The following is a 56310-nucleotide window of genomic DNA, read 5'->3' as shown; positions in this document are numbered from 1 at the left end:
ACGGCCGAAGAACGCGACGGGACCCCGCTCCCCTCGCAGTTCGGCGTGACCCTCTATCCCGGCTCCGTGTTCTTCATGCCGCTGTCCACCAACCGCCTGTACACGCACGAGATCCGGCCCTCGGCGCTGGACGCCGAGTTGCTCCCGACCCGCCTGGGGTACGTGGTGCGCTGTTCGAGCACCGAAGCCGTGCACAGAGACGGCCACACGTTCCTCGAAGTGGCCGGGGACCTGGTGAGGATGCAACCGCCCACACCGGCCGGGCTGGACGATCTGCGCAAGCTGTACGCCGAGGAGAACAGGACCTCGTCCTTCATCGACTACGGCGACCGATTCCTTTTCAGCATGAACACGGGAGATTACGTTGCCCCCAGGATCTAGGTTTTCGGATGAGATCCTCGTGTGCGCCGTGCCGACCGAGGGAGATCTCTTCTCGGAGCTGTCCGCGTCGGCGCAGCTGGAAGAGCTGGGCAAGGGGCGGCGAGGCGCCGTGCTCACCGGGACGGACGAGGCGGACGGCGTACCGCTCGTCCGCACGACCACGCGGTACAGCAGCCCCGCGCAACGCTTCCGGGCCGTGCACGAACGGCTGGCGCGACGCGTCAAGGAACGTGCGGCGCTGCCGGTCGGCTTCAACAACGCCCTCATCGAGAGCTACACGAACGCCTACGCGAGAATGGGCAGCCACTCCGACCAGGCACTCGATCTGGCCGACGAGTCGTTCATCGCCGTCCTCTCCTGCTATCGGTTTCCCGAAGCGGGCCCGCCGAGGAAGCTGATCTTCGAATCGAAGGAGTCCGGTGACGAGAGGTTCGAGGTCCCCCTGACCCACAACGGTGTCGTCGCGTTCTCCGTCGACGCGAACAGGCGGCTCAGGCACAGAATCGTGCTGGAGGATCCTTCCCGGACAGCGGACAACCTGTGGCTGGGCGTGACCTTCCGTACGTCGAAGACCTTCGTCCGGTATCGCAACGGGCAGGCACACCTCTCGCGGGGTGCTCGCCTCACCTCGGCCGACGAGGAGCAGAGGAGCGAGTTCTACCGGCTGCGACGCCGCGAGAACAGGGAAACGGACTTCAGCTACCCCCCGCTGACGTACACCGTCAGCGAGAGCGATCTGATGCCGCCCGTCTGACCTCGGGGCCCCGCACGACGAGGCGGGGCCAGTCTCGCCGCGAAGGGCGACTGCCCCTCACCGCCGCACGCGCGGCATCCCCAGCCCGATCCACGAGATGATCTCCCGCTGGATCTCGTTGTTGCCGCCGCCGAAGGTGAAGATCACGGCTGATCGGTAGCCGCGTTCCAGTTCGCCGTGGAGCACCGCGCCGGCCGAGCCCTCCTTCAGCGCGCCCGCGGAGCCGACGATCTCCATCAGCCAGGCGTAGGCGTCCCGGCGGGCCTCGGAGCCGTAGACCTTGACCGCCGAGGCGTCCTGGGGGGTGAGGGTGCCGTTCTGGAGGGCCGCGACCATCTGCCAGTTGAGCAGTTTCATCGCGTCGAGGCGGGTGTGGGTGCGGGCGAGCAGGGCGCGGACCCAGCCGAGGTCGATGATCCGGCGGCCGTCGGCGAGCTTGGTGTCGGCGGCCCAGCGCTGGACGTTGTGCAGCGCGCGGACCGCCATCGTGCCGTGGGCGGCGAGGGTGACGCGTTCGTGGTTGAGCTGGTTGGTGATGAGCCGCCAGCCCTCGTTCTCCTCGCCGACGCGGCGGGAGACCGGCACCCGGATGTTCTCGTAGTAGCTCGCGGTCGTGTCGTGCGAGGCGAGGGTGTTGATCACGGTGCAGGAGTAGCCCGGGTCGCTGGTGGGGACGAGGAGCATGGTGATGCCCTGGTGGGCCGGCGCGTCGGGGTCGGTGCGCACGGCGAGCCAGACCCAGTCGGCGGTGTCGCCGTTGGTGGTCCAGATCTTCTGTCCGTCGACGACGTACTCGTCCCCGTCGCGGACGGCGCGGGTCTTGAGAGCGGCGAGGTCGGTGCCGGCGTCCGGTTCGCTGTAGCCGATCGCGAAGTCGATCTCCCCGGCCAGGATGCCGGGCAGGAAGTGGGCCTTCTGCTCGTCGGTGCCGAACCGCATGATCGTGGGGCCGACGGTGTTCAGGGCCATCAGCGGCAGCGGTACGCCGGCCTGGGCGGCCTCGTCGAAGAAGATGAACTGTTCCATCGGGGTCAGTCCCCGGCCGCCGTACTCCTTCGGCCAGCCGACCCCCAGCCAGCCGTCGGCGCCGAGCCTGCGGACCGTGTCGCGGTAGAAGCGCTTCTGGGCGGCGGGCTCCGCGTAGCGGGCGTAGGCGTTGTCGGGCACCAGGGTCGCGAAGTAGCTGCGCAGTTCGGTACGCAGCCGCTGCTGCTCAGGCGTGTATTCGAGGTGCACGGCCCCTCCAGAGTCTCGCTTCGGCGTCGTCCGTGTGCGGCGGCGCACACAGTAGAACGTGTTGCAAGAATCCGGAAGGGCCGGCGGGCGTCCGGCGGACGAAAGGCCCAGCGGTCAGCGCTTGACTGCGCGCAGCACCACGAATTTCGGGTCGCCGGCGACCGTGGTGCAGTTACCGAAGATCCGGCGCAGGTGGGTGTGGTACGAGAGGTGCCGGTTGCCCACGACCCAGAGCTCGCCGCCCTGGCGCAGGGCGGTCCGCGCCCCGGCGAACATCGTGCGGGCCGTCGCGTCGGTGGTCGCCGTGTGCGAGTGGAAGGGCGGGTTGTTCAGCACCAGGTCCACGCTGCCCGGGTCGAGGTCGCCGAGACCGTCGCCGACCAGGAAGTCGGCCTTCGCACCGTCGGGCGCACCGGCCCGGTAGGTCTCCTCGGCGGAGGCGACCGCCCCGTAGGACTCGTCGACGAAGGTGAGGTGCGCGTCGGGGTTGGCGATGGCGGCGGAGAGCCCGAGGACCCCGTTGCCGCAGCCCAGGTCGGCGACCCGGACCGCCCCGGACCGGGTGGGCAGGTGCTTCAGGAAGAAGCGGGTCCCGATGTCGAGGCGCTCCGCGCAGAAGATCCCCGCGTGGTTGACGGCGGTCAGGCCCGCGACCGGGCCCACGTCGGCGGGCAGCTCGTAGCGGTACGGCCACGGGCTCGGCGTACGCGGCAGAGCGGGGTCCGGGGTGCAGAAGATGAGCCGTGCCTTGCGCACCGCGAGGGAGGTGCGGGTCGGGCCGATGATCCGCTCGAAGAGCTTGAGCGTGGAGGTGTGGATCTCCTTGACCATGCCGGTGCCGATGATCACGGTGCCGGAGTGGACGGAGGGGGCGATCCGGTGGAGCTGGTCCTCCAGGAACGCCAGGGACTTGGGCACCCGGACGATCAGGACGTCGATCCGGTCCGGCGGGGTGTCGCGCGAGGAGAGCAGCCGGACCGCGTCCTGGTCGACGCCGTTCCTGGCGAGGTTGGCGAGGGTCGCGCGCCGGGCCAGGTAGGAGTCGCTGATCTGGACCGGCCGGTGTGCGGCCAGCGCGGTGGCGAGCGCCCCCCACCGGTCCCCCACGACCGCGACCGTCCCCGAGAGGTCGACCGGGCCCGTCTCGGGGTCCGTCAGCTGCCGGAGCAGGTATTCGTCGGCGGCGTCCCACGCACGGAAGGGGTCGCGCGGGTGCTCGGGGAAGCGGGCGAGCTCGAAAGCGCCCTGTGAGGTCGTCAAACGGTTCATATGTCACTCAGGCTAGCCGAGGGAACCGGGGCGCGCCCCACACGCTCCCCGGCACCCCGGCCGCATCCACCTCGGCGTACTGCTCCGCACACCCGCCCACCGGGTCTCCCTGAGGGCCCGCCGGACCCTCAGGGCAGTTGCTTGTCGATGGCCGACCGCCCCTCGGCGGCCAGCTTGCGCCGTGCCCATTCCAGGGTCTTGGGCGTCAGGTCCCGCCCGGAGGCGAGCACCAGGTCCTCCGCGCTCGGCCGGTCGCTCGCGCCCGTGTGCAGGAGCCGGTCGGGCGTGATGCCGTCCGGCCCGGACACGGCCGCGGATACGGGTTCGGACTCTTCGCTCATGCCGCCTCCTCGTCCTTGCGGCAATTCTCGTCCCCCGCGGGCCCGGCCGCATCCGAGGAGCGCGCGCCCGTTACCCGGGAGGGTGAATCTGCCCTTGGGGGGCCTGGGAAGTGGGCAGGGAAGGAAGGTCGTTGCCCCATGATCCGAGGCGGTGCCCATGCTCCACGGTGTCGACGTCAGCGCCTATCAGCCCTCCTACGACACGGACGGACTCGACTTCGTCATCATCAAGTCCACCGAAGGCCGCTCCTATGTCAATCCGCGTCTGGACGCGCAGGTGAAGCGGGCCAGGGACGCCGAGTGCGTCGTCGGCTTCTACCACTTCCTCTGGCCGGGGGACGTGGCGGACCAGGCGGCGTACTTCCTGAGCAAGACCCCGGAGAAGGCGGGCGATCTGCTCGCGGTCGACTGGGAACAGACCGGCGGCGGGACGCGGGCGAGCAATGCGGACAAGGACCGGTTCATCCGCGCGGTGAAGCGGGAACGGCCCGGCCACCGGGTCCTGTTGTACTGCAACCGCTCCTTCTGGCTCAACCACGACACCACCGGCTACGCGGGCGACGGGCTGTGGATCGCCGACTACGGCACCGCGGGCAAGCCCCGCATCGAGGCGGACTGGCGCATTCACCAGTACACCGACGACCCCCTCGACCGGAACGTGGCCGACTTCGGCTCGGCCCGCGCCCTGCGCGACTGGGCGGCCGGCCGGTAGCGGCAGCGGCCGGGGAGGGCGGACACCCCGCACGCCCCGCGCATCCCGTACGCCCCCGGTGGCCCTGGGCCACCGGGGGCGTACGGCGCTTCGACGGCTTCCGGCGGGCCGATTCTTGACCTGCACATGATAGGTACACAGTGTTCACACGTGGGGCACGGTGCGTGTGGAAGGCTCCCGCCTGACCACCTACCGCACGGCCGTCGCGCGGGCACCCCCACCCGCGGTCCTCGTCGCGGCGCCCGCGTTCCGGAGAGGACACCCCCACATGTCCCGTCGTCACTCGTTCTACGCGCGTCCACTGCTCGCCGCGGTGGCGGCCGTCACCGTGCTCGCCGGCACCGCCGCCGCGGCCCCGTCGGACGGCTCGCCCGGCCGTCACACCGCGACTGCGGCGGCCCTCGACGACACCTACTACCAGGACGCGCTCGGCAAGACCGGAGCCGAGCTGAAGTCCGCCCTGCACACGATCATCAGCGACCAGACCAAGCTCTCCTACAGCCAGGTGTGGAACGCCTTCAGGGCCACCGACGAGGATCCCGCCGACTCCTCCAACGTCGTCCTGCTGTACACCGGGCGCTCCCAGTCCAAGAACGACAACGGCGGCAACTCGGGACAGTGGAACCGGGAGCATGTCTGGGCCAAGTCGCACGGTGACTTCGGCACCGCGACGGGCCCGGGCACCGACGTCCATCATCTGCGGCCCACCGACGTCAGGGTCAACTCCACGCGCGGGAACAAGGACTTCGACAACGGCGGGAGCGAACTGGGCGACGCGCCGGGCAACTTCACCGACGGCGACTCCTTCGAGCCGCGCGACGAGGTCAAGGGCGACGTCGCGCGCATGATCCTCTACATGGCGGTGCGCTACGAGGGCAACGACTCCTTCGCCGATCTCGAACCCAACGACCAGGTGAACAACGGGTCCGCGCCGAAGATGGGCAAGCTGTCCGTCCTGAAGCAGTGGAGCCGGGAAGACCCGCCGGACACCTTCGAAAAGCGCCGCAACGACGTCATATTCGACCAGTTCCAGCACAACCGGAACCCGTTCATAGACCATCCGGAGTGGGTCGGCGCCATCTGGTAGTCCGGCCCGCCCGGCGGTACGGCTCAGTCCTCCCCGGCCAGGGTCTGCGCGCAGCCTTCGACGGCGCCCTCACGGGTGGCGTAGCGCGGCAGGTCCTGGCCGGTCCGTTCCCGCACGAGGTCGGGCGGGCCCAGCAGATCGTTCGGATCGACGACCGCCGCGCGCCGCCCGTCGCCGGCGAGCCGGGCGAGCCCGGTGTGCAGCATCGCCAGGGCCACGGAGTCGACCGACGTGACGTCGTGCAGGTCGAGGACGACCGAACCCCCGTCCGGTCCGGACTCGTCCAGGGCGTACAGCACGCGCTCCGCGGCCGTGAAGTCGATCGACCCCTGGGCGACGACGACGCCGACCTGTTCGTGGAGGACCCGTTCGTGCCCGGCCGAGGGCGCCGACGGCAGGTCGTCCGCGGTGGTGACGAGGGTGACGGTGGAGCCGGGGAGCGCGGGGTTGAGCATGAGGTGGAGCCCGTAGCGGTCCGACATCGCCTCCAGTGCGGCGTGGCCGCGCACCGATCCGCCGGTGGCGTCCAGCGGCGGGCTGTAGGTCGCCACGCCGAAGCGGGCGGGGCCCACCGCGATGAGGCCGCCCGACACCCCGCTCTTGGCGGGAAGGCCGACGCGCAGCAGCCATTCGCCGGAGCCGTCGTACATGCCGCAGGTGGCCATGACGGCGAGGACGCGGGCGGCGACCTCGGCGGGGACGACCCGCTCGCGGGTCACCGGGTTCACGCCGCCGTAGGCGAGGGTCGCGGCCATCGTGGCGAGGTCGACGGCGGTGACGCGGATCGCGCACTGACGGAAGTAGCGGTCGACCGCCAGGACCGGGTCGACGGGCAGGGTGCCGGTGGAGCGGATCAGGTACGCCAGCGCCCGGTTGCGGTCCCCGGTCACCGACTCGGAGGTGAACACCTCTTCGTCGACGTCCAGTTCGCGCCCGGCGAAGCAGCCGAGGCAGTGCAGGATCCGGTCGAAGGCCGGTGCGTCCGGGGTGTCGGGGATCAGCGCGGTGGTGACGATCGCACCGGCGTTGACCATGGCGTTGGCGGGCCTGCCCGTACCGGGTTCGAGGCTGATGGCGTTGAACGCCTCGCCGCTCGGCTCGGCGCCGACCCAGCGGCTCACCTCGTCGAGGCCGAGCAGGGAGAGCGCGAGGGCGTAGACGAACGGTTTGGAGACCGACTGGAGGGTGAAGGGCACCTCGGCCTCGCCTGCGACGTACCGGTGTCCGTCCATGCTCACCAGCGAGAGACCGAAGGCGTCTGGGTCGGCGAGGGCCAGCTGCGGGATGTAGTCGGCCGGCTTCCCCTCCCGTACGCCGACGAACCGGTCGCGCAGGTTCTGGAGGGAGTCGGTCACCGCGTCGGCGGCGCTCATGGCCCGCGCCTCCTCAGCCGCGCTCGGCCTGGGCGACCCGGGGGAAGGTCTTCACCCCGGCGGCCTTGCGGCTGTTGGCCTGGGCGGTGACCGTACGGTCCGGCGGCGCGTCCTCGACGCCGACGACGAGGGTGTCGAGGACCTTGTCCCCGGCGTCGACGAACTCCACCTTCACAGCGAAGAACGTGGGCTCGTCCGTGGGGTTGGTGACCCGGACGAGCGCGCTGCGGACCTCCTCGGACGCGGTGAGCGGCAGTCCGCTGACCGAGACGTCGCCGACGGCGTTGCCCCGGCCCTCGACCTCCTCCAGCCGCTTCGTCGCTTCCTGCCGTACGCGTTCGGACTCGGCGGAGACCGAGGCGGCGAAGCTCTCCTGGGTGCGGGGGCTCGGTGCCTCGGAGGGGGGTGATTCCTCCGGCTCGGGCGTGAGGGTGTGCACCCCCTGGTCGGTGCCTTCGCCGCTGGTGTCGGAGTCGCAGGCCGCCGTGAAGGCGAACAGGAGGGCCGCGACGGCGACGGGGGCCAGGGCGCGTACGGCTCGGTGCGCGGGGAGTTTCGGCTTCACGGACGGTCCGTCCAATCCAGGAGAGGGGGTGCGAGAGGAGGGAAGGGCTGCGCGCGGGTCACACCGTCTCGTCGCCGAAGATGTCGCGGAGCTTCGCCTCGCGCTCGGTGTCGAGGTTGCTGTGGAGGAGTTCGGCTCCGTCGCCGGGCAGTTGTGCGCCGATCCGCTCGGGCACCTCGTTCATGGTCAGCAGGAACAGCGCCGAGGTTCCGGGCGTCACCTTCTCCTTGACCTCGGCGATGAACTCGTCGTCGATGCCGACGTCCGCGAGCTTTCCGCCGAGCGCCCCGGCGGCCGCCCCGATGGCCGCGCCCAGCAGCGGCATGAGGAAGATCAGGCCGAAGAGCATGCCCCAGAAGGTCCCGCTGAGGGCCCCGGCGCCGACGAGGTTCAGCAGCTGTTTCGTGCGCGGCTTGGCCCGGTCGGCGGGCCAGCTGACCACCGCCGCGTCGAGGATCTTGATCAGCCCTTCCTTCTGAAGGGATTTCAGCGACTCCTCGACGCTCTCCGCGCCTTCGGCCGTCCCGAACTTCCACACCGTGAGCGTGGACATCGCGCAACCTCCCGCACTCCAAGGGCAACAACTCGCTCATATTAGGATCAAAAGGTATGAATTGACTCGTCGAAGCATCCGCTTCATACGGGAGCGGGTTCGAGCCCTGGGAGGGAACGATGGATACGGACGCCCTGACCGCCGACCTGTTGCGGGAGCTGCGGGCGACCCGGCCCTATCCGGCCCTGTCCCTGACCATGCCGACCCACCGCAAGGCCCCGGACAACGCCCAGGACCCGGTCCGCCTGCGGAACCTGGTGGCGGATGCCGCACACCGCCTCGAAGCCGATGAGCAGGTCAGCCGCGAGGTCCGGGCCGCCCTCGTGCACCAGCTGGAGCGGGCGGCGGCCGAGGTGGACCCCCGTGCCGCGATGGACTCCCTGGTGCTCCTCGCCACCACCGACGAGTACTGGATCTGGCAGCTTCCGCGCACCGCACCCGAACGGGTGGTCCTCAGCGACACCTACCTCACCCGCAACCTCGTCGCCGCCAAGGCCCAGACCCGGCCGTTCCGGGCGCTGACGGTCGCCGCCGACCACGCGACGCTGTGGGTCGGCACGGGCGACGGCATCCGCCAGGAGGAGGTGGGCGGCTTCCCGCTGACCGCGCCGAAGGAGCCGCCGAACCCGCAGCGCGAGGAGCGGATCGGGGACACCCCGAGCCTCTTCAGCGACGAGGAGACGCGGAACTTCTTCCGCGATGTCGACGAGAAGCTGCGCACGGTGCTCGCCGACGACCCGCGCCCGCTGTATCTGGTGGGCCTCGCCCCCGCCCTCGCCCTGCTGGACGAGGTCGGCGAGAGCTCCGGGTCCGCCGTCGGCCGGGTCACCAAGGGCGCACCGGCCGACCTGTCGCCCGCCGAGGTCCTGAAAGAGCTGCGGCCCGCCCTGGACGAGGGCGCTCGCCGGGCGGCGGAGGAGGTGGAGACCCGGCTCGACAACGCCCGCAGCGCCCACTCCTTCGCCGGCGGGCTCGACGAGGTGTGGGCCGCGGTCCGTGAGGGCCGGGCGGGGCTGGTCGTGGTGGAGGAGCACTTCCAGGCGGCCGTTCAGGTGACCGCCGAGCACCTGGAGCCGGTGCCCGAGGGAACCACGCAGAGCGCGGACGGCACGATCCGCGAGGACATCGTCGACGAACTGGTCGAAGCCGCGCTCGACAGCGGCGCCGAGGTGGTTTTCGTCGAGGACGGTTCGCTGGCGGACCACGGCAGGATCGCGGCGGCGCTGCGCTTCTGACCGAAGCCGCTGACAGGGCCCTGCGCCGTCAGCCCAGGCGGCGGAGCGGCCGCCCGTCGAGGAAGGCCCTGATGTTCTCCACGGCCTGGCCGTAGTAGGTCTCGTAGTTGGCACGCGACACATAGCCCAGGTGCGGGGTGGCCAGCAGGCGCGGAGCCGTGCGGACCGGGTGACCGGCCGGGAGCGGCTCGGTGTCGAACACATCGGTCGCGGCCCCGGCGATGACGCCGGCGTGCAGGGCGGCGAGCAGGGCGTCCGTGTCGACGACGGCCGCTCTGGAGGTGTTGATCAGATACGCGGTCGGGCGCATCAGGGCGAGTTCGGCCGCGCCGATCAGGCCCCTGGTCCGGTCGCCGAGCGCCAGGTGGACGGAGACGAAGTCACTGGAGGCCAGCAGTTCCCCCTTGGAGGCCGCCAGCTCCGCCCCGGCCTCGTCGGTCCGTTCCTTCGTGAGGTTCTGACTCCACGCGAGGACGTCCATGCCGAAGGCCCGGCCCACCTGCGCCACCCGGCCGCCGATCTTCCCGAGTCCCAGCAGCCCGAGCGTCCGTCCGTGCAGGTCGGCGCCGAGGGTGGACTGCCAGGGGCCGTCCGTGCGCAGGGCCTGCGCCTCGGGGACGATCCCGCGCGCCAGGCCGAGGAGCAGCGCCCAGGTCAGCTCGACGGGCGGGGTGGAGGAGCTGGCGGTGCCGCAGACGACGACGCCGTGCCGCTTCGCGGCGTCGAGGTCGATGACGGAGTTGCGCATGCCGGAGGCGACGAGCAGCCGCAGCCGGGGCAGCCGGGCGAACAGCTCCGCCGGGAAGGGCACCCGCTCGCGCAGGGTGACCACGAGGTCGAAGTCGGCGAGGGCCGCGGCAGCTTCGTCCTCGGTGGCGAGGTGCTCGGTGAAGGTCACGACCTCGACGTCGGCGGTCACGGGCGACCAGTCGACGACGGTGGTGGCGACGGACTGGAAGTCCTCGATCACGGCACAGCGCAGCTTCATGGCGGCCTCTCCGGTGGGTCTCGGGTCGCCACCCATGATCGCTCATCGCCCCGTCGGCGAGAACGGGCCGGTCGGTGGGGACAGATCCGTTGACCGACGCCGTCAGCCGCCCCACGTCCAGTCCACGACCTCCGGCAGGTCCGTGCCGTGCTCGCGGATCCAGGCGTGGTGGCGGGTGCGGACGTCCGCCATCTCCTGGCGTACGGCGACGGCCCGGACGCCGAGACCCGGTACCCGGTCGATGACGTCCATGACCAGCCGGTAGCGGTCGAGGTCGTTGCGGACGACCATGTCGAACGGCGTGGTCGTTGTGCCTTCCTCCTTGTAGCCGCGCACATGGAGGTGGGCGTGGCCGTTGCGGCGGTAGGCGAGCCGGTGGATCAGCCACGGGTAGCCGTGATAGGCGAAGATCACCGGCCTGTCGCGGGTGAACAGGGCGTCGTACTCGGGGTCCGGCATGCCGTGCGGGTGCTCCGTGTCGGGCATCAGGCGGGCGATGTCGACGACGTTGACCACGCGCACGGCCAGCTGAGGCAGATGGCGGCGGAGCAGGCCGGCGGCGGCCAGCGTCTCCTGGGTGGGTACGTCCCCGGCGCAGGCGAGGACCACGTCCACCTCCCGGCTCCCGTCCTCGGTCCCGGCCCACTCCCAGGCTCCGGCCCCGCGCGCGCAGTGGGCGCGGGCCTCGTCCAGGGTGAGCCAGTCGAAGGTCGGCTGCTTCCCGGCGACGATCACGTTGACGTAGTCCCGGCTGCGCAGCGCGTGGTCGGCGACGGAGAGCAGGGTGTTGGCGTCCGGTGGGAGGTAGACGCGCACGACCTCGGGGCTCTTGTTGAGGATGTGGTCGACGAAGCCGGGGTCCTGGTGCGAGAAGCCGTTGTGGTCCTGGCGCCAGACGTGCGAGGTGAGCAGGTAGTTGAGCGAGGCGATGGGCCGCCGCCAGGACAGTCGGCGCGAGGTGCGCAGCCATTTGATGTGCTGGTTGACCATCGAGTCGACGATGTGGGCGAAGGCCTCGTAGCTGGAGAAGAGCCCGTGTCGTCCGGTGAGGAGGTAGCCCTCCAGCCAGCCCTGGCAGAGGTGTTCGGAGAGCACCTCCATCACGCGGCCGTCGTGGGCGAGGTGTTCGTCGGTGGGCAGGGTGCCGGCCTGCCAGGCCTTGCCGGTGGCCCGGTAGAGGGCGTCCAGCCGGTTGGAGGCGGTCTCGTCGGGGCCGACGACGCGGAAGTCCCTGCGGTCCTCGGTGGCGGCCATGAGGCTCTCCAGGAGGCCGCCGAGCACCTTGGTCGGCTCGTGGAGGGCGGTGCCGGGCTTGTCGACCCGCACGGCGTGGTCCGCCGGGTCGGGCAGCGGGAGGTCGCGCAGGAGCAGCCCGCCGTTGGCGTACGGGGTGGAGCCGAGCCGGGCCGCTCCCTCGGGCACACAGGCGAGGACCTGTTCGGTGGGGCGGCCGTCGGCGTCGAAGAGTTCGGCGGGCCCGTAGGAGCGCAGCCACGCCTCGAGCTGCCGCAGGTGTTCCGGGTGGTCGCGGACGCCGGAGAGCGGGACCTGGTGGGAGCGCCAGGTGTTCTCGACGGGCAGTCCGTCGACTTCTTCGGGTCCGGTCCAGCCCTTGGGGGTGCGCAGCACGATCATGGGCCACCGGGGGCGCTCGGTGGCGCCGTCCTCGCGGGCGGCCCGCTGGTGGGCGCCGATGCGGTCCAGGGCGGTGTCCATGGCGGCGGCCAGCGCCCGGTGGACGGAGGCCGGGTCGTCGCCGCCGACGAACAGGGGGTCGTGGCCGTAGCCGCGCAGCAGTTGGCCGAGCTCCTCCTCGGGGATGCGGGCGAGGACCGTCGGGTTGGCGATCTTGTAGCCGTTGAGGTGGAGGATGGGCAGGACGGCCCCGTCGTGGACCGGGTCGAGGAATTTGTTGGCATGCCAGGAGGCGGCGAGCGGCCCCGTCTCGGCCTCGCCGTCGCCGATCACGCAGGCCACCGTCAGGTCCGGGTGGTCGAAGGCGGCTCCGTAGGCGTGGGCGAGGGCGTAGCCGAGTTCGCCGCCCTCGTGGATGGAGCCGGGCGTCTCGGGGGCGACGTGGCTGGGCACGCCGCCGGGGAACGAGAACTGCTGGAAGAGCCGCCCCATGCCCTCGGCGTCCCGGCCGACGTCCGGGTAGGTCTCGGAGTAGCTGCCTTCCAGCCAGGAGTTGGCGAGGACGGCCGGTCCCCCGTGGCCGGGCCCCCACACGCACAGGGCGCTCAGCTCCCGCGACTTGATCACCCGGTTGAGGTGGGTGTGGACGAGGTTGAGCCCCGGCGAGGTGCCCCAGTGGCCGAGCAGCCGCGGCTTGATGTCCTCGGGGACGAGCGGCCGGGTCAGCAGGGGGTTGGCCAGCAGGTAGATCTGTCCGACGGCGAGGTAGTTGGCCGCGCGCCAGTGCGCGTCGAGTGCGGCGAGTTCGTCGTCGGAGAGGGCGGAGGGCGCGGAGGGCGTACGGGGGTCGCTCACGGAGCAGGTCTCCTCGTCGGGTGACGGCACACGGGCGGGGGTGTCAGGACGCCTCGGGTCCGTACCAGAGTGTGGTGGCGTTGCAGAACTCGCGGATGCCGTGTCCGGCCAGCTCACGGCCGTAGCCGGAGCGCTTGACGCCGCCGAAGGGCAGGGCCGGGTGCGAGGCGGTCATCCCGTTGAAGAAGACTCCGCCGGCCTCCAGGTCGCGGGCGCAGCGCTCCTGCTCGCCGGGGTCGCGGGTCCAGACGTTGGAGCTGAGGCCGAACGGGGTGTCGTTGGCCAGGTGGATCGCCTCGTCGAGGTCGGCGACCCGGTAGAGGGTGGCGACCGGGCCGAAGGTCTCCTCGCGGTGGATGCGCATGGCGGTGGTGATGGAGGCGAGCACGGTGGGCTCGTAGAACCAGCCGTTCTCCAGGCCGCCGCCGAGCCTGTCGGGCCGGCGTCCGCCGCACAGCGCCTCGGCTCCCCGTTCGACGGCGTCGTCGACGAGTTCCTCCAGGTCGCTGCGGCCCTGTTCGGTGGAGAGCGGCCCGATGTCGGTGCCCTCCTCCAGGGGGTCGCCGACGGTCAGGGCGCGCATGCCCGCGATGAACCGCTCGGCGAACGCGTCGTACACGTCGGCGTGGACGATGAAGCGCTTGGCGGCGATGCAGGACTGGCCGTTGTTCTGGACGCGGGCGGTGACGGCGGTGGCGGCGGCCTTCTCCACGTCCGCCGAGGGCAGAACCAGATAGGGGTCGCTGCCGCCGAGTTCCAGCACGGTCTTCTTCACCTCGTCGCCGGCGGTGGAGGCGACGGAGCGCCCGGCCGGTTCGCTGCCGGTGAGGGTGGCGGCGGCGACGCGCGGGTCGCGCAGGACCGCCTCGACGGCGCCCGAGCCGATCAGGAGCGTCCGGAAGCAGCCGGCGGGGAAGCCCGCGCGGTGGAAGAGGTCTTCCAGGTAGAGGGCGGTCTGGGGCACGTTCGACGCGTGCTTGAGGAGTCCGACGTTGCCCGCCATCAGGGCGGGGGCGGCGAAGCGCACCACCTGCCAGAGCGGGAAGTTCCACGGCATCACGGCGAGGACCACGCCGAGGGGGCGGTAGCGGACCAGCGCGCCGGAGGCGCCGGAGTCCTTCACGTCGTCGGGGTCCGGGTGTTCGTCGGCGAGCAGCCCCTCGGCACGGTCGGCGTACCAGCGCATCGCCTTCGCGCACTTGGCCGCCTCCGCGCGGGCCGCCGTGACGGGCTTGCCCATCTCGACGGTCATCGTTCGGGCGATGGTGTCGCGGTCCTCGTCGAGGAGGTCGGCGGCCCGGTTCAGCCAGCCGGCCCGCTGCTCGAAGGGCGTGGTCCGGTACTGGCGGAAGGTCTCCGCGGCGGCGGCGATCCTGCGTTCGGTCTCCGCCTCGTCGAGGGCGTCGAATGACCTGATCAGTTCGCCGTTCGCGGGGTTGACCGTCGCGATGGGCATGGCAGTGGCCTCCTTTGCATCGGTACTCCGACCGTGCCGCGCCGCACCCGTCCGCGCAACGCGGCCCTCCCCTCCCCCGCACGTACCCGGCCGACGCGGATCATGCGTGCCGGGGCAGCGCGTTCCGCGTCGGCCGGGTGAGGGGGCCGCTCCTCCGGGCGGTTACACGAGCGCCGCCAGGGGGGCGTGGCGGGCGGTACGGACGCCGGGCCGCGGGGCGTACGGGAGCAGGCCCGCGGGCTGCGGCGCCTCGGCGTAGCGGGTGAACCAGACCACTTTGCCGTCCGTGGTTCGGCAGGTGCCCCAGCTGTCGCTCAGGGCCATGACCCTGCTCAGCCCGCCGCCGGCCGGCAGCAGCCGGGGCATCCGGGCACTGCCGTCCGCTACGGACACGGTCACGTGCCGCCCGGTCCAGCGGAGTTCGAGGACGCAGGTGTCGCCGTCGCCGACATGCCGGTGGACGTTGGTCAGGAGCTCGTCCAGGGCCCGGCACACCGGCCGGACGTGCAGGTCGAGACTCCAGTGACGAAGGTGTGCGGCGACGATCCGCCGCACCTGGGAAACGCGCTCTGCCGACACCTGCGTTTCGACCGAGTAGTGCCGGTCGAGTGGAACGGTCATCGTCGAGGCTCCTCACCACGAGGCCCACGTCCTTCACCCCGTCGTACTTCACCCCGTCGTACGAACGTCCCCCGAACACGAAGCGTGAGCACAGATCACTTCTGGGTCACTCATCAGGGTGCGTCACGTAGGCCGGACGCGCAACAGGTGGGCCGTCCGTGCTGGTGGAGAGCGGTGTCCGGCGCGGGCCGTTCACAGCAGGTAGGGCAGCAAGGTGTCCGGGGTGAGGGGCAGCTCGCGCAGCCGGGCGCCGGTGGCGTGGCGGACCGCGTTCCCGATGGCGGCGGCGGTGCCGACGATGCCGATCTCGCCGATGCCCTTGGAGCCCATCGGGTTGAGGTGGCGGTCGTCCTCCTCGATCCAGTGCGCCTGGATGTCGGCCGTGTCGGCGCAGACGGGCACGTGGTAGGCGGCGAGGTCCTTGGCGGTGAAGTCGCCGAAGTCGGGGTCGATGCCGCAGCCCTCGGTGAGGGCCATGCCGATGCCCATCACCATGCCGCCGGTGAACTGGGAGCGTGCGGTGCGGGCGTTGAGGATGCGCCCGGCGGCGTACACGCCGAGGAGGCGGCGTACGCGGACCTCGCCGGTGACGGCGTCGACGGCCGTCTCGGCGAAGTGCGCGCCGAAGGCGTGCCGGGCGTACGGGGACTCCTCGCCGGTCTCCTGTTCGGTGTCGGCGGTGGTGGTGATCCCCTCGGCGGGCAGGGGGCCCGGTTGCGCCGCGAGGCGGGCTGCGAGGTCGGTCGCGGTCTTGTGCACGGCCCAGCCCCAGGAGGCGGTGCCCGAGGAGCCGCCGGCCAGCGGGGCGGCGGGCAGGTCGGTGGAGCCGATGTCGACGCGTACGGCCTCCGGGGCGACGCCGAGCGCGTCGGCGGCGATCTGGGCCAGGACGGTGCGGGCCCCGGTGCCGATGTCGGTGGCGTTGACGGCGACGCGCAGGGCGCCGTCCCGCGCCGCGTGGGCGGTCGCGGAGGACCGGGAGACGAGGACGGGGTACGTCGCCGAGGCCACGCCCGTACCGATGAGCCAGCGGCCTTCCTGGCGGGCGGCGGGCCGGGGGTCGCGGTCGTGCCAGCCGAACCGGGCCGCACCGTCGCGCAGACAGGCGGCGAGGCCGCGGCTGCTGAAGGGGCGGCCGCTGTCCGGTTCGGTCGCCGGGTCGTTGCGCAGCCGCAGCTCCACGGGGTCCAGGCCGAGCGCGCAGGCCAGCTCGTCCATGGCGGACTCCAGGGCGTACATCCCCGAGGCCTCCCCCGGGGCGCGCATCCAGGAGGGGCTGGGAACGTCGAGGGCGGTCACCCGGTGGGCGGTCCGGCTGTGCGGCGAGGCGTACATGACGCGGGCGGGCACGGCGGCCTGTTCGACGAACTCCTTGACGGTGGAGGTCTGGGTGACGACCTCGTGGCTGACGGCGGTGAGCACCCCGTCCAGCTCCGCGCCGAGCCGGACCCGCTGGATCGTGGGGGCGCGGTGGCCGACGACCTCCGCGAGCTGGGCCCGGGGGAAGGCGAGTTTGACCGGACGGCCGGTGTGCCGGGCGGCCATCGCGGCCAGGACCCCCTGCGGGCGGGTGGTGCCCTTCGAGCCGAAGCCGCCGCCGACGTGCTCGGAGACCACGGTGATCCGGTCCGGGTCCAGGCCGAACGCCTGGGCCAGGCTGTCGCGGACCTTGGTGGCGCCCTGGCTGGAGTCGTGGACGGTGAGGTGGCCGTCGTGCCACTCGGCGGTGGCGGCGTGCGGCTCCATGGGGTGGTTGTGCAGGGCGACCATCCGGTACGTGGCGTCGACCTGGACGGGCGAGGCGGCCAGGGCCCGTTCCACGTCACCGCGCACCCGGACGGCCGGCTCACCGCCGTTGGCCTCGTCGGGCGTGTAGAGGCCGGAGTGGTCCTCGGTGAGGGTGACGTCGTGCGGGTCGCGTTCGTACTCGACGAGGAGTTCCCCGGCGCCGGTCCGGGCGGCCTCCAGGGACTCCGCGATGACGAGGGCGATCGGCCAGCCGTGGTGCGGGACCCGGTCGTTCTGGAGCACGGCGAGGATCGGGTCGTCGGGCTCCTGGAGCTCGGGCGCGTTGTCGTGGGTGAGGACGGTGTGGACGCCGGGCACGGCGAGGGCGTCGACGGCCCGTACGGCGGTGACGCGTCCGGCCGCGACGGTGGCCGGGACGGTCCAGGCGTACAGGCAGCCGGCGGGCGCGCGGTCGAGCGCGTAGCGGGCGGTACCGGTGACCTTGTCCCGGGCCTCTCTGCGGACGACGGGCGCACCGGGGAACTGCGGGGCTTGCGTGGTCATGGCGGTGGGTCCCTCGGGGGTCGGTGGTGCGGGCGGGCGGTGGGCGCTTGGGCGGAGGCCCCGGCGGTTCAGCCGGTCCGCGCGGGCTGCCGGGCGGTGAGTTCGCCGAGCACGTCGAGGGCCAGTCGGCGGGCGAGGTCCACCTTGAACGCGTTGTCGCGCAGCGGCCGCGCCTCGGCCAGTTCGGCGATCAGGGCGTGCTGGAACACCGCGGGCGTGGCCGGAGCACCGAGCAGCTCGGCCTCCGCCCTGCGGGCCCGCCACGGCCGGTGGGCGACACCGCCGAACGCGAGCGTGGCGTGTTCCACGCGGCCGGCGTCCACCCGGAGCGTGGCGGCGACGGAGACGAGGGCGAAGGCGAAACTGGCGCGGTCGCGGGCCTTGCGGTAGCGGGTGGCCGCCCCGGGCGCCGGCGGAGGGAGCAGCACCTCGGTGATCAGCTCGCCGGGCCTGATCACGGTGTCCTGGTCGGGGTTCTCCCCCGGCAGGCGGTGGAACTCGGTGAGGGGGACGGCCCGTTCGCCCTCGGGCCCCAGGAGGACCACGGTCGCGTCGAGCGCGGCGAGGGCCACGGCCATGTCGGACGGGTCGGTGGCCACGCACTCCGGCGAGTGCCCGAGGATCGCGAGGTCCCGGTGGGTGCCCTCGCGTGCGGGACAGCCGGAGCCGGGGAGCCGTTTGTTGCAGGGTTTGGAGACGTCCTGGAAGTAGCGGCAGCGGGTGCGCTGGAGCAGGTTGCCGCCGGTGGTGGCGGAGTTGCGGAGCTGGCCGGAGGCCCCGGCCAGCAGCGCCTGGGACAGCACGGGGTAGCTCTCCGTCACGTCGGGATGGGCGGCGAGGTCGCTGTTGCGCACGGTGGCGCCGATGCTCAGGCCGCCGTCGGCCGTCCGGGTCACCCGGTCCAGTGGCAGCCCGGCGACGTCGATGAGGATCCGGGGCGTCTCCACGCCGAGCTTCATCAGGTCCACCAGGTTGGTGCCGCCGCCGAGGAAGCGGGCGCCGGTGCCTTCCGCGCAGAGCCGGACGGCCTCGTCGGTGGAGGCGGGGCGCACATAGCCGAACGGTTTCACTCGATCACGTCCTCGATGGCTTCGACGATCCGGGGGTAGGCCCCGCACCGGCACAGGTTGCCGCTCATCCGTTCCCGGATCTCGTCGGCGTCGAGTGCGACGGGTGCGGCCGGTTCGGTGGCGGTGTCCGGTTCGGTGACGTGCGAGGGGTGGCCGTCCGCGGCCTCGCGGAGCATGCCCACCGCCGAGCAGATCTGGCCCGGGGTGCAGAAGCCGCACTGGAGGGCGTCCCGCTCGACGAACGCCCGCTGCACCGGGTGCAGGCTATCGCCGTCGGCGAGCCCTTCCACGGTGGTGATCGCGGCGCCGTCCTGGGCGACGGCGAGCAGCAGACAGCTGTTGACCCGCCGCCCGTCGACGAGGACCGTGCAGGCCCCGCACTGGCCGTGGTCGCAGCCCTTCTTGGCCCCGGTGAGCCCGAAGCTCTCCCGCAGCGTCTCCAGGACCGTGGTGCGGTGGTCGACGGTCAGCGTCGTCGGGTCACCGTTGACGTGCAGGGTCACGGTGGAGTGTTCGTCGACGACCGGTTCCGGTTCGAGGTCGGCCCCCAGAGCGAGGGAATCCATGCGCGCGCCTTTCGCTTCGCTGCGGGGCTGGGTCACCCCGGTCGTGTTCTCGTACCGGCCGTCAGCGGCTCTCCAGCCGCAGCCTGACCTCCTGCTCCTGGTCGCCGGCGGCCGTGCCGACGACGCTCACCGCGAAGGCGCCGGTGAGGTGGGTTCGCAGCCGGTCGACGGCCCAGTAGCCGCCCTGGGCGTCCACCGTGACCGGTTCGGTGAGGCGGGCGGGGGTGGCGGCCGCCCTCGGTTCGGACACGTCCACGGTGGTGACCCAGACGGTCGGGCGGGGGCCCGAGGCCGACGTGGGGGTCTCGCCCATCGGGTGGTCGGAGGCGAAGGAGGTGGCGAGCACGTCGAACACGGTCCGCGCGTCCTGTGTGTCACAGCGGCTGAGCGAGACCACCACCTCCCGGTCCGCCGGGTGATCCTGGCCGTTGCGCTCGGGGGTGCTGTTCACCGTGATTCCTTCCACTGGGGTGCCGGCCTGCGGGACCACTCCAGGCTGACCCCGCGTCCGGCCGACGGCGACACGGGAAGCGTCCGAAAGAGGACTTGAGCTCCCGGAGAACGGGCAGGAGGGCGGTCCTGGCCCACGGTCTTGAAACGCCTTTCCCGTAAGATACCCATAAAACATGAATTGCTGTGAATAGCTGACTGATGCCCTTCTCCCGGGGTATGGGCATGACATGTATGTTCTGAATGCAGTCAACGCGGTCGAGGTGTCCGCCGAAGTCCCGCTCGCGGACGGCACGGGGGCTCTCGGGCTGGTCCTGCCCGTCGTGGCGCTGGCCCTCGTCGCCCTGCTGATCGGCGGCTTCATCCTCACCAAGCGCAAGCACGACGCCGAGCCGCCGCCGCCCCAGCCCCATGAGCAGCCGGAGAAGCCGGATCAGCGCACCCACATCGAGCAGCACGACCCGCACTCCTCCGACCGGTTCCCCGCGGACGGCCACGCCCTGTCCCCGTACGAGCTGAAGGACCACGGCAACGGTCCTCTGCCGCCCGACGAGGAGCAGCCGCGCGGCTGACCGCCCGTCCCGCGGGGCATCAGGCCGGCCCCCACGGCGGGCTTTCCGCGCTCCGCCGGGACGGCCACGAGTCCCCCGAGGGTCTGGGCGCTGCTGGCCGCGGTCGGCATCTTCGTGATGGGCGATTATTTCTGGTCTACCAGGACACGGCGGGTCTCATCGTCCTCGGCGTCGCCTTCGTCGCCGAGGCGACGTCCCTGGGGCGGGCCCTGCGCCCCACGCGTGCCGGACGGTGACCGGGGCCCGCGTTGCGGGACCGGGCGGGCCGGTCAAGGCTGGTTGCTGGACCGCAGCGGCAGGGCCGGACGCCGCTCCCCGACGAAGGCAGTGGACCATGACCGGAAGCGATCCCCGTACGGCCTCGGCAGCACCGCTCACGGGGCCGGCCGCACCGTGCTGGGTCACTCTCATGACCCGGAACCTGGAAACCGCCCAGCGTTTCTACGCGCAGGTCCTGGGCTGGTCGCTGCGGACCGGCCGGCTCGGGGCCGACTACTCCGTGGCCTACCGCGGCGAGGTACCGGTGGCCGGCGTCTTCGCCGTCTCCTCGGCGTACCAGGTCGCGGTGGCCTGGACGCCGTACTTCGCGGTGGAGGACGCGGACGTGGCCGCCGCCCGGGTCCGCGAGCGCAGCGGGACCGTGGCGGTGGGACCCCTGACGCTCGGCAAGGGGCGCGGAGTGCTGGCGTCGGACCGGGACGGAGCGTCCTTCGGCCTCTGGGAGCGCACCGAGAACTCCGCCTCGCCGCCGGCCCCGGCCGGCCACGCGCACGCCTGGCTGCGGCTGCGGACCCGTGACGCCTTCGACGCGGCGATCTTCTACGGCGAGGTGCTCGACTGGGCTAGCGGGCGGCCCGGGTGCTGCGATGTCGCCTACGAGGGCGACGAGGTGATCGTGCGGTGCGAGGGGCATCCGCTGGCCCGGATCAGCTCCGGGGCCGTGGAGGCGGACGTCGACCCGCTGGTGCGCCCGCACTGGCAGGTCCAGTTCCCGGTGGCGGACCTTGCGGCGACGGTCTCCGCGGCCGAGCGGCACGGCGGCGCCCTCGTCGAGGAGCGCACCGGCTTCGGCGGCACCGAGGTCACCCTGCGGGATCCGGACGGCGCGCTGTTCGCGGTGACCGATGTACGCAGCCCGGCCTGACCCGCTTCAGGTGGCGCCGCTCCCCCGGTCGGACGACTCGTCCCCGTCCCTGTCCTCCTCCTCGCCCCCGTCCTTCTCCTCGCCCTCGTCCTCGTCCTCGGGATCCCGTCGGCCGGAGCGCCCCCGGGCCAGGGCCCATACCGGGAAGACGAACCAGCAGGCGACGAACCAGAGGGCCATCGCTCCCACGAGCCACAGGGCCAGCTGGTTGTGCAGGGCGACGCGCAGGATCAGCAGGAGCACCGAGCACATCGTGCAGAACAGCAGCACCAGGCCGAGCACGGTCATCCGGGAGGCCCATATGACCGTCTCGGGCTTCATCCGGCGGCCGGTGAGGAGCCGGTGGTACGACACGGGGCCGATGAGCGCCGCCGCGGTCGCCGAGCCGAGCATCACCGTGACGACGTAGATGTTCCGGTCGGTGTCGCCCAGCTCCGTGAACCGCGACTGGAAGACCACCGCGAGCAGGAAACCGAAAAGGATCTGCACCCCGGTCTGGGCGACGCGCAGCTCCTGGAGCAGTTCGGACCACTGCCGGTCCGCCCGCTCCTCCTGGGTCTCCTGACGGCCTCTGCTGGATGTCACGTGGCCTCCCTTTCTCCTCGAGGGTCCCGGCGGGAACGGCGGCGGGCCGATGGCCGGATCTCACAGGTTCCCCGCGGGCACGGGCGTAACCCCGTGGACCGGTGTGCGCGGTCCGCCTATGATCGCGGCAGGGCATCGCGCGTCGGTCACCGGCCGGGTGAGGCGTGGAGGTAGCCCGTGAGATGCCCGTTGGAGGCATTCCACCGTGTCAGTCGAGTTGAACCACACCATCGTCCATTGCCGGGACAACCGCGAGTCCGCCGAATTCCTGGCGGATCTGCTGGGCCTGACGGCCGGAGAGGACTGGGGTCCGTTCGTTCCGGTCGTTCTCGCGAACAGCGTCACGCTGGATTTCGCGACGGTTCCCGCCGCTTCGATCACCCCGCAGCACTACGCCTTCCTCGTTTCGGAGGCGGAGTTCGACAGCGCGTTCGCGAAGATCCAGGCTCTGGGAATCGATTTCTTCGCCGATCCCCATCAGAAGATTCCCGGCGAGATCAACCACCACGACGGCGGACGGGGCGTGTACTTCCCCGATCCGAGCGGCCACGGCATGGAGTTGATCACCCGCCCGTACGGCGGCTGATCAGCTTCTGAAGCACCCCGTCCCGGAGCCCGGCCGCGCACTGCGGCCGGGCTCCGGTCGTTCCCGGCAGGGCGCGCCTCAGCCGATGCGGAGCAGGAGTTCGGGGCGGTCCCACATGACCGCCGGCGGGTCGGCCCGCACCGTGCCGACGGGCTCGGCGCCGATGCTCCGGTAGAAGCCCTCGGCGGGCGGGTGGGAGACGATCCGGACGTCCGTGAGCCCGGCGCTCCGGGCCTCCTCGCGGAGATGGGCGGCGAGCTGTCGGCCGACGCCGCGCCCCTGGGCGGAGTCGGCGACGAACATCAGGTCGAGTTCCGGCGGGTCGAGGAGCAGCGCGTAGAAGCCGAGGATCCGGCCCGTGCCGCCCTCCGCGGCGACGAAGACCCGGTGCGCCTCGATGTAGTCCGGCCCGACCCGGTAGCCCTCGACCATCGGGGCGTACGGGCCCTCGTAGGCGCCTGATGTGCGAACGAGCCGGGACAGCCGGCCGGCGTCGCCCGCCGAGGCCCGGCGGACCGTCACGTCGGCACGCCGCGGTGCGCGCCCGCGCCGCCGCCCTGCCCTGCCCGATCCCATACGGCGAGTATGCGGCACCGTGGTGGCGGCCTCAGGCCGGGTCGCGTTCCTCGCGCCAGCGGCGGACGGCTCCGTCCACGTCGAAGGGGGTCAGCCGCAGCGGCGGGCCCTCGGGAGGCATGCGGATCGCCCGCTCGATCTTCTCGTTCACCTCGGTCAGGATGCGGCGCACCTCGGCCTCGGTGCGGGCCGCGGCCACCGCGCGGGGTACGTCCTCGGCCTCTTTGCGCAGGGCCAGCGCGGGCGGCAGCATCGACACGCCCTCCCGCTGCATCTTCTGCTTGATCCACCAGGCCTCGTCGTACGGGCGTTCCAGGCCGGCGATCGGCTTCCCGAAGCCCGGGAGCGCGGAGAAGTCGCCGCGTTGTTCCGCCTCGTGGATCTGCCGGTCGACCCAGGACTCGAAACTGACTCCCGGTGGTTTGCGCTCCGTCATCGCGTGTCCTTCCGACCTGCCGCCGATCCGACGCTTTCACCCTATACAGAGCGTTGGCCGGAGCCCTCCCGGCGGAGTCCGCTGCCTCGAACGGGGATCCGGGGGTACACGACCCCCTGTACTTCGCCCGGCGGTTGCCGCCGGGCTCGGACCGAAAGGGGTTGACCACTGTGCGACAGCAGAGCTACGTACCGGCCGATGAACGTCGGGGGCGGTAGCCATGACGACAACGATCATCATCATCATCGCCGTGGTCGCCGTGGCGGCCATCGCGGCGTTCTTCCTTCTTCGCGGGCGTCAGGCCGGCGGCAGGGGGCTGCGTGGCCGCTTCGGGCCGGAGTACGACCGTGTGGTCGCCCGGCACGGTGGGGACACCGCGGCGGCCGAGCAGGAGCTCGGCGACCGGGTGAAGCGGCACGGGCACCTCGACGAGCGCCCGCTGACCGAGGAGGCGCGCGCACGGTACGCCGCCCGCTGGGCGAGCGCCCAGGAGCTGTTCGTGGAATCGCCGGAGCGGTCGCTCACCGAAGCCGACGCGCTGCTGGCCGATCTGTCGCGCGAGCGCGGCTTCCCGGACGGCGAGGACTTCGAGGACCGTACGGACGCACTCTCCGTCCACCACGCAGCGCACGTCGACGGCTACCGCCGGGTGCACGCCGCTCGTCGCGGCGATGTGAGCACCGAGGAGATGCGTGAGGCCCTGATCGAGGCCCGCGGGCTCTTCGACGGCCTGCTCGCGGACGGTCCGTCGGGGCATGAGCACGGCAACGGGCATCTGGTGAAGGGACGCGGTACATCATGACGCGGACACCGAACGGAAAGACGGGTCTGCCCGAGGGTGCGGGCCCCATCGACACGGGTACGCCCGTGAGGAGCCCGGTCACGCCCGTGACGGCTCCGAGGACGGTCACGGGCGAGGAGCCGGCCGGCCGTACCGGGGCTGACCCCCGTACCGCCCCCGGCCCCACGGTCCCCGAAACCCCGGGCCACCCGGTCCCCCAAGCCGGGCCGGACGCCGCCCGGGGGCCGGCCGAGGGCGGACCGCACCCCGACAGGCCGCTGTTCGCCCCGGAGGAGCGGGAGGCGTACGCCGCCCGGATCCAGCAGGCGGTGACCGGCTTCGTGGAGGACCCGCACCGGGCGGTGCGGGAGGCCGACGCCGCCTTCGAGGAGGTCGTCGCGAGCCTCGGGGCCGCCCTGGCGGAGCGCGGGCGGCGCCTGCGCGCGGGGAAGGACGGGAGCGACCAGGCCTCCGGGGCGGAGACCGAGGATCTGCGGATTGCCCTCCAGCACTACCGCGACCTGACCGAACGCCTCGTACGCCTGTAGCCGGGCGGCTCCAGCACGCGGAAAGGCGGCCGGTCCGACCGGATTCCCGGTCGGACCGGCCGCCTTTCCGCGGCCCTGCGCCCAAGCGTCGGCGCCGCGCCGCGGCCGGTTCAGCCCCGGATCACCAGACCGTCGCGCAGCCGTTCCAGTGCGGCGTCGGGTACGCGCAGCCCGTTGCGCACGTAGCCGTCGAGGCCGCCCCAGCGTTCGTCCATGGCGTCGAGCGCCACATCCAGGTAGCGGGGGCGGACCTCGATGATCGCTGCGGCGACGGCGGGGTCGCCGCCACCGTCCAGGAACTTCGCCACGTACGGGGCGAAGGCGGCCCGTACGGCGGGATTGACCGCGAGGAAGTCCGACCGCACCGTCGCGCGGGCCGCCCCCAGGAGCATCAGCAGGACGGCTGCCGCCCAGCCGGTACGGTCCTTGCCCGCCGTGCAGTGGAAGAGCACCGGGCGCGCACCGGGGTCGGCGGCCGTCTCCAGAAAGGCCCGGTAGGCGGCCGCGGCGCCCGGCGAGAGGACCATCTTCCGGTAGGTCTCGGCGAACAGTTCCTCCGCCCTGCCGCCGCCGAGCGTCCGTTCCGCCTCCACCGGGTCGGCGAGCAGGGACCGCAGCCGGGCGGGCGCCACACCCGGGTGGTCGCCCAGCACATCGGCGACGAAGAGCCTGGCCCGGTCCGGCAGCCGGTCCGGGGCCCACTGGCGTTCGTCGGCGGTGCGCAGGTCCACGACGGTGCGGATGCCGAGCGCGGACACCGCCCGGTCGCTCGCCGGGTCGAGCTCGCTCAGCTGACCCGAGCGGAACAGGACGCCCTGCCGCACGCGGCGGTCACGGCCCAGGGCGATACCGCCCAGGTCGCGCAGATTGACAACGGTGGCGGCCGGAACGGTCCGGGCGGTCTGCACGATGAACTGCCTCTTTCCCTGATGAATTCCAGGAATTCCACATATCAGGATCAACGTCGCATGCAGTAAGGAAAGCGCCACGGGAGGGCTCCGGGCGGCACCCCGGGGGGCGTCGGCCGGACATCAGTCCGACAGGAGCTTCGTCTTCTGCTCCGCGAACTCCGCATCGGTGAGGACGTCCCGCCTCCACAGTTCGGCGAGCCGCTCCAGCCGGGTGATGATGTCATCGCCCGCGACCTCCTGCTCATCGGATTCACCGGGATCGCGGGCCCCCAGGCGCTCGTGCGCGACGAACGTGCCGCCGGCCTCGCGGGCCGCGTGGGCGAGCCGTGTGGTCCACAGGTCCTCCCGGACGACGATCGCCACGACATCACCCCCGGGCACTCCCCGGTCGAGCCTTTCGACGTCCTCCGCGCCCAGGACCGCCGCCGCCCCACCCTCCCCCGTATCGGCGGGAACCACTCCCTCGGGGTCCAGCTCCCGCAGTTCCACCGGGGCCAGCGCGCCGCCCTGGGCCCTGCGTACGAAGGCCAGGTCGCCCGTCCGTACGGCTCCGGACGACACGGCGTCGGCGAGCGCGGGGGCGACCGCCCCGGTGAAACGACTGCCGGGGAAGGCGATGACGAGGTACTCCACAGGTCCGACGGCCACGGTCGCGTCCTCTCCGTATCCCGGCGGCCACGGGGGCGCCGGGGTGGATACGGCATTCCAGGGATGGCATAAAAAATCAGGAAACTTCACACATAATATGCATCTCTGTACCGATTCATCTCGATGTCGAGAACCGTCGTGTTGCCACTGCCCGCCCGCCACGCCGACTATGCGACTGTATGTAACGGATCATGTACTTGAGCGAGAGGGCAAGGTCACAGCATGCGCCCCTGCTGCTGGTTCGGCGCACTGGCCTAGCATCTGACCATGACGGTCCAGCCTGCTGACGGGCTCTCTCCCACCGCCGCGTTCCCCGACCCTTCCCATGACCAGTGGCAGACCCTCGTGGAGGGCGTACTGCGCAAGTCTGGCAAGGAAGTCTCGGGCTCGGCCGCCGAGGAAGCGCTGTCCACCACACTGGAGGACGGGCTCACCACCCGCCCCCTCTACACCGCGCAAGACGAGACGCCGGACACCGGCTTTCCCGGCTTCGCCCCGTTCACCCGGGGCAGCAGGGCCGAGGGGAACGCGGCAGGCGGCTGGGGCGTGCGCCAACGCCACACCCTGACCGACCCCGTCCGGCTCAACGAGGCCGTGCTCGGCGATCTGGAGAACGGCGTCACCTCCCTCTGGCTCACCGTGGGCGGCCCGGTGGGCGTACCCGTCGACGGGCTCGCCCGGGCGCTGGAAGGCGTGTACCTCGACCTCGCGCCCATCGCCCTCGACGCCCCGGCCGACCTGGACGCCGCGGCGACTGAGCTGCTGCGGCTGTACGGGGAACGCGGCATCGCGAAGAGCGAGGCGCGCGGCACGCTGGGGGCCGACCCGCTCGGCCACGAGGCCCGGACGGGCGTCGAGGCGGACCTCACCGCCGCCGTGCGCTGGGCGCGGGTGTGCGACGCGGAGTACCCGGGGATCCGGGCCATCGCCGTGGACGCACTCCCCTACCACGAGGCCGGCGGTTCGGCCGGCGAGGAGCTGGGGCTCTCCCTGGCCGCCGGCGTCGCGTACCTGCGGGCCCTGACCGGTGCCGGGATGAGCGTGGAAGCGGCCTGCGGGCAGCTGGAGTTCCGCTACGCGGCCACCGCCGACCAGTTCCTGACCATCGCCAAGCTGCGCGCGGCACGCCGGCTGTGGGCGCGGGTCGCCGAGGCCTCCGGGGCCCCTGCCGCCGGATCCCAGCGACAGCACGCCGTCAGCTCGCCGGTGATGATGACGCGCCGCGACCCGTGGGTGAACATGCTGCGCACCACGCTGGCCACGCTGGGCGCGGGGGTGGGCGGCGCGGACTCCGTGACCGTGCTGCCGTTCGATCACGCACTGGGCCTGCCCGACGCGTTCGCGCGGCGGATCGCCCGCAACACCTCGACGATCCTCATGGAGGAGTCGCACCTGGCACGGGTCATCGACCCGGCGGGCGGCTCCTGGTACGTGGAGCGGCTGACCGACGAACTCGCCTCGGCCGCCTGGGCGTTCTTCCAGGAGACCGAGCGGGCGGGCGGTCTGCCCGCCGCCCTGCGCTCCGGGAGGGTCGCGGAGCGGCTCGCCGCCACCTGGGCCGCGCGCCGTGCGAAGCTGGCCCGTCGCAAGGAGCCGATCACCGGGGTGAGCGAGTTCCCGCAGCCGGGCGAGCGCCCGGTGGAGCGCGAGCCCGCGCCCGACGCGTACGCGGGTACTCCGGGCGGGCTGCCCCGGGTCCGGCGCGACGAGGCGTTCGAGGTGCTGCGCGCCCGCTCCGACGCGCACCTCGCGGCGACCGGGAGCCGCCCGAAGGTGTTCGTCGCCGCGCTCGGTCCGGCCGCCGCGCACACAGCGCGGGTCTCCTTCGCCGTCAACCTCTTCGGGGCCGGCGGGATCGAGGCGGTCCACGATCCGGTGTCGGTGGAAGCGGACACCGCCGCCGGCGCCCTGACCGCCTCCGGGGCGACGGTCGCCGTTCTGTGCTCGTCGGACACGCTCTACGCCGAGCAGGCGGAGCAGGTGGCCGGTGCGCTGAAGTCGGCGGGAGCGGCACGGGTCTTCCTCGCGGGACGCCCCGGCGAGTACGCCGGGGTCGACGCATACGTCTTCGCCGGCTGCGACGCGGTCGCCGTTCTCACCTCCGTACTCGACCGCATGGGAGTGGCGTGATGACGACATCGCCCACGGATCAGAAATCCTCCGTTCCCGACTTCTCCGACGTGCCGCTCACGGCGGCCGCGCCGCCCGCCGGTTCCGCCGAGGAGTGGCAGGCGGCCGTGACGAAGGCCGCCGACGGCTCCGAGGCCCCGCTCTGGGAGACGCCCGAGGGCATCACGGTCAAGCCGCTCTACACCGGTGAGGACCTGGAGGGCCTGGACGCGCTGCACTCGTATCCGGGGATCGCCCCGTATCTGCGCGGGCCCTACCCGACGATGTACGTCAACCAGCCCTGGACGATCCGTCAGTACGCCGGTTTCTCCACGGCCGAGGAGTCCAACGCCTTCTACCGGCGCAACCTGGCGGCCGGCCAGAAGGGCCTGTCCGTCGCCTTCGACCTGCCGACCCACCGGGGCTACGACAGCGACCACCCCCGGGTGACCGGTGACGTCGGCATGGCCGGGGTGGCGATCGACTCGATCTACGACATGCGCCAGCTCTTCGACGGCATCCCGCTGGACCGGATGTCGGTGTCGATGACGATGAACGGCGCGGTGCTTCCGGTGCTGGCGCTGTACATCGTGGCAGCCGAGGAACAGGGCGTGCCGCCCGAGAAGTTGGCCGGGACCATTCAGAACGACATTCTGAAGGAGTTCATGGTCCGCAACACCTACATCTATCCGCCGACGCCCTCGATGCGGATCATCTCCGACATCTTCGCCTTCACCTCGAGGAAGATGCCGCGCTACAACTCCATCTCGATCTCCGGCTATCACATCCAGGAGGCCGGGGCGACGGCCGATCTGGAGCTGGCGTACACGCTGGCCGACGGGGTGGAGTATCTGCGCGCCGGTCGTGAAGCCGGGCTGGACGTCGACGCGTTCGCGCCGCGGCTCTCGTTCTTCTGGGCGATCGGCATGAACTTCTTCATGGAGGTCGCGAAGCTGCGGGCGGCCCGGCTTTTGTGGGCGCGTCTGGTGCGGCAGTTCGACCCGAAGAACCCCAAGTCTCTCTCCCTGCGCACCCATTCGCAGACGTCCGGCTGGTCGCTGACCGCGCAGGACGTGTTCAACAACGTGACGCGTACGTGCGTGGAGGCGATGGCCGCGACGCAGGGGCACACCCAGTCGCTGCACACCAACGCGCTGGACGAAGCGTTGGCGCTGCCCACCGACTTCTCGGCGCGGATCGCCCGTAACACGCAGCTCCTGCTCCAGCAGGAGTCCGGCACCTGCCGGGTCATCGACCCGTGGGGCGGCAGCGCGTACGTGGAGAAGCTGACGCGGGACCTGGCGGACCGGGCCTGGCAGCACATCGAGGAGGTCGAGGCGGCCGGCGGGATGGCGAAGGCCATCGACGCGGGCATCCCCAAGCTCCGGGTGGAGGAGGCCGCCGCGCGCACGCAGGCGCGGATCGACTCCGGGCGGCAGCCGGTGATCGGGGTGAACAAGTACCGGGTGGAGACCGACGAGAAGATCGACGTCCTCAAGGTCGACAACTCCTCGGTGCGCACCCAGCAGATCGAGAAGCTGCGCCGGCTGCGCGAGGAGCGCGACGAGGTGGCGTGCCAGGAGGCGCTGCGCGCGCTGACGGCCGCCGCCGAGCGTGACCCGGGCCCGGGACTGGAGGGCAACCTGCTGGCGCTGGCGGTCGACGCGGCGCGGGCGATGGCCACGGTCGGGGAGATCTCGGACGCGCTGGAGAAGGTGTACGGGCGGCACGCCGGACAGATCCGTACGATCTCCGGTGTGTACCGCAACGAGGCAGGAGAGTCCCCTTCGGTGGACCGCACCCGCGCACTGGTCGAGGCCTTCGAGGAGGCGGAGGGCCGCCGTCCGCGCATCCTCGTCGCCAAGATGGGGCAGGACGGGCACGACCGGGGCCAGAAGGTGATCGCCACGGCCTTCGCCGACCTGGGCTTCGACGTGGACGTCGGCCCGCTGTTCCAGACGCCCGGCGAGGTGGCGCGGCAGGCCGTCGAGGCAGACGTGCACATCGTGGGCGTCTCCTCGCTGGCGGCCGGACACCTCACGCTCGTGCCCGCGCTGCGCGAGGAGTTGGCCGCCGAGGGGCGTGAGGACATCATGATCGTGGTGGGCGGGGTGATTCCGCCGCAGGACATCGAGGCGCTGCACGAGGCGGGCGCCGCCTCGGTCTTCCCCCCGGGGACGGTGATCCCGGACGCGGCCCACGACCTGGTGACGCGGCTCGGCGCCGCGCTCGGCCACGAGCTGTGAGCCGCTGACCGGATGGCTGCGAAGATCGACATCGACGGTTATGTGCGGGGAGTGCTCGACGGGAAGCGGGCGTTCGTGGCGCGCGCGATCACGCTCGTCGAGTCGACGCGAGCCGAACACCGGGTGCTGGCCCAGCAGTTGCTGAGCCGGCTGCTGCCGCACGCGGGGGCGGCCCGGCGGATCGGGATCAGCGGAGTGCCGGGCGTGGGCAAGTCCACGTTCATCGACGCGCTCGGCACGATGCTCACGGGGCTCGGGCACCGGGTGGCGGTGCTGGCGGTCGACCCGTCCTCCAGCCGTACGGGCGGCTCCATCCTGGGCGACAAGACCCGGATGGAACGCCTCGCGGTGGACCCGGCCGCCTTCGTCCGCCCCTCCCCCACGGCGGGCACGCTGGGCGGGGTGGCCAAGGCGACCCGGGAGTCCATCGTGGTGATGGAGGCGGCGGGTTACGACGTGGTGCTGGTGGAGACGGTGGGCGTCGGGCAGTCGGAGACGGCCGTCGCCAACATGGTCGACACCTTCCTGCTGCTGACGCTGGCCCGTACCGGCGACCAGTTGCAGGGCATCAAGAAGGGCGTCCTGGAGCTGGCGGACGCCATCGCGGTCAACAAGGCCGACGGTCCGCACGAGCGTGACGCCCGCTCGGCCGCGCGCGAACTGGCGGGCGCGCTACGGCTGATGCATCCGGCGGACGCGGCCTGGACGCCCCCGGTGCTCACGTGCAGCGCGCGTGAGTCGAGCGGTCTCGACACCCTGTGGGAACGGCTGGAGCAGCACCGGACGCTCCTGGAGTCGACCGGCCGGCTGGCGGCCAAGCGCCGCGACCAGCAGGTGGACTGGACGTGGACGATGGTCCGCGACGCGTTGCTGGACAGCCTGCACAGCCACCCGGCGGTGCGGAAGCTCGCACCCGAGCTCGAACAGCGGGTCCGGGAGGGCACGTTGACGGCGACGCTGGCCGCCGAGGAGATCCTCGCGGTGTTCCGCGCGGGCGAGTTCGGTGCGGGCGAGTTCCGTGCGGGCGGAGCGCGTCGCGAGGGCGGCGCGGAAGAGTCCGGCTGAAGGCATCGCCGTCGCTCGCCGAGGCGGGTGCGCACCGAGGGCCCCTGGCATCCAAGGTCCACCACGGGGCCCTCGGCTTCCGGATGCCGGTGTTCCGGATGTCGGTGTTCCGGATGTCGGTGGGCGAGGGCCCGGTGGGGTGGGGATCGGGCCGGACGGGTGGCCTGGGTCCTGTCGTCAGACTCCCGTCGTCGCCCGGAGGGCGGCCCCGCGGGTCAGGTGCGCGCTCTCGGCGTGCCGGGCGGGTGGAGACGCGGGGCGGCCGTTCACGGGCCCGCCACCGCTCCCGTGCCGCTGGACGGAACGCGGGAAAATTACCACAGCGCTGTTATATTAGCGCTGTGACACATTCCGATCCCACAGTGCGCCCCGACCCCTGGCACTCCCTCCACGAACTTCTGGCAGCCATGGACGCCGAGATCGAGCAGGTCTACGTCGAGCGGGGCATCGAGGGCGTACGGCCCCGATTCGTCTATCCGTTGATCCGGCTCGCGCACACCGGACCGCTGACCATCCGCGAGCTGGCGGAGTCCCTGGGGCGCTCGCACTCCGCGATCAGCCAGACCGTCGCCGCCATGCGCAACGCGGGGCTCGTCACCTCCGAGCCCGGCCCCGACGCCCGCACCCGGCGGATCGACCTCACCGACCGCGGCCGGTCGCTGGTGCCGTTCCTGGAGGCGGAGTGGCGCGCCACCCACAGTACGGTCGCCGAGCTGGACGGCGAGGTCCCGTACGCGATGACCGCCGTCGTCGAGGAGGTGCGGCGGGCCCTGGAGCGCAGGTCTATGCGGCAGCGGATCCTCCACCACCTGACCGAGCCATCCCGATGAAGCGGCGTGTCGGCGGCCCGTTCCTCGACACCCGCCCGCTCCGGGGCAATCAGCCGTTCCGCGACCTGTGGATCGGCACCTCCGCCTCCCAACTCGGCGGTCAGACAGCCAACGTGGCGGTGCTGGCCCAGGTCTGGGAGTTGACGGGCAGCCCGGTGGGCACGGGCGCCATCGGGCTCGCCACCGGTCTGCCGATGGTGCTGTTCGGCCTGCTCGGCGGGTCCCTGGCCGACGCCTATGACCGCCGTACGGTGGTCCGGGCCACCACCGCGGGACAGGTACTGGCCGCCGCGGGGCTCTGCGCCCAGGCCCTGGCGGACAACCGCAGCGTCCTGGTGCTGCTCGCCCTGGTTGCCGTGGGAACGAGTTGCGGCGCGCTCGGCGCACCCGCCCGACGCACCCTCCCGGTCCGGCTCCTGCCGGGCGACCAGGTGGCGGCCGGGCTCGCGTTGACCAACGTCTCCTTCCAGACGGCGATGCTGGCCGGCCCCGCGCTGGCGGGGCTGATCATCGCCGGCTGGGGCTTCCCCGCCGCGTACGCGGCCCAGGCCGTGGCCATGACGGTCGCGCTGCTCGCGGTGGTCCGCCTGCCCGCCATGCGCCCCGAGGGCACCGACGCGGCAGACGCCAAACCCCGGACGGAGCGCGGCGGCTGGCTGATCGTGCTGCGCCGCCCGACGCTGTGGGGCTCGATGGCCACCGACCTGTCCGCGACGCTGCTGGCCATGCCCATCGCACTCTTCCCCCTGGTCAACGAGATCCGCTTCGGCGGAGACCCGCGGACCCTCGGCCTGTTCCTCTCCGCCGTCGCGGTCGGAGGAATCACGGCCGGCCTGCTCTCCGGCACGGTGACGCGCCGGCGCCGCGCCGGTCTCGTGCAGCTGTACGCGGCAGGGATCTGGGGGCTGGCACTGGCCTGTTTCGGCCTGGCGGGGCCCTTGTGGCTGGCGCTGTGCTGTCTGGCGGTGGCGGGCGCAGCCGACACCGTTTCCGTCGTCACCCGCAGTGCGCTGATCCAGTTGGAGACCCCGGACGCCTGTCGGGGGCGGGTCTCCTCGGTGGAGCACGTCATCGGCGTCGCGGGCCCCGAACTCGGCAACTTCCGCGGCGGCCTGGTGGCGTCGGCCACCTCGGCCTCCTTCTCGCTGGTCTCCGGAGGACTGGCCGCCGTCCTGGCGATCGCCGCCGTGTACGCGACCAACAAGCCCCTTCGCGCCTACCGCACGCCGATCGCCCCCGAGCAGCCGTCCGCCCCCAAGGCCCTCGCCCCGGCGGCAGCGACAACCGATTAGGCCGACTCAGACGCGGCTCGGACGCCGACAGCCGGCACGCGGACGGTCGGCACGACGACGGGCGCCCCGTCGGAGGTCGCGGTGAGGATCTCCGCCTCGATGCCGTACCGATGTGCCGACGGATGTACCGTCGCGCTCCCGGCGCACAGTGGTACAGTGCGATAAGCACGTGTGCATGCCCCTTCTCATCGGGCACCGGTGCTGATTCCTCTCCATCGCTGTCGCGCCCGTCCTTTCCGACCGGCGATCCAGCTTCTTCGCTGTCTCTCCGGCCCAGGGCTTCCGTGCCCCCGGTGCGTGGCGTGATGTCCGCCGCCCCTCCGTACGCCGGTCCCCTCATTCGCCTGTCCGCGAAAGGACCCCTCCCATGACCACCACACTCGAACGCCCCGTGACCGGGAAGCAGCGCCCCGTCCGGGTCGCCGGCCTTCTCGACACCGCCGACGACGGCCACGGCATGCTCCGTGTCCACGGCGGCCACCCCTCCCCCGACGACATCCAGGTATCGTCCGCCCTGATCCGCCGCCTCGGGCTGCGCAAGGGCGACGCCGTCGAGGGCGACTGCGACCGGCCGCGCGTCCTGTCCTCGGTCGACCTTGTGAACGGACTCGCCCCGCAGGACCTGCGGGGCCGCGCCAGCTTCCGCGATCTGACGCCGGTGCACCCCCGCGAGCGGCTGCGCCTGGAAACGCCGCACGGCGGGCCCGCACCGCGCGTCGTCGATCTCGTCTCCCCCGTCGGCAAGGGCCAGCGCGGCCTCATCGTCGCACCGCCCCGGACGGGGAAGACCGTGCTGCTGCAGCAGTTGGCCGCCGCCGTCGCCACCAACCACCCGGGGGCCCACCTGATGGTGGTGCTGCTCGACGAGCGGCCCGAGGAGGTCACGGACATGCGCCGCTCCGTACGCGGCGAGGTGTACGCGTCGACCTTCGACCGGCCCGCGCGGGAGCACATCGCCCTGGCCGAACTCGCCGTCGAGCGCGGCCGTCGCCTCGTCGAGCAGGGCCGGGACGTGGTGATCCTGCTGGACTCCCTCACCCGGCTGTGCCGGGCCCACAACAACGCGGCCCGCGCGGGCGGCCGGACTCTCAGCGGTGGCGTCGACGCGGCGGCCCTGTCCGGCCCCAAGAAGCTGTTCGGCGCGGCCCGTTGTGCCGAGGAGGGCGGTTCGCTGACCATCCTGGCGACGGCCCTCGTGGAGACGGGTTCGCGGGCCGACGACTTCTTCTTCGAGGAGCTGAAGGGCACCGGCAACATGGAGCTGCGCCTGGACCGCTCCGCCGCCGAAGCGCGGATCTTCCCGGCCGTCGACGTCACCCGCTCCGGCACCCGTCGTGAGGACCTTCTCTTCGGTCAGGGCGAGTTGGCGGCCGTGAGGGCCCTGCGCCGCGCCCTGAGCACGCGGGACGGCCAGGGCGCCCTTCAGGTGCTGCTCGACAGGGTCCGGCGCACCCCGGACAACGCGGCCTTCCTGCGGCAGGTGCAGCCGACGGTGCCGGACGCCTGAGCGCGCCCGGCACCGGTCGGCGTGCCGGATCCGGACGAAGGGCTCAGGCGTCGCCGAGTGCTTCGGAGACCAGCGCCCGGGCCTCCTCCTGGACCCGGGCGAGGTGGCCGGGCCCCTGGAAGCTCTCCGCGTACACCTTGTAGACGTCCTCGGTGCCCGAGGGGCGGGCGGCGAACCAGGCGCTGTCGGTGCAGACCTTGAGGCCGCCGATCGCCGCTCCGTTGCCGGGGGCCTCGGTGAGGACGGCGGTGACGGGCTCTCCGGCCAGGGTGTCGGCCTTGACCTGCTGCGGGGAGAGCCGGGCCAGGACGGCCTTCTCCTCACGGGTGGCGGGTGCGTCGACGCGGGCGTACGCCGGGTCGCCGAAGCGGCCGGTGAGCCGCGCGTAGTGCTGGGAGGGGGTGGAGCCGGTGACGGCGGTGATCTCGGAGGCGAGGAGGGCCAGCAGGATGCCGTCCTTGTCCGTGGTCCAGACCCGGCCGTCGCGGCGCAGGAAGGAAGCCCCGGCGGACTCCTCGCCGCCGAAGCCGAGGCTGCCGTCGTAGAGGCCGTCGACGAACCACTTGAAGCCGACCGGGACCTCCACCAGGGTGCGGCCGAGGTCGTGGGCGACCCGGTCGATCATGGACGAGGAGACCAGCGTCTTGCCGATGCCGGTCCCGGCGGCCCAGCCGTCGCGGTGGGTGTAGAGGTAGTCGATGGCGACGGCCAGGTAGTGGTTGGGGTTCATCAGGCCGCCGTCGGGGGTGACGATCCCGTGCCGGTCGGCGTCGGCGTCGTTCCCGGTGGCGATGGCGTACGCGTCGCGCTGGGCGATCAGCGAGGCCATGGCGTGCGGGGACGAGCAGTCCATGCGGATCCTGCCGTCCCAGTCCAGCGTCATGAACCGCCAGGTGGGGTCGGCGAGCGGGTTGACGACGGTGAGGTCGATCCGGTGGCGTTCCGCGATCCGCCCCCAGTAGGCGACGGACGCGCCGCCGAGGGGGTCGGCGCCGATGCGGATGCCCGCGTCCCGTACGGCGTCGAGGTCGAGGGCGGAGGGCAGGTCGTCGACGTACGCGGTCAGGAAGTCGTACCGGTGGGTGGTGTCGGCGGCCAGCGCCTGGGCGTACGGCGTCCGGCGGACCACTCCGAGTCCGGCCTTGATCAGGGCGTTGGCCCGGTCCTGGATCCAGGAGGTGGCGTCGGAGGCGGCCGGTCCCCCGTTCGGCGGGTTGTACTTGAAGCCGCCGTCGGCGGGCGGGTTGTGCGAGGGGGTGACCACGATGCCGTCGGCCAGGTGCTCGGTGCGGCCGTGGTTGTACCTGAGGATGGCGTGGGAGACGGCGGGGGTCGGGGTGTAGCCGTCCTCGCTGTCGATGAGGACGGTGGCCCCGTTGGCGGCGAGCACCTCCAGGGCGGTGACCCGGGCGGGTTCGGACAGCGCGTGGGTGTCCGCGCCGAGGAACAGGGGCCCGTCGGTGCCCTGGCGGGCGCGGTAGTCGCAGATCGCCTGAGTGGTCGCGGCGATGTGGTCCTCGTTGAACGCGGCGGCGAACGCGGAGCCGCGGTGGCCGGAGGTCCCGAAGGCCACCCGCTGGGCGGGCTCGGCGGGATCGGGGTGGAGGGCGTAATAGGCCGTCACCAGCCGTGCCACGTCGACCAGATCTGCGGGCTGCGCCGGGTGACCGGCCCGTTCGTGCACCATCAGGGCTCCTCATACGTCTTCGTCGTCGGCCGGCCCGCGGGGAGACGGGCCCGGCGCACCGGGAAACGATCACCCCGGTCCGTACCCGATTCTGCTCCCCCGGCCGCTCCGGTGCGCGACCGGTTCACGCCTTCCTCGTGTCGCTCCCCGGCCGGAGCGGCACCGCGCCCCCGGTCCGGAGCGGACCGGGGGCGCTGAAGCGTACGGGCGGGGACTCAACGGCCCTGGAGGGACCTCACGTTGTCGCCGAAGGTCCAGTTCTTGGAGCCGTCCCAGTTCAGGGACCAGGTCATCAGCCCCTTGAGGGAGCCGTTGTAGTGGTTCCAGGCCTGCGAGACGAGCCCGGTGGACATGTGGCCGCCGCCGGCGCCGGGCTGGGCGGGGAGGCCGGGGACCTGCTTGTCGTAGGGCACCTTGATGGTGGTGCCCTGGATGACCAGCCCCTTGTTCAGGCAGTCGGTCTGGGCGGTGAAGCCCGCGACGGTGCCGGCGGAGTAGGAGTCGCCGGAGCAGCCGTACATGCTGCCGTTGTAGTACTGCATGTTCAGCCACCAGAGGCGGCCGCTGTCGGCGTACTTCTTGATGATGGGCAGGTACGAGCCCCAGATCGAGCCGTAGACGACGCTGCCGCCGGTGACGTACGCCGTCTCGGGGGCCATGGTGAGACCGAAGTTCGGCGGCATCGCGGCGAGGACGCCGTCGATGATGCGGATGAGGTTGGACTGCGACGCGGACAGCTGGTTGATGTTGCCGCTGCCGACGAGGCCGGTCTCGATGTCGATGTCGATGCCGTCGAAGTTGTACTTCTTCAGGATCGGGACGATCGTCTCGACGAACCGGTCGGCCACCCTGCTGGAGCTGAGATCGATCCCAGCCGCGGCTCCGCCGATCGACATCAGGGTGGTGAGGCCGGCGGCCTTGGCCTGACACATCTCGGCGGGGGTGGCGACCTTGACGGTGCGGTCCATGCCGTCCTCCCAGAGGACGGTGCCGTCGGAGCGGATGACGGGGAAGGCCGCGTTGATGACGTTGTAGCCGTGCTGGGCGATGCGGGAGTCCGTAATCGGGATCCAGCCGAGCGGCGGGTGCACGCCGTTAGCCGCCCCGTCCCAGTTCTCCCAGTACCCCTGAAGCACCTTGCCCGTGGGCTTCGACTTGACCGCGCAGGTCTCGGCAGCCGCGATGTTCGTCTCCGCGGACTTCGGCGGCGCGGCTCCGACCAACATCGGTACGACGAGTGCCGCGGCCAGGCCGAGGCCCAGCAGTCGTGATGTACGCCCCATGATCCGTATGTCCTTCCAGCCCGGGCCCGCCGCCGACGGGACGAAAGGTTCGCCCCGTCCCGCCCTGTGTCGTGACCCTGTCAAATCGTAGAATGGTCCAGACCTTCGGTCAAGAGGTCTGGACCAGGCCGTCCGCCCGAGCCGGCCCCGCCGCCATGGGCCGCCCGCGAGCCCGCTTCCGGGAAACCCGGTGGCGGGGCTCCGGCGGGGATAGATTCGGGGCTGTAGGACCGTGATCGTTTCCGGGGGGAAGAATCATGGACTGGGGCACGCTCGTGGCGACGGTGAGCGGCGGTTTCATCGCCATATCGGGCACCGTGCTGGCCGACCGCCTGCGCCAGCGCCATGAGAAGGACCGCGGGGCGGAGGAGCGGCGGCGCGCGGTCTACATCGAGTTCATCGCCGCCGTCGGGAGATGCCACACCCGGCTGCGCGGCATAGCCCAGGCGCAGGATCCGGCGGTCGACCCGGACCTGGCCGCCCGAGCGGCCCTCGACGAGGCGGCCGTCCACGAGGTCCGCGAGCGGTTCTTCATCGACGCCTCCGCCGACGTGGCCGGCGCCGGGCAGGCGATGTTCCAGCAGCTGCGCGCCGTCCAGCGCGTCGTGGCCACGGGCGCCACGCACACCTCGTCGGCCTTCCACGACGCCTACCACCCCTACCTCGACATGGTGTGGGCCTACCGGGTGGCGGTGCGCGGCGAGCTGAAGGACCGGACGTTCTCGCCCGCGTCCTTCGGGTGGGACGCCTGGGACGGCAAGGAGCGGTGCCCGGTGTGCCGGGGGGAGCTCACTGCGGGGGCGTGACCTGACCCGGTGCCGTCACCTGGCGCCCCGTTCCTGGCGGGGCACCGTGCGCACGCCGTCGTGGAGCGAATGGGCCATGATCACGGGTCCGTGGTAGGTGCCGTCGTTGATGGTGGTGTGGTTCATCGACACGGTGGTACCGGCGGGCTGCCGGGGCGCCGGCTCGTCGAGCAGACCGCGCAGTTCCTCCGCGGCCTCGGGGTTGTCGCGCAGGGCCCGGCGGAGCCTCTCCGCCACTCTGCGGCGACGTCCGCGACACCGTCCTCGTCGCCGTTCCGGCTGCCGCGAGCAGTTCCTCGCGGGACTCCTCCAACTCCGCGTCGATCGCGTCGACGTCCTCGCCCCGCGCCAGGAACCGGGCCACCGTCTGCGCGCCTGCCGGCGGTCGTACAACCATGCCGACGCCCGATGCGTGATGATGGATGAGGGGCCGCGACACGACGGCGTTGCGCCGACACCGCCGGCCGACGCCCCGGAAGGGCGGTCGCCATGTCCGCAGCCGAGATCAGGACTTCGGCCGCAGTGCTGTTCACCGCGCTCCTGCTGGCCGTCACGGCCGCGTGCACGGGCGGGGACGGTTCCTCCACCTCGCCCCGCAGCAGCTCTCCCTCCGGGGCGGGCCGGGCCGTACTCGCCGTGAAGATCGACAATGTGGGGCCCGCACGCCCCCACACCGGTCTGGAGCGGGCCGACATCGTCTACGTCGAGCAGGTGGAGGCCGGCCTGAGCCGGATCCTCGCCGTGTACTCCTCCGCCCTGCCGCCGGTCATCGGCCCGGTGCGCAGCGCGCGGGAGACCGATCTCGAGCTGCTGCGGCAGTTCGACCGGCCGGCGCTGGCCTTCTCGGGGGCCCAGAGCAGGCTGCTGCCGGTCATCGACCGAGCGCCGCTGGACCCCGTGCCGCCCTCGGAGGCGCCCGGGGCGTACTTCCGGGGTCCGGACCGGCCCGCGCCGCACAATCTCTATCTGCGGCCGCAGCGGATCCCGTTCGAGGCCTCCGGGGTGAACGCCGTCGGGGAGCTGGGGCTGGAGGTCGGCGCGCCGCCCCGCGGCGGGGAGCGGGAGGACAGCCGTACGGTTCGCTATCCGTCCGCGTCCGTGACGTTCACCTGGTCCGCCGAACGCGAGCGGTGGCTCGTCTCCCTGGACGGCTCCCCCGCCCGCACCACCGAGGACGACCGGCTCGGAGCCGGGACGGTCGTCGTCCAGGACGTGACCGTACGGCCGTCGGACTTCCGCGACCGGTCCGGGAACAGCAGCCCGTTCACCGAGACCGTGGGCTCGGGAGACGCGGTCGTCCTGCGGGACGGCCGGGCGTACGAAGCCCGGTGGACGCGGAGCGCGGCCGACGCGGACACCGTGTACACCACCCCCGACGGACAGCGCGTCGATCTCGCCGAAGGGCCGCTGTGGATCCTGTACGCGCCGCGCGGGGGCGCCTGAGCGGCGGCTCTGCGAAGCGCCCGCAGGGGCACCCCGGGCGGCGGGGTCGGCGGGGTCGGCCCCACGGCCCGGGGTCTCCGCGCCCGGCTACCGGGAGCGGGACAGCAGTGTCCCGCCCGCGTACTGGGCCGACTGCCCCAACTCCTCTTCGATCCGGATGAGTTGGTTGTACTTGGCCGTGCGGTCGGAGCGGGACAGCGAGCCGGTCTTGATCTGGCCGCAGCCGGTCGCGACCGCCAGGTCCGCGATCGTGGTGTCCTCCGTCTCGCCGGAGCGGTGGGACATCACGGCGCTCCAGCCCGCACGGCGGGCGGTGGCGACCGTGGCGAGGGCTTCGGTCAGGGTGCCGATCTGGTTGACCTTCACCAGGACCGAGTTGCCGACGCCGGTCCGGATTCCCTCGCGCACCTGCGCCTCGTCGGTGCAGAACACGTCGTCGCCGGTGAGCTGGCAGCGGTCGCCGACGCGGGTGGTCAGCTCGCGCCAGCCGTCCATGTCGTCCTCGGCCATCGGGTCCTCGATGGAGACGACCGGGTACGCGTCGATCAGCTTGGCCAGGTAGTCGACCTGCTCGGAGGGGGTGCGGCGCACACCCTCGCCCGCGTACACGTACGCGCCGTCGCGGAAGAACTCCGACGAGGCCGGATCCATGATCAGACCGATGTCCGCACCGGGACGGTACCCGGCGCGCTCGACGGCGCTCATCACGAAGTCGAGCGCCTCCTCCGCCGTGCGCAGCGCGGGCGCGAAGCCGCCTTCGTCGCCGACGCCGGTGGCGTGCCCGGCGGCGAGCAGGTCGCGTCGCAGGGTGTGGAAGATCTCGGAGCCCATGCGGACGGCTTCCGCGAAGGTCTGCGCGCCCACCGGCGCGATCATGAACTCCTGGAAGTCCAGCGGATTGTCGGCGTGCGCGCCGCCGTTGATGATGTTCATCATCGGCAGCGGGAGAAGACGGGCGTCGGCGCCGCCGAGGTAGCGGTAGAGCGGCTGGCGGTGGGCCGCCGCGGCGGCCTTCGCGGCGGCGAGGGAGACCCCGAGGATCGCGTTCGCTCCGAGCCGGGACTTGTCGGGGGTGCCGTCGAGCGCGACGAGCGCGGCGTCCAGGCCGGCCTGGTCGTCCGCGTCGCGGCCCACGACCGCGGCGGCGATCTCCTCGTTGACGTGGGCGACCGCACGGTCGACGCCCTTGCCGTGCCACTGCCCGGGGTCGCCGTCGCGCAGTTCCAGGGCCTCCCGCGCGCCGGTGGACGCGCCGGACGGGACCGCGGCGCGGCCGAGGGACCCGTCGGCGAGGCGGACGTCGGCCTCGACGGTGGGGTTGCCCCGGCTGTCGATGATCCGGCGGGCGGTGACGGACTGGATGACGGTGGGCTCAACTGCCTTGGGGGCCATGCGAGGTCCTTCCGAAGTCACACGCCGCGGCACTCTTGCGACAACGCCGGCGCGAGCCGCGACGACAGAACTCTACAGCAAGGCTGTTCAGATGTGCTGTTCAGGTTGGCTGTTGGGTCTTGCTGTTCCCCTGTACTGACCGGCTCCGCTCCGCAGGCCACCCGCGAGGACCCACTGCCGATCACGGGTTAAAGTGCCCTATGCCGACCCCGGAACCCGCCACCGTCGCCGCCGATCTGCGCGTCGCCATGGGCAGACTCGCGCGGCGCGTGAAGCAGGAGGACCGGATCCCGCACGGTCAGGTCGCCGTTCTGGGCGTCCTCGACCGGGACGGGGCCATGACCACCAGCGACCTCGCGGCGGACCAGCGCGTGCGCCCCCAGTCGATGGCCCGCGCCGTCGGACTCCTCATGGACCAGGGTCTCGTCGTCCGCCGGGCGCACCCGACGGACGGCCGCAAGTCCCTCGTCGACCTCTCCGACGTGGGGCGGGCGGCGCTGGACGCGGAGCGCGACCGCCGCGCCGACTGGCTCGCGCGGGCCATCGACCTCGAACTCGACGAGGACGAGCAGGAGACGCTCGCGCGCTGCGCCGCCCTGATGGAACGGCTCGCCGCGTACTAGGGCGCGTATCGCGTCGTGATCAATCTGCGGGACTTGCCTATGCGGCCCTGTTCTCGTATAGCTACCGCCAGGTGGCGTGTAGCGCTGAGTAACCGCCATAGCCCTCGTTTCCCCGCGCTGACCGCCTCGTTGAGCTGAACGAGTGACAGCGAGGGGTGGATGGATGCGGCAGGACTGGGAGCCGGAAGACCTGATCGAGGTCTGGACGCTGCTCGAAGACGACAGGAAGAAGGTACGGAACAAATCGGGGGCGACTCGGTTGGGCTTCGCGTTGTCACTCAAGTTTTTCGAGGTGGAGGCCCGATTCCCGGAGTCCGCCAAGGAGATGCCCGCGGCGGCGGTGAACTACGTGGCCCAGCAGGTGAAAGTTCCCGCCGGGGCGTGGGCGGACTACGACTGGCAGGGTGACCGGATCAAGCGGCACCGCAAGGAGATCCGGGAGGCGTACGGGTTTAGGGCGAACACCGAGGAGGACCAGGAGCGGCTGGGCGAGTGGCTGGCCGCTGAACTGTGTCCGCTGGAGCTGTCGCGGGATCGGCTGGCGGAGGCTGTGGTGGCCCGGTGCCGTAACGACCACATCGAGCCGCCGGCCCCGGGGCGGGTCCGGCGGCTGGTGGGCAAGGCGGTCAAGGACTTCGGGGACCAGTTCTGCCGCAGCAGGGCGCCCCCTGTTACGACGTGGGCAAGGCGGTCAAACGAGAAGATGCGACGGGTACGGGCGGATGGCCACGATGACGGGGGCCACGGCCGCTCGGCGCACGAGGTTCAGAATGCGAAGCTGCGGGACCGATGAGTTTTCCGCCGAGCCGCTGTCACATCTGCATCAGGAGGACGGCACCTCCACGTGAAGCGGAGAGAAAAGCATGTCAGCAACTCGCGAGTCGGCGGCCACGGTGAAGTCGACGGTTTTCTCGAGCGACGGAACCCCCATCGCGTTTGAGCAGTCCGGCAGCGGGCCTACGGTAATCCTGGTGTCCTCGGCGCTGGCCGACCGCTCCGACACCAAGAAGCTCGCCGGCCTCCTCGCCCCGCACTTCACTGTCGTCAACTACGACCGCCGCGGCCGGGGCGCCAGCGGCAACAGCGCCGACTACACAGTGCGGCGCGAGATCGACGACATCGCGGCGCTGATCGAGCATGCAGGCGGTTTTGCCTCGGTGTTCGGCAGTTCGTCCGGTGCGGTACTCGCCCTGCGCGCCGCCGCGGCCGGCCTGAACATCAACCGGCTCGCGCTCTACGAGCCGCCCTTCGCCGTCGCCCCCAGCGACTTCGGACCGCCGAAGGACTTCGCACGGCACATCGACGGTCTGATCGCCGAGGACCGGCGCAGCGAGGCGGTCAAGACCTTCATGACCAAGGCCCAGGGTATGCCCGCGTTTATGGTCGGATCGATGCGGCTGATGCCCGGAGTGTGGTCGAACCTCAAGGCAATGGCCCACACCCTGCCCTACGACATCGCGGTCATGGGCGACACCCAGCAGGGCAAACCCCTCACCGCCGAGGTGTGGTCGCCCGCGACTGCACCGACCCTCGTCATGACCGGCTCCAAGAGCCCAGACGGCTTCCAGAGCGCCGCGCGAGCGGTCACGGAGGTGCTGCCCGACGCCGACCATCACACGCTCCAGGGCCTCAATCACGGAGCGGTGGTCATGGCGCCCAAGAAACTCGCGCCGAAGCTCATTGAGTTCCTTCAAGGCTGAGCTTGTTCTTGATCTTCTGGCTTCGAACGGCGTCCCGACTTTGTTCACCCAGGCGGGGGTCCGGCGGATACGGGGACGGCCTTGGCGTGATCCTTCGTGCTGACCAGAGTGCGAGTTTCACCACGTCGCAAGACGCCGTCCAAGGCCGCCAGAGCTGAGTCTGCTGCGTCACGATGTCCGGCGGGAAGCGTTCGCGGAGGCGTGACGCTTCCGGGGCAACTTCTACGCATGTCTGGCCGCCCTGCGTGAAGAACTGTTCGACTCCTGCGACGCGATGCTGGCGCCGACGGGCCGGTCATCTCTCGGGTGGGCCTGACCAGGCTGCCTGAACACCGCGGTGGTCACAGCGCGTTGTACGGCGCTCTCAACCGCGGCGGGATTGACGTCGACCGTCTGCGGACGGTGCTGGCCGGGTTGCCGCTGTCACGTTTCGAGGGGGGCGCCTGGTCCTGGCGGTCGACGTCAGCCCGTGGCTGCGTTCGGACGCGCCGTGCTCGGCGGATCGATTGTTCTGTCATGTCTACGGGTCCAAGGGTGGGCGAAGTCCGCGTCGCAGCTCATCCCGGGCTGGCTCTACTCGTTCGTCGCCGTCCTGGAGCCCGGCGCCACGTCGTGGACCGGGATCTTGGACGTGGTCCGGCTCGGGCCCGCCGACGACGCGACCGCGGTCACTGCCGCCCGGCTGAGGGCCGTGGTGGAACGGCTCGTCGCGGCCGGCCGGTGGCAGCCCGGGGCCCCGGACATCACGATCGTCATGGACGCCGGCTACGACGTCACCGCCTGGCCTGGGTGTGCTGCGGGATCTTCCCGTCGAGTTGGTCGGCCGGATCCGCGGCGACCGGGTGATGCGCCTGCCGAAGCCGCCCCGCTACGACCCCAAGGGCGGCCGCCCGCCAACGCACGGGCCGGAGTTCCGCTTCACCAAGCCCGAGACGTGGCCCGAACCCTCCGTGAGCACGGCCACCGCCACCACCAACTACGGCAAGGCCGAAGCCCAGGCGTGGGACCGGGTCCACCTGGACCACCCCGAAACTCCGTACTCCCGAGGCGGCGGATCGGTGGACCTGGCTCCTGGTCGTCGCGCACACTCAGCTCAGGCTTGCCCGCCCGCCGGCGGCCGACCTCCGCCGACCCTGGGAGAAACCGGCCGAACCTGCACGGCTCACCCCGGCCCGGGTCCGCCAAGAACCGACGCCCGGCACCCCGCTACGACGTGGGCAAGCCCGTCAATCGTCCAGAAACCCTCAAGGCCATCGGCCGACCCGGAAGATAAAGACCAAGCTCAGTCGTCCCGCGCTCTGCGTTCATTGCGCCGCAGTACCTCGTGCTTTCAGCAGCTCGAACACGCTGGAGAAGCTGTCCTGCCCGTGGCCGTCGGCCGCCCGTCTGTCGAGCAGGGCCTTCAACGGCTCATGGACGTCGGTGGCAATGCCCCTGGCTCTGCTGAACTGGATGAGGCTGTCGACCCCGGCACGGTTGAGGTCGACCGTGGAGACCCCGCCTGCATACGCCGATTTACCTGCCTCGCGCGCCAGTTCGGGCAGGAACTCGGCCATCCCGTACAGCCATCGGGCCGCCAGCGGGGCGAACACCTCAGGGGTGGTACCGGCCTGTTCGAGCAGTGCTGCGGCGTGCAGAAACCCGGTGAGGGCCGCGTACCCCGTACCCAGCAGGGCCAAGTCGTGGATCTCCGCAGAACCGGGGTCGATGCCGAAGTAGTGGGCCGGCGCCATCACCTCCAGCTCGCGCCGGTACGTGGTGTAGGCACGCCGGGAACCGCTGTAGAGGAAGAAGCCCTCCGGAGTGGCGACCGTCTCAGGGAGGGCCATCATGGCGCCGTCGAGGTAGTCGGCGCCGTGCCCGGCGGTCCAGGCGGCCAGGTCACGGGCGTGGTCGGGGGTGCTGTTGGCGAGGTTGACCAGGGTGCGGCCCCGCAAGGTGGAGGCGGCGGGACCGAGGGCCTGTCGGACCGCGGCGTGGTCGAGGAGCGGGGCGATCACCAGTGAGCCGGCCGCGACCGCCTCGGCCGTAGTGGTCGCGCGGATCGCGCCTCGTGCGACGAGCGCATCGGCCTTGGCGGCGGTGCGGTTCCATACGGTGGTCGGGTAGCCGGCGTCGAGGAATGCGGAGGCGATCGGAGCGCCCATGCGGCCGAGGCCCAGGACCGTGACGTGGGGCTTGGTCGGTTCAGGCATTCCGCTCGCCCTTCGTGATCGTCTCGATGACGCTGGCGATGCCGCTGGAGCCGTGTCCGGTGGCCGCCGCCCGTTCCAGCAGGCTCCCGATCAGCTCCGGAACGTCGGTGCCGAGGCCCGCGGCCCGGCTGGTGTCCAAGAGGTGCTCCATCGCTGCCGCGTGCACCTCCACCGTGCCGTCGTCGTCCGGGAAGTCCCCGTTCTCGATCTGGCGGGCGTGGTCGGACATCAGCGAGGTGACGAACGGCATGTGCCCCGTCGCCACCGCCGCGAAGGCGGCCGGGTCGACGCCCGCCACGCCCGCCAGGGCGACGGCGTGGTAGAAGCCCGCAAGCGCACCCCAGGCCAGACCGAAGAGCGCCGTGTCGTACACCGGGGCCAGCGCCGGATCGGCACCGAGGTGGACGGAGTTGCCCAGGCTCGCCAACACCGTCCGGTGGGTAGCGAAAGCCTGTGGGGAACCGCTGAAGACGAACAGCGCCTCGGGCCGCCCGACAAGGCGGGTGCCGCTCATGGCAGCGCCGTCGAGGTAGCCGGCGCCGTGCCCGGCCGCCCAGTCGGCCATCCCTGCGGCGTCCTCCGGAGTGCCGGAGGTCAGGTTCACCAGGACCCGGCCGCGCAGTCGCGGCGCCACTGGCCCGAGCAGATCGCTCACGGTGGTGTAGTCCGGCAGACTGACCACGACCAGGGGACTCGCGGCGACCGCCTCATCCACGGTCGTCGCATGGACGGCGCCCTGGGCGACGAGTGCGTCGGCCTTCGCGGCGGAGCGGTTCCATACGGTCGTGGCGTAGCCGGCGGTGAGGAATGCCTGGGCGAGCCGGGTCCCCATCTGTCCCAGGCCGATCACGGACACCGTGGACTGCTCGTGGTTCTCGTTCTCCGACATGAAGTGTCTCCTGGTTCCTTGCTTCTTCGGCTGGGGGCACCGGACGGTTCGTTCGGTGTGTCCTCACTGTGCCGACCGGTGCTGGCGGGGCTCTGTCGGTGCGCTGTCGGTCCCCGGACGGCGGCTGTCAGCCGGCCGGATACCGTGCAGCCATGTACTTCTCGGTGCTCGGCCCGCTCGCTGCCCGGACAACTGACGGCCAGGCGGTCGACGTGCCTGAGGCGAAGGTGCGCGCCTTGCTGGCCGCTCTGCTCGTCCACGCGGGACAGCCGGTCTCGGCCGACCGGCTCGTGGACGATCTGTGGGGCGAGCGGCTGCCCGGAAATCCTGCCGGTGCGCTGCAGACGAAAATCTCGCGGCTGCGCCGCGCCCTGGCGCGGGCCGAACCCGGGGCCGAGACACTGGTGGAGTCGAGGCCCGCGGGATATCTGCTGCGTACCGGCCCCGGAGATGTGGACTCCCACCGGTTCACCGACCTGACCGCGACGGCGTACGGCACCGAGGACCCGCGCACCAGGGCGGATCTGCTGACCGAAGCGCTGGAGTTGTGGATGGGGGAAGCCTTCGCCGGCCTGGGCGACCTGAAGTTCCTGCGCGCTGCGGCCGGACGCCTTGACGAGCAGCGCCTCACCGCCCAGGAGGCGCTCGCCGAGACCCGTCTTGAACTGGGTCAACACCACGCACTGATCGGCGAGCTGGGGGAGCTTTCGGCCCGTCATCCGTTGCGGGAGCGGCTGCGCGCCGTCCAATTGCGTGCGCTGTACCGGGCTGGGCGGCAGTCCGAAGCGCTGTCCGTGTACGACGAACTGCGCAAGCAGCTGGCCGACGAACTGGGCGTGGACCCCGGGCCGGAACTGGCCGCCGTGCACCAGTCGATCCTCGAACACGATGTGGCCCTTCAGCCGCCCCCGGCCTCCCCGAAGAGGAGGTACGGCGACCTGCCGGCTCCGCTCACCGAACTCGTCGGCAGGAAGGAGGCGCTGTCCGCACTGGGTGAACTTCTCGCCGCCCACCGACTGGTGACACTCACCGGCCCCGGCGGGGTGGGCAAGACCCGCCTGGCGGAGGAAGCGGCCGGCCTTGCCGCCGGCGCCTACCCCGACGGCGTACGGATGGTCGGGCTCGCCGGATCCACCGAGGTGGCCGAGCAGCTCAGCGCCGCCCTGGGCGTACGGGAAGAGGGGACGGTAGGGCTGGAGGATGCACTGCGTTCCAGGCGCATCCTCCTGCTCCTCGACAACTGCGAGCACGTGATTGACTCGGCGGCCGACGTCGTACGCCGGGTCCTGGCCGCCGCACCCGGGCTTGGCGTCCTGGCCACCAGCAGGGAACCTCTCGGCCTGGCCGCAGAGATGGTGTGGACTGTGCCACCCCTGCCGCAGGCCGACGCCGCAGAGCTGTTCGCCGCGCGGGCCGCAGCCCATGCACCCGGATTCGCCGTCACCGAGGAGAACGCGGAGGCCATCGCGACGATCTGCCGCCGCCTCGACCGCATACCCCTGGCCCTGGAACTGGCCGCCACCCGCGTCCATGCGTTGGGAGTGCACGAACTGTGCTCCCGCCTCGACGACAGGTTCCGTCTCCTCGCCGGCGGCCGACGAGGCGTGCCACCGCGCCAACGCACCCTCCGAGCGGTGATCGACTGGAGCTGGGAGCTGCTCAGCGACGACGAGCGGATTCTCCTGCGCCGGCTGGCCGTCTTCGCCGATGGCTGCACTCTCGAAGCGGCCGAGGCGGTGTGCGCCGGCGATGACCAGGACGTCCTCGGCCCCCTGATCCGCCTGGTGGATCGCTCACTCGTCACCGTGACCGACGGCCTTCGCTACCGGCTGCCGGAATCGATCGCGGCCTACGCCCATGAACGCCTGACGGAAGCAGGCGAGTCCAGGGCCCTCGAACTGCACCACCAGACCTACTACACCGAGCTCGCCGAGCAGGCTGCAGCCAGGCTCTGCGGCCCTGAGCAACAGAGCTGGCTGTCGCGCCTCGACCACGAAAGCGCCAACCTGCGCACGGCCCTGGAACGCGCCGTGCAGCGGAAGGAGGCCACCGGGGCCCTACGCATGGCACTCGCCTCGACCTGGTACTGGTTCCTGCGCGGCCGGCTGAGCGAGGCCCGGCGATCACTGCGGGAAGCCCTGCACATCAGCGGCGACACGCACCCGACCCTCCGTTCCCAAGCTGCTGTCTGGTGCGCCGGATTCACCCTGCTGACCGGGGAGGAACAGAACAATGCGGTCCATCCGCCCGACGGAACAGCCGACGGCGAGGCCGGTGGCGCACGTGCGGCATGGTTTCTCGGCTACGCCGCACTCAACGCGGGTGACGATCTGGCCCGCAGCGAGACTCTGGTGGACCACGCCCTGACCGACTTCCGCACAGCAGACGACCGCTGGGGCATCGCCGCAGCACAGAGCACCCGGGCCACCCAGGCCCTGCTGCGCGGCGACCTTGCCGCACTGCGCCGCAGTGCCGAGGGCAGCCACGCGCTCTTCGCGGAACTCGGCGATCGCTGGGGACAGTTGCAGACCACCTATCCACTGGCAGCACTGGCCGCGATCACCGGCGACTACACGCGCGCCGCACGCCTGCACCAGGAGGGTCTCCGCCTGGCCGAGGATCTGGGCTTCTGGCCGGATGCCGCCGACCGGCTCACCGGGCTGGGCAGGGTCGCCCTCCTGACCGGTGACTTCCCTCGGGCCACCGAGCTCCACCGCAAGGCGATGGCCTTGGCTGCCGAACACGGCTACGCAGCGGGCGAGATCCACGCCGAAATCGGCCTCGCCCTCACAGCCCGACGCGAGGGCGACTTCGACCGCGCCGAGAAGTACCTCCGCAAAACCCTCGCATGGCACCGCGAAGTCGACTTCGGCCCCGGCCCCGCACTCCTCCTCGCCGAACTCGGCTTCCTCGCCGAACAACGCGGTGACGCATCTGCGGCCCTGTCCCTGCACCACCAGGGCCTCTCCGTCGCCCGTGACAGCGGCGACCCCCGGGCTCTGGCTCTCGCCCACGAGGGCCTCGCCGGGGCATACGCCCTCGCGGACCAACCCGTGCAGGCCGCCCGCCTCCTGGGCACAGCTGCCCGGGCCCGGGAGTCCTCGGGCGCCGCGCTCCCGGAGGCCGAGCGCGGCGATGTCGAACGCATCACAACCAAGGCCCTCGCAATGCTGGGCACAGAGATGTTCGCTGCTGAGTTCTCTGTCGGCATCGATGACGATCGCAATCCGGAACGCCCTGACGGGGCGACAAGTAGAGAGGGCTGAGGAATCTGACACGATCATCATGGCCGAGGTCGAGTACACGAAGGGGGCTCGGTCAGCATCTCCCACAAACGACCCTTTCCCGGAGCAAGATCGAGAGCGGTCGGCGGAAGCGCCACGCTGGAAGGGCTCGACACCGCGGCCGCAAGGGGAAGCACGGCGGCCGGCCCCCGGTAATCACCGACGACATGCTGCACACCGTTTTGCGTCGCCGCGCGGGCGGCGAGACGGTCGAGCAGATCCAGCCCGACCTGATCATCCCCCCGGCCGCCGTAAGGGGCAAAGCCCCAGCCTCTCCAGCATCTACCGAGCTCTTGCCGAGCACGAGAAGCAGAAGGCGTATCCAGATGCCGTCACCGCAGCACACCCCGACTTCGCCGCCCTCCGGCAGCACGACCGCAGTCCCGGATAGTTACTCAGCGCTACACTCCACCTGGCGGTAGCTATACGAGAACAGGGCCTATGCCGTACGGGGCGTCCAGGTAGATCGTTGCATACGCCACAGGTGCAACTACCGGACGCGGAACGCACGTTCGTCGAGCCGCACCCGCCAACCGCGATGATGCTCATAATCGCCGACCGGCCACCTGAAACGCCCAGCCACAACTCCGTACACGCCCTGGAACCAGGGCCCGCCGTCCAGGCCCGGACTGCGGGAAAAGCGCGTTGCCGGGGGCGTACGGGTGTGTCAGGGTCGCCCGGTGAACGCTTCGCGATGTGACCTTCTGCGCCGCCAGTTCGATCTGACCTGGTCGCTGTTCGAGTACCACCTGGAGCGGCTCGACACCGAGGACTTCCTCTGGGAGCCGACGTCGTTGTGCTGGACAGTGCACCTGCGGGCCGACGGCCGGTGGATGCCGGACTGGGCGGAGACGGAGCCGGACCCCGTTCCGGTGCCGACGATCGGCTGGCTCAGCTGGCACATCGGCTGGTGGTGGAGCACGACGATCGAGCGGTCCCTGGGCCGCGAGCCCCGGGACCGCGAGGACGTCGCGTGGCCGGGCGACGCCGAGGGGGCGATCGGCTGGCTGCGTGAGCTCCGGGAGGCCTGGCTGGGGGTGCTGGACGGACTTGACGACGCGGCTCTCGACGCTGCCGCCCCGTCTCCCTGGGAACAGGGGCCGGACTACACCATGGCGCACATGGCCGCGTGGGTGAACGCCGAGCTGATGAAGAACGTCGCGGAGATCGGGCAGCTCCGGATGGTGCGCGCGGCCGCCTCCGGCTGACCGTCGGCCTTCGGGGACCGGATCGCCAACGCCCCTTCGGGGACGCTGGGTTAGGCTCACCTTATCCAGGGGGAGCCCAGCCTTGCCTCTTCCGCTCTCACAAGGAGACGCACATGCGTCCGGTGACCGACGAGAATCCGTTCGCCGCCTTCGGTCTCCCGGGCCGCCCGGGCAGCGACGCGTTCTGGGCAGCGGCTCGTACGCCCGCGTCGATCCCCGCCGACGGGGGATGGCGGACCCTCTTCCTGTGGCGTGGTTCCGAGGCGGTGCACGGCGACGGGCCCGTGCTCGACTTCGAGAGCTGGTCACCGCCTCTCCCGTTGCGCCGCTGGGGCGGTACGGATTGCTGGTACGCCGAAGTGCGGATGCCCGCGCGGCTACGGGTGACCTACCGCGTCATCGCCGGGGAGGCGGCCCACGCCGACCCGCTCAACCCGGTCGGCGCCGGGGTGGACCGTTCGGTCGCCGCGACTCCGGACGCCCCTGCCCAGCCGCACTGGCCCGCTCTCGGCGCGGACGACGTACTCCCCCTCCCCCGCACCCGGATCCGCTGGAGCAGCGACCGGCTCGGCGGACGGCGGACCGTGCGCGTCCACCCGGCGGGCGGAGGCGGTCCGGTGGTGCTGCTGCTCGACGGGGACGACTGGCTGTATCTGCACCCGGCCGTGACCGCGTTCGACGCGGCCGTCGCCGCGGGTGACATGCCTCCGGTGACGCTCGTGTTTCTGCCGGCCAAGGACCGCGAAGCCGAGTTCGCCTGCCGCCCCGAGCTGTGGGAGGCGGTCCGGGACGAACTGCTGCCGCTGGTAGCCGAGTCCGGCGCGCCGGCCCGCCTGGACCGGCTCGTGGTCGCCGGGCAGAGCCTGGGCGGTCTGAGCGCCCTGTACGCGGCTCTGGAGTTGCCGGACCTGGTCTCGCGGGTCGCCTGCCAGTCGGGGTCCTTCTGGTGGGCCCCCGGCATTGAGGCGTTGCCGGATCCGCTGGGCGGGGCCCTCGGCGGAGCCGTCGCCGAGCGGCTACGCCGGGGTGCCGACCTGTCGGGGCTGCGGTGCGCGTTCGACGTGGGCGAGCACGAGCGCCCGATGCTGCCGCACTGCGAGCTGACCGAGAAGCTGACCGAGCGGGCCGGCGCCACGGTCCGGGTATCGCGTTCGGCGTCCGGGCACGACCGGGCGGGCTGGCGGCACGCCCTGCTCAGGGACGTCGCCTGGGCTCTCGGCTGACAGGTTCCCGGAGCGTGCGCGGGCGCACCCCGGGAACCGCCCCGTGGTTCACCTGGCCACGGCCCGGCAGTAGGCCGCGTCGCCGGCGAGGAGATTGCGGTGGGTGTCCTCGGCGGTGATGACGCCCTCGTCCAGGACGAGCACCCGGTCGGCGGCGTCCAGGAGCGCCGGACTGCTGGTGAGCACGAGCGTGGTCCGGCCCCTGCGCAGCTTCGCGACGTTGCGCGCGATGAGCTGTTCCGTCACCGCGTCGACGGCCGTCGTCGGATCGTGCAGGACCAGCACGTCGGTGTCGGCGGCCAACGCGCGGGCCAGGGCGAGCCGTTGCCGCTGACCTCCCGAGAGGTTCGCGCCCCGGTCGCGGATCGCGTAGTCGAGCCCCTCGCGGTGGAGGGCGACGACGTCGGTGAGCATGGAGGCTTCGACGGCCGCCTCGATCGTCCGGCCGCTGCCCGACGGGTCGATGTTCGTCCGGAGCGTGCCGGCGAAGATCTCGCCGTCGTAGGGATTCACCAGCAGGTGCTCGCGGACCGCCTCGATCGACAGGTCCGCGATCTTCCGGCCGCCGACCCGCACCACTCCCCCGTACGCGTGGGGGGCGACGTTCACCGCGAGGACGGCGGCCAGGTCGGCCGCCGCGCGCGGCTGGTATGCCGCGATCGCCACGAACTCTCCTGCCGAGACGGTGAAGGCGACTCCCCGGAGGGTTCCATGGTGCAGGCCGTCGACCTCCAGGTCCCCGCCGGGCTCCGGGCGCTCGGGGCCCGGTGTCGTCACGGGTGGCGCGGTCAGCACCAGAGCCATGCGCTCGGCCGAGGCACGGGCGATCATCACGTACTTGGGCATCTCGGAGAACAACTTCAGCGGTTCCATGATGAACTGCGCGAGGCCCACGGCCATGACGAGTTCTCCGATGGTGATCCGGCCCTCGAAGGCCAGCCAGCCCGCCGTCAGCGAGACGGCCGCGGCGAGGAGCGCGTTGAGGGCGAGCGCGGTGCCGGCGTAGACGCCGTTCACCCGGGCGACGGTGATCGCCTGGCGCTTCGCGTCCGCGCTGACCCTGCGGTAGGAGCCGAAGGCGGCGTGGTTGCCGCCGAAGCCGTGGAGCGGGCGCAGCCCGATGATGAGGTCGGCGACCTTGGCGCCCGCCCGGGCCACCCGGGCCTGCTGTTCCTGCGTACTGGCTCCGATCCGCTTGGACATCACGGCGAGGACCGACAGGATCGTGACGGTCCCCGCGATCACCAGCAGCCCCAGCCGGAGGTCCGCCAGGCCCAGGGCGACCGCCGCGACCGCGACGGCGACCAGGGAGCTGATCAGCAGGGGCACCACCTCGATGATGTCGGCGGTCTGGTCGGCGTCCTCGGTGGCGATGGTCAGGATCTCGCCGGATTTGAGGTCCACGTCCCTGGCCACCGGCTGGAGTCCGCAGGCGGCCACCCGTACTCGCCAGCGGTGTGCCTCGGTGGTGTTGGCCTTCTGCAGGACGCGCATGCCGAACCGCCACGACAGGGACACCGTCGTGATGATCACGGCCAGTGAGCCGATCGAGACGCCGAGCGAGCCGAGGCTGCGGTCCTGCATCGTGTGCTCGACGATCAGTCCGAGAGCGATGGGGAACGCGGTTTCGGCGGCCTGGTACAGGCCCATGAGGACGGTGCCCGCGACCATGGCGCCGATGTTGCGGCGCAGCGCCGTCCGGAGGATGGCGCTGCCCGGGCGGGGGTGCTCGGTGTCAGGAGATTTCATCAGGTTCAAGAGTTCTCATCGAGGTGGCGGGCGATCGCTTCCGGGGTTCGCAGGGCGAACAGGTCGCGCATGGTGATGACAGGACCGTACTCGCGGCGGAGGAGCCCGATCAGCCGCACCGCCAGCATGGAGTGCCCGCCGAGGGAGACGAAGTCGCTGACCGCGCTGACCTCGTCGTCGTCGAGGTCGAGCGCCTCGGCGAAGAACTCGCAGACGGTGCTCTCCGTCCCGGTCTCCGGGCCGCGCTCCCCCGCCGTGGTCAGCGCGCCCAGCGGCCTGGCCTCGGGCAGCGCCTTGGTGTCGGCCTTCCCGTTCACCGTCAGCGGGATGCTGTCGACTTGGGCGAAGTGCGTGGGGCGCAGGAAGTCCGGCAGTCCGGCACCCGCCTCGTCGGCGACCTGCGCCAGGTCCGCGGAGCCGGCGAGGACCAGATAGGCGGCCAGTCGGTGGGCGCCGTCCACCTGCGGGTCGGGCTGGGCGAGGGCCGCGACGAAGCGGACCTCCGGGTGGGCCGCGAACACGGCCTCGACCTCGCCCAGTTCGACCCGGTGGCCGCGGATCTTGACCTGCTGGTCGGTGCGGCCCAGGTAGGAGATGTTCCCGTCGGGCCGGCGGATCACCAGGTCCCCGGTGCGGTACATGCGCTCCCCGGGGCGGCCGAAGGGGCAGGCGACGAAGCGGTGGGCGGTCTGGGCGCTCTGACCCAGGTAGCCGCGGGCGATGCCGATGCCCGCCACGTAGAGCTCGCCGGGCACTCCGGCGGGCAGCGGACGCAGCCATGGGTCGAGGACGTACACGTCGGTGTTGTCGATGGCCACGCCGACCACCGGCTCCTGGCATTCGAAGGTGCCGACGCCGAGGGTGTTGATGGTGTACTCGGTGGGCCCGTACAGGTTGTAGCCGACCGTGCCCTCGGTCTCCGCGAGCCGTTGCCACAACGTCGGGGAGACGGCCTCGCCGCCCAGCAGCACCAGTGCGGGCCGCCTCTCGGGGTCCTCCAGCAGCCCCTCGGCGATCAACTGCTGGGCGTAGGTGGGCGTCACGTTGACGACGTCGATGCCGTGCTCGACGCAGTACGCGACCAGCCGGGGGGCGTCACGACGCAACTCCTCGTCGCAGATGTGGACTTCATGGCCGTCGGCGAGCCACAGCAGCTCCTCCCACGACATGTCGAAAGCGAAGGAGACGGTGTGCGCGATCCGGAAGACCCGATGATCGTGTTCGGCGAGGACGGGCTCGAAGATCCGGCGCTGATGGTTGATCAGCATGTTGGTGAGCCCCGCATATTCGGTCACGACGCCCTTGGGCTTCCCGGTCGAGCCGGAGGTGTAGATCGTGTACGCGGGGTGGCGCAGACGGTCCGGGTCGTCCGGCGCGAACGTCGTGTACGGCTCGGCCTCCGGCAACGGGCGGTCCAGTTCGATCAGTTCGCCGTTCAGCCGGGGCGACACGGCGCTCACGGTGAGGATCACCTCGGGGCGGGCGTCCGCGACGATGGCCGCGATCCGCTCGTCCGGGTGGTCAAGCTCCAGCGGCACGTACGCGGCCCCGAC

General features: G+C 71.7%; 52 protein-coding genes and 2 pseudogenes (2 of these 54 cut by a window edge). 26 read left to right on the top strand and 28 right to left on the bottom strand.

Annotation, left to right across the window (positions count from 1 at the left end):
• Together N7925_RS34710 and N7925_RS34705 are read left to right on the top strand one after the other, a co-directional pair.
• Positions 1-381: the final stretch of a hypothetical protein gene (locus N7925_RS34710; protein WP_265603485.1), read on the top strand. It extends 849 nt beyond the left edge of the window; the window shows 381 of its 1230 coding nt (coding positions 850-1230); the start codon falls outside the window, past its left edge; it ends in the stop codon at positions 379-381.
• Positions 365-1135, top strand: coding sequence for an alpha-ketoglutarate-dependent dioxygenase AlkB (locus tag N7925_RS34705; protein WP_265603484.1), 771 nt, complete (start codon positions 365-367; stop codon positions 1133-1135). The genes N7925_RS34710 and N7925_RS34705 overlap by 17 nt, the downstream gene beginning before the upstream one ends.
• A 57-nt stretch (positions 1136-1192) precedes the next feature.
• Here the strand turns inward: N7925_RS34705 and N7925_RS34700 are convergent, their stop codons facing one another.
• The 3 genes from N7925_RS34700 to N7925_RS34690 form a co-directional block, all read right to left on the bottom strand.
• Positions 1193-2371 (bottom strand): acyl-CoA dehydrogenase family protein, encoded by a 1179-nt coding sequence (locus tag N7925_RS34700; RefSeq protein ID WP_265603483.1) that lies wholly within the window; start codon positions 2369-2371, stop codon positions 1193-1195.
• Between the two features lie 114 nt (positions 2372-2485).
• Positions 2486-3640 (bottom strand): methyltransferase, encoded by a 1155-nt coding sequence (locus N7925_RS34695; protein WP_274346248.1) that lies wholly within the window; start codon positions 3638-3640, stop codon positions 2486-2488.
• Positions 3641-3768: 128 nt separating this feature from the next.
• Positions 3769-3981 (bottom strand): hypothetical protein, encoded by a 213-nt coding sequence (locus tag N7925_RS34690; protein WP_265603481.1) that lies wholly within the window; start codon positions 3979-3981, stop codon positions 3769-3771.
• A gap of 157 nt (positions 3982-4138) precedes the next feature.
• Here N7925_RS34690 and N7925_RS34685 point away from each other — a divergent pair, with 157 nt between their 5' ends.
• Positions 4139-4693 carry a GH25 family lysozyme gene (locus N7925_RS34685; protein ID WP_265603480.1) on the top strand — a complete coding sequence of 185 codons (555 nt, stop codon included), beginning with the start codon at positions 4139-4141 and terminating at the stop codon, positions 4691-4693.
• A 268-nt stretch (positions 4694-4961) separates the two neighbouring features.
• A complete protein-coding gene (locus tag N7925_RS34680) occupies positions 4962-5780 on the top strand; it encodes an endonuclease I family protein (protein ID WP_274346247.1) in 819 nt (272 codons plus the stop codon).
• A gap of 23 nt (positions 5781-5803) precedes the next feature.
• On the opposite strand, the gene glsA is transcribed toward N7925_RS34680, so the two are convergent.
• Genes glsA through N7925_RS34665 form a run of 3 tightly spaced genes read right to left on the bottom strand, consistent with a single transcriptional unit; the run spans position 5804 to position 8271 of the window.
• Positions 5804-7153, bottom strand: a complete 1350-nt coding sequence (gene glsA / locus N7925_RS34675; RefSeq protein ID WP_274346246.1) for a glutaminase A — start codon at positions 7151-7153, stop codon at positions 5804-5806.
• Between the two features lie 13 nt (positions 7154-7166).
• Positions 7167-7718: a hypothetical protein gene (locus N7925_RS34670; RefSeq protein WP_274346245.1), complete on the bottom strand. Its 552-nt coding sequence runs from the start codon at positions 7716-7718 to the stop codon at positions 7167-7169.
• A gap of 58 nt (positions 7719-7776) precedes the next feature.
• Positions 7777-8271, bottom strand: coding sequence for a DUF1269 domain-containing protein (locus N7925_RS34665; RefSeq protein ID WP_274346244.1), 495 nt, complete (start codon positions 8269-8271; stop codon positions 7777-7779).
• A gap of 119 nt (positions 8272-8390) precedes the next feature.
• Here N7925_RS34665 and N7925_RS34660 point away from each other — a divergent pair, with 119 nt between their 5' ends.
• Complete coding sequence (locus N7925_RS34660; RefSeq protein WP_274346243.1) at positions 8391-9506, top strand: baeRF3 domain-containing protein; 1116 nt, start codon at positions 8391-8393, stop codon at positions 9504-9506.
• Positions 9507-9534: 28 nt separating this feature from the next.
• Here N7925_RS34660 and N7925_RS34655 read toward each other — a convergent pair whose 3' ends face one another.
• The 8 genes from N7925_RS34655 to N7925_RS34620 form a co-directional block, all read right to left on the bottom strand.
• A complete protein-coding gene (locus tag N7925_RS34655) occupies positions 9535-10494 on the bottom strand; it encodes a D-2-hydroxyacid dehydrogenase family protein (protein ID WP_265603474.1) in 960 nt (319 codons plus the stop codon).
• Between the two features lie 102 nt (positions 10495-10596).
• Positions 10597-12984 (bottom strand): phosphoketolase family protein, encoded by a 2388-nt coding sequence (locus tag N7925_RS34650; protein WP_274346242.1) that lies wholly within the window; start codon positions 12982-12984, stop codon positions 10597-10599.
• A gap of 43 nt (positions 12985-13027) precedes the next feature.
• The gene (locus N7925_RS34645) at positions 13028-14440 is read right to left on the bottom strand and encodes an NADP-dependent succinic semialdehyde dehydrogenase (RefSeq protein ID WP_274346241.1); all 1413 of its coding nucleotides are present in this window, start codon (positions 14438-14440) and stop codon (positions 13028-13030) included.
• Positions 14441-14602: 162 nt separating this feature from the next.
• The gene (locus tag N7925_RS34640) at positions 14603-15061 is read right to left on the bottom strand and encodes an ATP-binding protein (protein ID WP_274346240.1); all 459 of its coding nucleotides are present in this window, start codon (positions 15059-15061) and stop codon (positions 14603-14605) included.
• Positions 15062-15253: 192 nt separating this feature from the next.
• A complete protein-coding gene (locus N7925_RS34635; RefSeq protein WP_274346239.1) occupies positions 15254-17353 on the bottom strand; it encodes a xanthine dehydrogenase family protein molybdopterin-binding subunit in 2100 nt (699 codons plus the stop codon).
• A gap of 68 nt (positions 17354-17421) precedes the next feature.
• Positions 17422-18423, bottom strand: coding sequence for an FAD binding domain-containing protein (locus N7925_RS34630; RefSeq protein WP_274346238.1), 1002 nt, complete (start codon positions 18421-18423; stop codon positions 17422-17424).
• Complete coding sequence (locus N7925_RS34625; RefSeq protein WP_274346237.1) at positions 18420-18989, bottom strand: 2Fe-2S iron-sulfur cluster-binding protein; 570 nt, start codon at positions 18987-18989, stop codon at positions 18420-18422. Before N7925_RS34625 ends, N7925_RS34630 begins: the two co-directional genes overlap by 4 nt.
• Before the next feature lie 61 nt (positions 18990-19050).
• Entirely contained in the window at positions 19051-19440 is a 390-nt protein-coding gene (locus tag N7925_RS34620; RefSeq protein WP_265603468.1) for a hypothetical protein, read from the bottom strand.
• Between the two features lie 229 nt (positions 19441-19669).
• Here N7925_RS34620 and N7925_RS34615 point away from each other — a divergent pair, with 229 nt between their 5' ends.
• Together N7925_RS34615 and N7925_RS34610 are read left to right on the top strand one after the other, a co-directional pair.
• Positions 19670-20011, top strand: a complete 342-nt coding sequence (locus N7925_RS34615; protein ID WP_265603467.1) for a DUF6479 family protein — start codon at positions 19670-19672, stop codon at positions 20009-20011.
• Positions 20012-20345: 334 nt separating this feature from the next.
• Positions 20346-21155 carry a VOC family protein gene (locus N7925_RS34610; protein ID WP_265603466.1) on the top strand — a complete coding sequence of 270 codons (810 nt, stop codon included), beginning with the start codon at positions 20346-20348 and terminating at the stop codon, positions 21153-21155.
• A 6-nt stretch (positions 21156-21161) separates the two neighbouring features.
• Here the strand turns inward: N7925_RS34610 and N7925_RS34605 are convergent, their stop codons facing one another.
• Positions 21162-21740, bottom strand: a complete 579-nt coding sequence (locus N7925_RS34605) for a DUF6328 family protein (RefSeq protein ID WP_274346236.1) — start codon at positions 21738-21740, stop codon at positions 21162-21164.
• Between the two features lie 205 nt (positions 21741-21945).
• On the opposite strand from N7925_RS34605, the gene N7925_RS34600 reads away from it, so the two are divergent.
• Positions 21946-22326 (top strand): VOC family protein, encoded by a 381-nt coding sequence (locus N7925_RS34600; protein WP_274346235.1) that lies wholly within the window; start codon positions 21946-21948, stop codon positions 22324-22326.
• A 78-nt stretch (positions 22327-22404) separates the two neighbouring features.
• Here N7925_RS34600 and N7925_RS34595 read toward each other — a convergent pair whose 3' ends face one another.
• Positions 22405-22902, bottom strand: coding sequence for a GNAT family N-acetyltransferase (locus tag N7925_RS34595; protein ID WP_274346234.1), 498 nt, complete (start codon positions 22900-22902; stop codon positions 22405-22407).
• A gap of 31 nt (positions 22903-22933) precedes the next feature.
• Positions 22934-23338 carry a J-domain-containing protein gene (locus N7925_RS34590; protein ID WP_265603462.1) on the bottom strand — a complete coding sequence of 135 codons (405 nt, stop codon included), beginning with the start codon at positions 23336-23338 and terminating at the stop codon, positions 22934-22936.
• Positions 23339-23558: 220 nt separating this feature from the next.
• On the opposite strand from N7925_RS34590, the gene N7925_RS34585 reads away from it, so the two are divergent.
• Complete coding sequence (locus tag N7925_RS34585; RefSeq protein WP_265603461.1) at positions 23559-24140, top strand: hypothetical protein; 582 nt, start codon at positions 23559-23561, stop codon at positions 24138-24140.
• 86 nt (positions 24141-24226) lie between these two features.
• Positions 24227-24667, top strand: a complete 441-nt coding sequence (locus N7925_RS34580; RefSeq protein ID WP_274346233.1) for a hypothetical protein — start codon at positions 24227-24229, stop codon at positions 24665-24667.
• Positions 24668-24777: 110 nt separating this feature from the next.
• Here N7925_RS34580 and N7925_RS34575 read toward each other — a convergent pair whose 3' ends face one another.
• Together N7925_RS34575 and N7925_RS34570 are read right to left on the bottom strand one after the other, a co-directional pair.
• On the bottom strand, positions 24778-25575 hold the full coding sequence (locus N7925_RS34575) for a tyrosine-protein phosphatase (protein ID WP_274346232.1): 798 nt from the start codon (positions 25573-25575) through the stop codon (positions 24778-24780).
• Between the two features lie 123 nt (positions 25576-25698).
• Positions 25699-26226 carry an SHOCT domain-containing protein gene (locus N7925_RS34570; RefSeq protein WP_265603458.1) on the bottom strand — a complete coding sequence of 176 codons (528 nt, stop codon included), beginning with the start codon at positions 26224-26226 and terminating at the stop codon, positions 25699-25701.
• Between the two features lie 267 nt (positions 26227-26493).
• Between N7925_RS34570 and N7925_RS34565 the strand changes: the two genes are divergently transcribed.
• The 6 genes from N7925_RS34565 (at position 26494) to rho (ending at position 35275) form a co-directional block, all read left to right on the top strand.
• The gene (locus N7925_RS34565; RefSeq protein ID WP_274346231.1) at positions 26494-28356 is read left to right on the top strand and encodes a methylmalonyl-CoA mutase family protein; all 1863 of its coding nucleotides are present in this window, start codon (positions 26494-26496) and stop codon (positions 28354-28356) included.
• A complete protein-coding gene (gene scpA, locus N7925_RS34560; RefSeq protein ID WP_274346230.1) occupies positions 28356-30581 on the top strand; it encodes a methylmalonyl-CoA mutase in 2226 nt (741 codons plus the stop codon). Before N7925_RS34565 ends, scpA begins: the two co-directional genes overlap by 1 nt.
• Positions 30582-30593: 12 nt before the next feature.
• Complete coding sequence (meaB, locus tag N7925_RS34555; RefSeq protein ID WP_265603455.1) at positions 30594-31646, top strand: methylmalonyl Co-A mutase-associated GTPase MeaB; 1053 nt, start codon at positions 30594-30596, stop codon at positions 31644-31646.
• 341 nt (positions 31647-31987) lie between these two features.
• Complete coding sequence (locus tag N7925_RS34550; protein ID WP_274346229.1) at positions 31988-32476, top strand: MarR family winged helix-turn-helix transcriptional regulator; 489 nt, start codon at positions 31988-31990, stop codon at positions 32474-32476.
• Positions 32473-33768 carry an MFS transporter gene (locus tag N7925_RS34545; protein ID WP_274346228.1) on the top strand — a complete coding sequence of 432 codons (1296 nt, stop codon included), beginning with the start codon at positions 32473-32475 and terminating at the stop codon, positions 33766-33768. The genes N7925_RS34550 and N7925_RS34545 overlap by 4 nt, the downstream gene beginning before the upstream one ends.
• Positions 33769-34135: 367 nt before the next feature.
• A complete protein-coding gene (rho, locus tag N7925_RS34540; RefSeq protein ID WP_274346227.1) occupies positions 34136-35275 on the top strand; it encodes a transcription termination factor Rho in 1140 nt (379 codons plus the stop codon).
• Between the two features lie 43 nt (positions 35276-35318).
• Here rho and pgm read toward each other — a convergent pair whose 3' ends face one another.
• Together pgm and N7925_RS34530 are read right to left on the bottom strand one after the other, a co-directional pair.
• Positions 35319-36962 (bottom strand): phosphoglucomutase (alpha-D-glucose-1,6-bisphosphate-dependent), encoded by a 1644-nt coding sequence (gene pgm, locus N7925_RS34535; protein WP_265603452.1) that lies wholly within the window; start codon positions 36960-36962, stop codon positions 35319-35321.
• Positions 36963-37177: 215 nt separating this feature from the next.
• On the bottom strand, positions 37178-38245 hold the full coding sequence (locus N7925_RS34530; RefSeq protein ID WP_274346226.1) for a chitinase: 1068 nt from the start codon (positions 38243-38245) through the stop codon (positions 37178-37180).
• Positions 38246-38502: 257 nt separating this feature from the next.
• On the opposite strand from N7925_RS34530, the gene N7925_RS34525 reads away from it, so the two are divergent.
• A complete protein-coding gene (locus N7925_RS34525) occupies positions 38503-39051 on the top strand; it encodes a CchlQ (protein WP_274346225.1) in 549 nt (182 codons plus the stop codon).
• Positions 39052-39066: 15 nt separating this feature from the next.
• Here the strand turns inward: N7925_RS34525 and N7925_RS36295 are convergent, their stop codons facing one another.
• Positions 39067-39288 carry a hypothetical protein gene (locus tag N7925_RS36295; protein ID WP_443032326.1) on the bottom strand — a complete coding sequence of 74 codons (222 nt, stop codon included), beginning with the start codon at positions 39286-39288 and terminating at the stop codon, positions 39067-39069.
• A gap of 252 nt (positions 39289-39540) precedes the next feature.
• On the opposite strand from N7925_RS36295, the gene N7925_RS34515 reads away from it, so the two are divergent.
• Positions 39541-40494 carry a DUF3048 domain-containing protein gene (locus N7925_RS34515; protein ID WP_274346224.1) on the top strand — a complete coding sequence of 318 codons (954 nt, stop codon included), beginning with the start codon at positions 39541-39543 and terminating at the stop codon, positions 40492-40494.
• Between the two features lie 87 nt (positions 40495-40581).
• Here N7925_RS34515 and eno read toward each other — a convergent pair whose 3' ends face one another.
• Positions 40582-41886: a phosphopyruvate hydratase gene (eno, locus tag N7925_RS34510; protein ID WP_274346223.1), complete on the bottom strand. Its 1305-nt coding sequence runs from the start codon at positions 41884-41886 to the stop codon at positions 40582-40584.
• 200 nt (positions 41887-42086) lie between these two features.
• On the opposite strand from eno, the gene N7925_RS34505 reads away from it, so the two are divergent.
• From N7925_RS34505 to N7925_RS36290, 4 genes and pseudogenes are all read left to right on the top strand, one after another.
• Positions 42087-42509 (top strand): MarR family winged helix-turn-helix transcriptional regulator, encoded by a 423-nt coding sequence (locus N7925_RS34505; RefSeq protein ID WP_274346222.1) that lies wholly within the window; start codon positions 42087-42089, stop codon positions 42507-42509.
• Between the two features lie 163 nt (positions 42510-42672).
• On the top strand, positions 42673-43302 hold the full coding sequence (locus tag N7925_RS34500) for a DUF4158 domain-containing protein (RefSeq protein WP_274346221.1): 630 nt from the start codon (positions 42673-42675) through the stop codon (positions 43300-43302).
• A 70-nt stretch (positions 43303-43372) separates the two neighbouring features.
• Positions 43373-44209: an alpha/beta fold hydrolase gene (locus tag N7925_RS34495; protein ID WP_274346220.1), complete on the top strand. Its 837-nt coding sequence runs from the start codon at positions 43373-43375 to the stop codon at positions 44207-44209.
• A gap of 443 nt (positions 44210-44652) precedes the next feature.
• Positions 44653-44781: pseudogene (locus N7925_RS36290) on the top strand (hypothetical protein); the annotation flags it as partial.
• A gap of 1 nt (position 44782) precedes the next feature.
• On the opposite strand, the gene N7925_RS36285 reads toward N7925_RS36290, so the two are convergent.
• Positions 44783-44965 (bottom strand): hypothetical protein, encoded by a 183-nt coding sequence (locus tag N7925_RS36285; RefSeq protein WP_274346219.1) that lies wholly within the window; start codon positions 44963-44965, stop codon positions 44783-44785.
• A gap of 89 nt (positions 44966-45054) precedes the next feature.
• On the opposite strand from N7925_RS36285, the pseudogene N7925_RS36280 reads away from it, so the two are divergent.
• Positions 45055-45162 (top strand): annotated as a pseudogene (locus N7925_RS36280) (hypothetical protein); the annotation flags it as partial.
• Positions 45163-45513: 351 nt separating this feature from the next.
• Here the strand turns inward: N7925_RS36280 and N7925_RS34480 are convergent.
• Positions 45514-46404 (bottom strand): NAD(P)-dependent oxidoreductase, encoded by an 891-nt coding sequence (locus N7925_RS34480; RefSeq protein WP_265603443.1) that lies wholly within the window; start codon positions 46402-46404, stop codon positions 45514-45516.
• On the bottom strand, positions 46397-47293 hold the full coding sequence (locus N7925_RS34475) for an NAD(P)-dependent oxidoreductase (protein WP_274346218.1): 897 nt from the start codon (positions 47291-47293) through the stop codon (positions 46397-46399). Before N7925_RS34475 ends, N7925_RS34480 begins: the two co-directional genes overlap by 8 nt.
• Before the next feature lie 152 nt (positions 47294-47445).
• Between N7925_RS34475 and N7925_RS34470 the strand changes: the two genes are divergently transcribed.
• The 3 genes from N7925_RS34470 (at position 47446) to N7925_RS34460 (ending at position 53008) form a co-directional block, all read left to right on the top strand.
• Complete coding sequence (locus tag N7925_RS34470) at positions 47446-50559, top strand: BTAD domain-containing putative transcriptional regulator (RefSeq protein ID WP_274346217.1); 3114 nt, start codon at positions 47446-47448, stop codon at positions 50557-50559.
• Between the two features lie 698 nt (positions 50560-51257).
• Positions 51258-51785, top strand: coding sequence for a DinB family protein (locus N7925_RS34465; protein WP_265603439.1), 528 nt, complete (start codon positions 51258-51260; stop codon positions 51783-51785).
• 113 nt (positions 51786-51898) lie between these two features.
• A complete protein-coding gene (locus N7925_RS34460) occupies positions 51899-53008 on the top strand; it encodes an alpha/beta hydrolase-fold protein (RefSeq protein ID WP_274346216.1) in 1110 nt (369 codons plus the stop codon).
• A gap of 48 nt (positions 53009-53056) precedes the next feature.
• Here the strand turns inward: N7925_RS34460 and N7925_RS34455 are convergent, their stop codons facing one another.
• Both N7925_RS34455 and N7925_RS34450 read right to left on the bottom strand, forming a co-directional pair.
• Complete coding sequence (locus N7925_RS34455; RefSeq protein ID WP_265603437.1) at positions 53057-54757, bottom strand: ABC transporter transmembrane domain-containing protein; 1701 nt, start codon at positions 54755-54757, stop codon at positions 53057-53059.
• Positions 54758-54762: 5 nt separating this feature from the next.
• Positions 54763-56310, bottom strand: the 3' end of a protein-coding gene (locus N7925_RS34450) for a non-ribosomal peptide synthetase (protein ID WP_274346215.1). It continues 9387 nt past the right edge of the window; 1548 of the gene's 10935 nt are visible here — the last part of the coding sequence; its start codon lies beyond the right edge, outside the window; its stop codon occupies positions 54763-54765.

This window comes from Streptomyces sp. CA-278952 (genome assembly GCF_028747205.1).
GTDB lineage: Bacteria > Actinomycetota > Actinomycetes > Streptomycetales > Streptomycetaceae > Streptomyces.
Note: the sequence above shows the minus strand (reverse complement) of the source record. Positions and strands in the feature narration are given on the sequence as shown.

Excerpts from the sequence above, each read along its gene's own strand:
- N7925_RS34680 (WP_274346247.1), top strand. The coding sequence starts at position 4,962 with ATGTCCCGTCGTCACTCGTTCTACGCGCGTCCACTGCTCGCCGCGGTG.
- N7925_RS34480 (WP_265603443.1), bottom strand. The coding sequence starts at position 46,404 with ATGCCTGAACCGACCAAGCCCCACGTCACGGTCCTGGGCCTCGGCCGC.
- pgm (WP_265603452.1), bottom strand. The coding sequence starts at position 36,962 with ATGGTGCACGAACGGGCCGGTCACCCGGCGCAGCCCGCAGATCTGGTC.
- N7925_RS34695 (WP_274346248.1), bottom strand. The coding sequence starts at position 3,640 with ATGAACCGTTTGACGACCTCACAGGGCGCTTTCGAGCTCGCCCGCTTC.
- N7925_RS34595 (WP_274346234.1), bottom strand. The coding sequence starts at position 22,902 with ATGGGATCGGGCAGGGCAGGGCGGCGGCGCGGGCGCGCACCGCGGCGT.
- N7925_RS34515 (WP_274346224.1), top strand. The coding sequence starts at position 39,541 with ATGTCCGCAGCCGAGATCAGGACTTCGGCCGCAGTGCTGTTCACCGCG.
- N7925_RS34505 (WP_274346222.1), top strand. The coding sequence starts at position 42,087 with ATGCCGACCCCGGAACCCGCCACCGTCGCCGCCGATCTGCGCGTCGCC.
- N7925_RS34500 (WP_274346221.1), top strand. The coding sequence starts at position 42,673 with ATGCGGCAGGACTGGGAGCCGGAAGACCTGATCGAGGTCTGGACGCTG.
- N7925_RS34470 (WP_274346217.1), top strand. The coding sequence starts at position 47,446 with ATGTACTTCTCGGTGCTCGGCCCGCTCGCTGCCCGGACAACTGACGGC.
- N7925_RS34495 (WP_274346220.1), top strand. The coding sequence starts at position 43,373 with ATGTCAGCAACTCGCGAGTCGGCGGCCACGGTGAAGTCGACGGTTTTC.
- N7925_RS34665 (WP_274346244.1), bottom strand. The coding sequence starts at position 8,271 with ATGTCCACGCTCACGGTGTGGAAGTTCGGGACGGCCGAAGGCGCGGAG.
- N7925_RS34660 (WP_274346243.1), top strand. The coding sequence starts at position 8,391 with ATGGATACGGACGCCCTGACCGCCGACCTGTTGCGGGAGCTGCGGGCG.
- N7925_RS34525 (WP_274346225.1), top strand. The coding sequence starts at position 38,503 with ATGGACTGGGGCACGCTCGTGGCGACGGTGAGCGGCGGTTTCATCGCC.
- scpA (WP_274346230.1), top strand. The coding sequence starts at position 28,356 with ATGACGACATCGCCCACGGATCAGAAATCCTCCGTTCCCGACTTCTCC.
- N7925_RS34610 (WP_265603466.1), top strand. The coding sequence starts at position 20,346 with ATGACCGGAAGCGATCCCCGTACGGCCTCGGCAGCACCGCTCACGGGG.
- N7925_RS34625 (WP_274346237.1), bottom strand. The coding sequence starts at position 18,989 with ATGGATTCCCTCGCTCTGGGGGCCGACCTCGAACCGGAACCGGTCGTC.
- meaB (WP_265603455.1), top strand. The coding sequence starts at position 30,594 with ATGGCTGCGAAGATCGACATCGACGGTTATGTGCGGGGAGTGCTCGAC.
- N7925_RS34685 (WP_265603480.1), top strand. The coding sequence starts at position 4,139 with ATGCTCCACGGTGTCGACGTCAGCGCCTATCAGCCCTCCTACGACACG.
- N7925_RS34585 (WP_265603461.1), top strand. The coding sequence starts at position 23,559 with ATGACGACAACGATCATCATCATCATCGCCGTGGTCGCCGTGGCGGCC.
- N7925_RS34615 (WP_265603467.1), top strand. The coding sequence starts at position 19,670 with ATGTATGTTCTGAATGCAGTCAACGCGGTCGAGGTGTCCGCCGAAGTC.
- N7925_RS34565 (WP_274346231.1), top strand. The coding sequence starts at position 26,494 with ATGACGGTCCAGCCTGCTGACGGGCTCTCTCCCACCGCCGCGTTCCCC.
- N7925_RS34635 (WP_274346239.1), bottom strand. The coding sequence starts at position 17,353 with ATGACCACGCAAGCCCCGCAGTTCCCCGGTGCGCCCGTCGTCCGCAGA.
- N7925_RS36285 (WP_274346219.1), bottom strand. The coding sequence starts at position 44,965 with ATGACGATCGTGATGTCCGGGGCCCCGGGCTGCCACCGGCCGGCCGCG.
- N7925_RS34475 (WP_274346218.1), bottom strand. The coding sequence starts at position 47,293 with ATGTCGGAGAACGAGAACCACGAGCAGTCCACGGTGTCCGTGATCGGC.
- glsA (WP_274346246.1), bottom strand. The coding sequence starts at position 7,153 with ATGAGCGCCGCCGACGCGGTGACCGACTCCCTCCAGAACCTGCGCGAC.
- eno (WP_274346223.1), bottom strand. The coding sequence starts at position 41,886 with ATGGCCCCCAAGGCAGTTGAGCCCACCGTCATCCAGTCCGTCACCGCC.
- N7925_RS34690 (WP_265603481.1), bottom strand. The coding sequence starts at position 3,981 with ATGAGCGAAGAGTCCGAACCCGTATCCGCGGCCGTGTCCGGGCCGGAC.
- rho (WP_274346227.1), top strand. The coding sequence starts at position 34,136 with ATGACCACCACACTCGAACGCCCCGTGACCGGGAAGCAGCGCCCCGTC.
- N7925_RS34530 (WP_274346226.1), bottom strand. The coding sequence starts at position 38,245 with ATGGGGCGTACATCACGACTGCTGGGCCTCGGCCTGGCCGCGGCACTC.
- N7925_RS34545 (WP_274346228.1), top strand. The coding sequence starts at position 32,473 with ATGAAGCGGCGTGTCGGCGGCCCGTTCCTCGACACCCGCCCGCTCCGG.
- N7925_RS34645 (WP_274346241.1), bottom strand. The coding sequence starts at position 14,440 with ATGCCCATCGCGACGGTCAACCCCGCGAACGGCGAACTGATCAGGTCA.
- N7925_RS34455 (WP_265603437.1), bottom strand. The coding sequence starts at position 54,757 with ATGAAATCTCCTGACACCGAGCACCCCCGCCCGGGCAGCGCCATCCTC.
- N7925_RS34655 (WP_265603474.1), bottom strand. The coding sequence starts at position 10,494 with ATGAAGCTGCGCTGTGCCGTGATCGAGGACTTCCAGTCCGTCGCCACC.
- N7925_RS34460 (WP_274346216.1), top strand. The coding sequence starts at position 51,899 with ATGCGTCCGGTGACCGACGAGAATCCGTTCGCCGCCTTCGGTCTCCCG.
- N7925_RS34640 (WP_274346240.1), bottom strand. The coding sequence starts at position 15,061 with ATGACCGTTCCACTCGACCGGCACTACTCGGTCGAAACGCAGGTGTCG.
- N7925_RS34590 (WP_265603462.1), bottom strand. The coding sequence starts at position 23,338 with ATGACGGAGCGCAAACCACCGGGAGTCAGTTTCGAGTCCTGGGTCGAC.